Origin of the sequence: Plasticicumulans acidivorans, from assembly GCF_003182095.1 — a bacterium.
Classification (GTDB): domain Bacteria; phylum Pseudomonadota; class Gammaproteobacteria; order Competibacterales; family Competibacteraceae; genus Plasticicumulans; species Plasticicumulans acidivorans.
In genome coordinates this window covers 244,793-300,898 of record NZ_QGTJ01000005.1, presented here as the reverse complement: position 1 = coordinate 300,898, position 56,106 = coordinate 244,793, and the positions used below count along the sequence as shown (strand labels likewise).

At 64.5% G+C, this 56,106-nt stretch carries 59 protein-coding genes and 1 other RNA gene (2 of these 60 only partly in view); 18 read left to right on the top strand and 42 right to left on the bottom strand.

The window, feature by feature from the left end:
* From C7443_RS10865 to rsmI, 22 genes are all read right to left on the bottom strand, one after another.
* On the bottom strand, positions 1-144 hold the 5' end (the start) of the coding sequence (locus C7443_RS10865; protein WP_146213286.1) for a hypothetical protein. 309 nt of this gene lie to the left of the window's left edge; 144 of the gene's 453 nt are visible here — the first part of the coding sequence; its start codon is at positions 142-144; its stop codon lies off the left edge, out of view.
* A 35-nt stretch (positions 145-179) separates the two neighbouring features.
* Positions 180-1,133: a Nudix family hydrolase gene (locus tag C7443_RS10860; RefSeq protein WP_110018619.1), complete on the bottom strand. Its 954-nt coding sequence runs from the start codon at positions 1,131-1,133 to the stop codon at positions 180-182.
* Between the two features lie 9 nt (positions 1,134-1,142).
* A complete protein-coding gene (argJ, locus tag C7443_RS10855) occupies positions 1,143-2,372 on the bottom strand; it encodes a bifunctional glutamate N-acetyltransferase/amino-acid acetyltransferase ArgJ (RefSeq protein ID WP_110018671.1) in 1,230 nt (409 codons plus the stop codon).
* 10 nt (positions 2,373-2,382) lie between these two features.
* Positions 2,383-5,091, bottom strand: a complete 2,709-nt coding sequence (gene secA, locus C7443_RS10850) for a preprotein translocase subunit SecA (protein WP_110018618.1) — start codon at positions 5,089-5,091, stop codon at positions 2,383-2,385.
* A gap of 183 nt (positions 5,092-5,274) precedes the next feature.
* A complete protein-coding gene (lpxC, locus tag C7443_RS10845) occupies positions 5,275-6,195 on the bottom strand; it encodes a UDP-3-O-acyl-N-acetylglucosamine deacetylase (protein ID WP_110018617.1) in 921 nt (306 codons plus the stop codon).
* Between the two features lie 343 nt (positions 6,196-6,538).
* Entirely contained in the window at positions 6,539-7,747 is a 1,209-nt protein-coding gene (gene ftsZ, locus C7443_RS10840; protein ID WP_110018616.1) for a cell division protein FtsZ, read from the bottom strand.
* Between the two features lie 79 nt (positions 7,748-7,826).
* The gene (gene ftsA / locus C7443_RS10835) at positions 7,827-9,062 is read right to left on the bottom strand and encodes a cell division protein FtsA (RefSeq protein ID WP_110018615.1); all 1,236 of its coding nucleotides are present in this window, start codon (positions 9,060-9,062) and stop codon (positions 7,827-7,829) included.
* 21 nt (positions 9,063-9,083) lie between these two features.
* On the bottom strand, positions 9,084-9,980 hold the full coding sequence (locus C7443_RS10830) for a cell division protein FtsQ/DivIB (protein WP_110018614.1): 897 nt from the start codon (positions 9,978-9,980) through the stop codon (positions 9,084-9,086).
* On the bottom strand, positions 9,977-10,924 hold the full coding sequence (locus C7443_RS10825; RefSeq protein ID WP_110018670.1) for a D-alanine--D-alanine ligase: 948 nt from the start codon (positions 10,922-10,924) through the stop codon (positions 9,977-9,979). The genes C7443_RS10830 and C7443_RS10825 overlap by 4 nt, the downstream gene beginning before the upstream one ends.
* Before the next feature lie 62 nt (positions 10,925-10,986).
* Positions 10,987-12,384 carry a UDP-N-acetylmuramate--L-alanine ligase gene (gene murC, locus C7443_RS10820; protein ID WP_246004621.1) on the bottom strand — a complete coding sequence of 466 codons (1,398 nt, stop codon included), beginning with the start codon at positions 12,382-12,384 and terminating at the stop codon, positions 10,987-10,989.
* A 47-nt stretch (positions 12,385-12,431) separates the two neighbouring features.
* Positions 12,432-13,553 (bottom strand): undecaprenyldiphospho-muramoylpentapeptide beta-N-acetylglucosaminyltransferase, encoded by a 1,122-nt coding sequence (murG, locus tag C7443_RS10815; RefSeq protein WP_110018613.1) that lies wholly within the window; start codon positions 13,551-13,553, stop codon positions 12,432-12,434.
* Positions 13,550-14,758, bottom strand: coding sequence for a putative lipid II flippase FtsW (gene ftsW, locus C7443_RS10810; protein WP_110018612.1), 1,209 nt, complete (start codon positions 14,756-14,758; stop codon positions 13,550-13,552). The genes murG and ftsW overlap by 4 nt, the downstream gene beginning before the upstream one ends.
* On the bottom strand, positions 14,752-16,122 hold the full coding sequence (gene murD / locus C7443_RS10805; protein ID WP_110018668.1) for a UDP-N-acetylmuramoyl-L-alanine--D-glutamate ligase: 1,371 nt from the start codon (positions 16,120-16,122) through the stop codon (positions 14,752-14,754). The genes ftsW and murD overlap by 7 nt, the downstream gene beginning before the upstream one ends.
* Positions 16,123-16,127: 5 nt before the next feature.
* A complete protein-coding gene (mraY, locus tag C7443_RS10800) occupies positions 16,128-17,210 on the bottom strand; it encodes a phospho-N-acetylmuramoyl-pentapeptide-transferase (RefSeq protein ID WP_110018611.1) in 1,083 nt (360 codons plus the stop codon).
* 3 nt (positions 17,211-17,213) lie between these two features.
* A complete protein-coding gene (locus C7443_RS10795) occupies positions 17,214-18,587 on the bottom strand; it encodes a UDP-N-acetylmuramoyl-tripeptide--D-alanyl-D-alanine ligase (RefSeq protein WP_110018610.1) in 1,374 nt (457 codons plus the stop codon).
* On the bottom strand, positions 18,584-20,044 hold the full coding sequence (locus C7443_RS10790) for a UDP-N-acetylmuramoyl-L-alanyl-D-glutamate--2,6-diaminopimelate ligase (RefSeq protein WP_170123586.1): 1,461 nt from the start codon (positions 20,042-20,044) through the stop codon (positions 18,584-18,586). The genes C7443_RS10795 and C7443_RS10790 overlap by 4 nt, the downstream gene beginning before the upstream one ends.
* A gap of 20 nt (positions 20,045-20,064) precedes the next feature.
* Positions 20,065-21,795, bottom strand: coding sequence for a peptidoglycan D,D-transpeptidase FtsI family protein (locus C7443_RS10785; protein WP_110018608.1), 1,731 nt, complete (start codon positions 21,793-21,795; stop codon positions 20,065-20,067).
* Complete coding sequence (ftsL, locus tag C7443_RS10780) at positions 21,792-22,160, bottom strand: cell division protein FtsL (protein WP_110018607.1); 369 nt, start codon at positions 22,158-22,160, stop codon at positions 21,792-21,794. The genes C7443_RS10785 and ftsL overlap by 4 nt, the downstream gene beginning before the upstream one ends.
* Positions 22,157-23,092, bottom strand: coding sequence for a 16S rRNA (cytosine(1402)-N(4))-methyltransferase RsmH (rsmH, locus tag C7443_RS10775; RefSeq protein ID WP_110018606.1), 936 nt, complete (start codon positions 23,090-23,092; stop codon positions 22,157-22,159). Before rsmH ends, ftsL begins: the two co-directional genes overlap by 4 nt.
* Positions 23,093-23,098: 6 nt before the next feature.
* Positions 23,099-23,554 carry a division/cell wall cluster transcriptional repressor MraZ gene (gene mraZ, locus C7443_RS10770; protein ID WP_110018605.1) on the bottom strand — a complete coding sequence of 152 codons (456 nt, stop codon included), beginning with the start codon at positions 23,552-23,554 and terminating at the stop codon, positions 23,099-23,101.
* Between the two features lie 293 nt (positions 23,555-23,847).
* Positions 23,848-24,194: RNase P RNA component class A (rnpB, locus tag C7443_RS10765), an RNA gene on the bottom strand.
* Between the two features lie 34 nt (positions 24,195-24,228).
* Entirely contained in the window at positions 24,229-25,083 is an 855-nt protein-coding gene (gene rsmI / locus C7443_RS10760) for a 16S rRNA (cytidine(1402)-2'-O)-methyltransferase (RefSeq protein WP_246004615.1), read from the bottom strand.
* Positions 25,084-25,096: 13 nt separating this feature from the next.
* Here rsmI and C7443_RS10755 point away from each other — a divergent pair, with 13 nt between their 5' ends.
* Both C7443_RS10755 and C7443_RS10750 read left to right on the top strand, forming a co-directional pair.
* The gene (locus C7443_RS10755) at positions 25,097-25,507 is read left to right on the top strand and encodes a YraN family protein (protein WP_342774227.1); all 411 of its coding nucleotides are present in this window, start codon (positions 25,097-25,099) and stop codon (positions 25,505-25,507) included.
* A 29-nt stretch (positions 25,508-25,536) separates the two neighbouring features.
* Entirely contained in the window at positions 25,537-26,118 is a 582-nt protein-coding gene (locus tag C7443_RS10750) for a BON domain-containing protein (protein WP_110018603.1), read from the top strand.
* 22 nt (positions 26,119-26,140) lie between these two features.
* On the opposite strand, the gene C7443_RS10745 is transcribed toward C7443_RS10750, so the two are convergent.
* From C7443_RS10745 to C7443_RS10670, 16 genes are all read right to left on the bottom strand, one after another.
* On the bottom strand, positions 26,141-26,524 hold the full coding sequence (locus C7443_RS10745; RefSeq protein ID WP_110018602.1) for a ClpXP protease specificity-enhancing factor: 384 nt from the start codon (positions 26,522-26,524) through the stop codon (positions 26,141-26,143).
* A gap of 8 nt (positions 26,525-26,532) precedes the next feature.
* Positions 26,533-27,159 carry a glutathione S-transferase N-terminal domain-containing protein gene (locus C7443_RS10740; RefSeq protein WP_170123582.1) on the bottom strand — a complete coding sequence of 209 codons (627 nt, stop codon included), beginning with the start codon at positions 27,157-27,159 and terminating at the stop codon, positions 26,533-26,535.
* Positions 27,160-27,276: 117 nt separating this feature from the next.
* Positions 27,277-28,017: a cytochrome c1 gene (locus tag C7443_RS10735; RefSeq protein ID WP_110018600.1), complete on the bottom strand. Its 741-nt coding sequence runs from the start codon at positions 28,015-28,017 to the stop codon at positions 27,277-27,279.
* Positions 28,014-29,252, bottom strand: a complete 1,239-nt coding sequence (locus tag C7443_RS10730) for a cytochrome b (protein ID WP_110018599.1) — start codon at positions 29,250-29,252, stop codon at positions 28,014-28,016. Before C7443_RS10730 ends, C7443_RS10735 begins: the two co-directional genes overlap by 4 nt.
* Entirely contained in the window at positions 29,252-29,848 is a 597-nt protein-coding gene (gene petA, locus C7443_RS10725; protein WP_110018598.1) for a ubiquinol-cytochrome c reductase iron-sulfur subunit, read from the bottom strand. Before petA ends, C7443_RS10730 begins: the two co-directional genes overlap by 1 nt.
* A gap of 225 nt (positions 29,849-30,073) precedes the next feature.
* Positions 30,074-30,832, bottom strand: coding sequence for a Nif3-like dinuclear metal center hexameric protein (locus C7443_RS10720; protein ID WP_110018597.1), 759 nt, complete (start codon positions 30,830-30,832; stop codon positions 30,074-30,076).
* A 5-nt stretch (positions 30,833-30,837) separates the two neighbouring features.
* Positions 30,838-31,902: a histidinol-phosphate transaminase gene (gene hisC / locus C7443_RS10715; protein WP_110018596.1), complete on the bottom strand. Its 1,065-nt coding sequence runs from the start codon at positions 31,900-31,902 to the stop codon at positions 30,838-30,840.
* A 3-nt stretch (positions 31,903-31,905) separates the two neighbouring features.
* Positions 31,906-33,213: a histidinol dehydrogenase gene (gene hisD / locus C7443_RS10710; RefSeq protein WP_110018595.1), complete on the bottom strand. Its 1,308-nt coding sequence runs from the start codon at positions 33,211-33,213 to the stop codon at positions 31,906-31,908.
* Positions 33,214-33,238: 25 nt separating this feature from the next.
* The gene (gene hisG, locus C7443_RS10705) at positions 33,239-33,877 is read right to left on the bottom strand and encodes an ATP phosphoribosyltransferase (RefSeq protein ID WP_110018594.1); all 639 of its coding nucleotides are present in this window, start codon (positions 33,875-33,877) and stop codon (positions 33,239-33,241) included.
* Positions 33,878-33,886: 9 nt separating this feature from the next.
* Positions 33,887-35,143 (bottom strand): UDP-N-acetylglucosamine 1-carboxyvinyltransferase, encoded by a 1,257-nt coding sequence (gene murA / locus C7443_RS10700; RefSeq protein ID WP_110018593.1) that lies wholly within the window; start codon positions 35,141-35,143, stop codon positions 33,887-33,889.
* Positions 35,144-35,159: 16 nt separating this feature from the next.
* Complete coding sequence (locus C7443_RS10695) at positions 35,160-35,405, bottom strand: BolA family protein (RefSeq protein ID WP_110018592.1); 246 nt, start codon at positions 35,403-35,405, stop codon at positions 35,160-35,162.
* A gap of 103 nt (positions 35,406-35,508) precedes the next feature.
* A complete protein-coding gene (locus tag C7443_RS10690) occupies positions 35,509-35,805 on the bottom strand; it encodes an STAS domain-containing protein (RefSeq protein WP_110018591.1) in 297 nt (98 codons plus the stop codon).
* The gene (locus C7443_RS10685) at positions 35,805-36,410 is read right to left on the bottom strand and encodes an MlaC/ttg2D family ABC transporter substrate-binding protein (RefSeq protein ID WP_110018590.1); all 606 of its coding nucleotides are present in this window, start codon (positions 36,408-36,410) and stop codon (positions 35,805-35,807) included. The genes C7443_RS10690 and C7443_RS10685 overlap by 1 nt, the downstream gene beginning before the upstream one ends.
* Before the next feature lie 32 nt (positions 36,411-36,442).
* Positions 36,443-36,940, bottom strand: coding sequence for an outer membrane lipid asymmetry maintenance protein MlaD (gene mlaD / locus C7443_RS10680; RefSeq protein WP_110018589.1), 498 nt, complete (start codon positions 36,938-36,940; stop codon positions 36,443-36,445).
* Entirely contained in the window at positions 36,940-37,725 is a 786-nt protein-coding gene (gene mlaE, locus C7443_RS10675) for a lipid asymmetry maintenance ABC transporter permease subunit MlaE (protein WP_110018588.1), read from the bottom strand. Before mlaE ends, mlaD begins: the two co-directional genes overlap by 1 nt.
* Positions 37,722-38,552 carry an ATP-binding cassette domain-containing protein gene (locus tag C7443_RS10670; protein WP_110018587.1) on the bottom strand — a complete coding sequence of 277 codons (831 nt, stop codon included), beginning with the start codon at positions 38,550-38,552 and terminating at the stop codon, positions 37,722-37,724. The genes mlaE and C7443_RS10670 overlap by 4 nt, the downstream gene beginning before the upstream one ends.
* Before the next feature lie 259 nt (positions 38,553-38,811).
* Between C7443_RS10670 and lptC the strand changes: the two genes are divergently transcribed.
* The 13 genes from lptC (at position 38,812) to C7443_RS10605 (ending at position 48,627) form a co-directional block, all read left to right on the top strand.
* A complete protein-coding gene (gene lptC, locus C7443_RS10665) occupies positions 38,812-39,408 on the top strand; it encodes an LPS export ABC transporter periplasmic protein LptC (protein ID WP_110018586.1) in 597 nt (198 codons plus the stop codon).
* Positions 39,386-39,907, top strand: coding sequence for a lipopolysaccharide transport periplasmic protein LptA (gene lptA, locus C7443_RS10660; protein ID WP_110018585.1), 522 nt, complete (start codon positions 39,386-39,388; stop codon positions 39,905-39,907). Before lptC ends, lptA begins: the two co-directional genes overlap by 23 nt.
* Positions 39,908-39,909: 2 nt before the next feature.
* Complete coding sequence (gene lptB / locus C7443_RS10655) at positions 39,910-40,635, top strand: LPS export ABC transporter ATP-binding protein (protein ID WP_110018584.1); 726 nt, start codon at positions 39,910-39,912, stop codon at positions 40,633-40,635.
* Between the two features lie 89 nt (positions 40,636-40,724).
* Complete coding sequence (locus tag C7443_RS10650; RefSeq protein WP_110018583.1) at positions 40,725-42,191, top strand: RNA polymerase factor sigma-54; 1,467 nt, start codon at positions 40,725-40,727, stop codon at positions 42,189-42,191.
* Between the two features lie 101 nt (positions 42,192-42,292).
* Complete coding sequence (gene hpf / locus C7443_RS10645) at positions 42,293-42,610, top strand: ribosome hibernation-promoting factor, HPF/YfiA family (RefSeq protein WP_110018582.1); 318 nt, start codon at positions 42,293-42,295, stop codon at positions 42,608-42,610.
* Positions 42,611-42,634: 24 nt separating this feature from the next.
* On the top strand, positions 42,635-43,108 hold the full coding sequence (ptsN, locus tag C7443_RS10640; protein WP_110018581.1) for a PTS IIA-like nitrogen regulatory protein PtsN: 474 nt from the start codon (positions 42,635-42,637) through the stop codon (positions 43,106-43,108).
* Positions 43,105-44,052, top strand: coding sequence for an HPr(Ser) kinase/phosphatase (hprK, locus tag C7443_RS10635; RefSeq protein ID WP_110018580.1), 948 nt, complete (start codon positions 43,105-43,107; stop codon positions 44,050-44,052). The genes ptsN and hprK overlap by 4 nt, the downstream gene beginning before the upstream one ends.
* Positions 44,049-44,909, top strand: a complete 861-nt coding sequence (gene rapZ, locus C7443_RS10630; RefSeq protein ID WP_110018579.1) for an RNase adapter RapZ — start codon at positions 44,049-44,051, stop codon at positions 44,907-44,909. The genes hprK and rapZ overlap by 4 nt, the downstream gene beginning before the upstream one ends.
* Positions 44,906-45,310, top strand: coding sequence for a PTS sugar transporter subunit IIA (locus tag C7443_RS10625; RefSeq protein WP_110018578.1), 405 nt, complete (start codon positions 44,906-44,908; stop codon positions 45,308-45,310). The genes rapZ and C7443_RS10625 overlap by 4 nt, the downstream gene beginning before the upstream one ends.
* Positions 45,307-45,576 carry an HPr family phosphocarrier protein gene (locus C7443_RS10620; RefSeq protein ID WP_110018577.1) on the top strand — a complete coding sequence of 90 codons (270 nt, stop codon included), beginning with the start codon at positions 45,307-45,309 and terminating at the stop codon, positions 45,574-45,576. Before C7443_RS10625 ends, C7443_RS10620 begins: the two co-directional genes overlap by 4 nt.
* Before the next feature lie 4 nt (positions 45,577-45,580).
* Positions 45,581-47,311, top strand: a complete 1,731-nt coding sequence (gene ptsP, locus C7443_RS10615) for a phosphoenolpyruvate--protein phosphotransferase (RefSeq protein ID WP_110018576.1) — start codon at positions 45,581-45,583, stop codon at positions 47,309-47,311.
* Positions 47,308-48,078 (top strand): alpha/beta hydrolase, encoded by a 771-nt coding sequence (locus C7443_RS10610; protein WP_246004614.1) that lies wholly within the window; start codon positions 47,308-47,310, stop codon positions 48,076-48,078. Before ptsP ends, C7443_RS10610 begins: the two co-directional genes overlap by 4 nt.
* A gap of 69 nt (positions 48,079-48,147) precedes the next feature.
* Positions 48,148-48,627 (top strand): CreA family protein, encoded by a 480-nt coding sequence (locus C7443_RS10605; protein ID WP_110018575.1) that lies wholly within the window; start codon positions 48,148-48,150, stop codon positions 48,625-48,627.
* 9 nt (positions 48,628-48,636) lie between these two features.
* On the opposite strand, the gene C7443_RS10600 is transcribed toward C7443_RS10605, so the two are convergent.
* From C7443_RS10600 to bioH, 4 genes are all read right to left on the bottom strand, one after another.
* Entirely contained in the window at positions 48,637-51,096 is a 2,460-nt protein-coding gene (locus tag C7443_RS10600) for a GGDEF/EAL domain-containing response regulator (protein WP_170123581.1), read from the bottom strand.
* Positions 51,097-51,387: 291 nt separating this feature from the next.
* Positions 51,388-52,071 (bottom strand): dethiobiotin synthase, encoded by a 684-nt coding sequence (gene bioD / locus C7443_RS10595; RefSeq protein ID WP_110018573.1) that lies wholly within the window; start codon positions 52,069-52,071, stop codon positions 51,388-51,390.
* Positions 52,068-52,949, bottom strand: a complete 882-nt coding sequence (gene bioC, locus C7443_RS10590; RefSeq protein WP_110018572.1) for a malonyl-ACP O-methyltransferase BioC — start codon at positions 52,947-52,949, stop codon at positions 52,068-52,070. Before bioC ends, bioD begins: the two co-directional genes overlap by 4 nt.
* Positions 52,942-53,733 (bottom strand): pimeloyl-ACP methyl ester esterase BioH, encoded by a 792-nt coding sequence (gene bioH, locus C7443_RS10585; protein WP_110018571.1) that lies wholly within the window; start codon positions 53,731-53,733, stop codon positions 52,942-52,944. Before bioH ends, bioC begins: the two co-directional genes overlap by 8 nt.
* A gap of 228 nt (positions 53,734-53,961) precedes the next feature.
* Between bioH and C7443_RS10580 the strand changes: the two genes are divergently transcribed.
* The 3 genes from C7443_RS10580 to C7443_RS10570 all read left to right on the top strand — a co-directional run.
* Positions 53,962-54,465 carry a hypothetical protein gene (locus tag C7443_RS10580; RefSeq protein ID WP_146213285.1) on the top strand — a complete coding sequence of 168 codons (504 nt, stop codon included), beginning with the start codon at positions 53,962-53,964 and terminating at the stop codon, positions 54,463-54,465.
* A complete protein-coding gene (locus tag C7443_RS10575) occupies positions 54,462-55,589 on the top strand; it encodes a hypothetical protein (protein WP_110018569.1) in 1,128 nt (375 codons plus the stop codon). Before C7443_RS10580 ends, C7443_RS10575 begins: the two co-directional genes overlap by 4 nt.
* 150 nt (positions 55,590-55,739) lie before the next feature.
* On the top strand, positions 55,740-56,106 hold the 5' portion of the coding sequence (locus C7443_RS10570) for a GTP-binding protein (protein WP_110018568.1). It continues 173 nt past the right edge of the window; the window shows 367 of its 540 coding nt (coding positions 1-367); it begins with the start codon at positions 55,740-55,742; its stop codon lies off the right edge, out of view.

Genomic DNA, 56,106 nt, shown 5'->3' with positions numbered 1-56,106 from the left:
GCACGGAATTCCAACCGGTTGGCAGGCCGGATCATCAAGCGACATAGGAATGCCCTCTGCCATCGGGCCGTGAAGCCAACGCGTCAGACGCGGTGATAGCACACCAGCCAGCGTTCCCAGCACAAGCAGCGAGATGATCAGCAAGGCAATCTGCCGCCGCGCTGCTGCCCCTATTGTGTTCACCACAGAGCTCGAATCGCAGCGATACCGATCGCCCCGTGCGCCCAGGCCGTCTCAAGATCGCCCGGCCCGACACCTCCGAGTGCATAAATCGGCAGCGACGTCGCGGCGCAACGGCTGGCGAATTCGCTCCAGCCGATGCCCGCCTGCCCCGGATGACTCATGGTCGCAGCGACTGGCCCAAGCACGGCGAAATCGACGCCGAGGCGCCGAGCCAGCGCGAGTTCATCAGCATCATGGCAGGAGGCCGCCACCCAACATCCGCCGGGCAACGGTCGCTGCTGGCAGCGGCGCAGCTGTGCTCCGCTCAAATGCACGCCATCAGCCCCAAGCTTCTGTGCCAGTTCGGGGCTTGAATTGAGGAGGAGAGGCACCCCAGCGGCAGCCGTCAGCGTGTGGGCCTGCCGATACAGGGCAGCGAGCGCTGTCTCATCGAGTGAATGAGCACGCAGCTGCACCAGCCGCACCCCACGCGCCAGCGCGGCTTGCAGGCGATCGAGGAACGCAGTGAAACCATCGCTCGGTTCATCCGTGACCAGATAACATTCAGGCAAGCGCAGTGCAGTAAGGATCGGCACATCGGCTGCCGGGAAGTCGGCCTGATTCAGTTGATCCGGAAAACGCCATGCCACGGGCTGGCCTTCCCGCCCATGGGGCTCACCGCGCCAGCGATCGACTCGCCATACGTCGAGCAGCACGCTCTTGTCGGCATAATCGTGACGAACCTTGAGTAGAGGCCGTGCCCGCTCCAGATCGACGCCAAGTTCTTCATTCAGCTCGCGGGCAAGCGCATCAATCACCGCTTCCCCCGCTTCTAGCTTCCCGCCGGGAAACTCCCACAGGCCGCCCTGATGGGCTTTTGCTGCACGCCGGGCCACGAGGACTCGCCCATCGTCCGCGACCAAGGCTCCGGCAGCAACGTGGACCAGCGGACGAACGGCAGCAGCAGGCATCGACATGGCTCAGGAGCGGTATTCGGCGTTGATCTTTACATAATCGTAAGAAAAATCGCAGGTCCAGACCCGATCACAGACCGGACCGCGGCCAAGATCCACGCGGATCATGATTTCCGGTTCGGCCATCGCCGCGGCCGCATCCGCCTCGACATATCCAGCCGCACGACCGCCCTGCTCCGCCACCAGCACGTTACCGAGCCACAGACGCAGGCAGGAGACGTCAAGATCATCAACACCCGCGTAGCCAATGGCCGCCAGGATACGTCCGAGGTTCGGATCAGATGCGAACAGGGCCGTCTTGACCAACGGCGAGTGGGCGATCGCTTTACCGACGCGCAGGCACTCTGCACGATCCCGCCCGCCATCGACCGCAATGGTCACGAATTTCGTTGCGCCTTCACCGTCACGGGCAAGCGCCTGAGCCAGCCAGATGGCGACTTCACGCATCGCATTTTCGAGCGCCTGACAGGCCGGACTGGAAGCGTCCGTGATTTCCGGTAGCGTTGCCGTTCCTGCCGCGATCAGCACGAAGGAGTCGTTGGTCGAGGTATCACCGTCAACGGTGACGCGATTGAAGGACTCATCGGCAATGCGTTTGAGCATGGCCTGCAGCAATCCCGGCGCCACCGCGGCATCGGTGGCGATATAACCCAGCATCGTCGCCATATTCGGATGAATCATCCCCGAGCCCTTGGCGATCCCGGTCACCGTCACCTGCTGGCCGTCGATTTCGATGTGCTTCGAAATTCCCTTGGCGACGGTATCGGTGGTCATGATCGCTTCAGCTGCGGTCTCCCAGCCGGTTTCGCTTAAACCAGCGAGGCAGCTCGGCAGGCCGGCAACGATGCGCTCGACCGGCAGCGGCTCCATGATGACGCCCGTGGAGAACGGCAGCACTTGTTCCGCTGCACAGCCGAGTGCAGCCGCCAGCTCAGTACACACCGCCCTGGCCCGGGCGACACCATCGTCGCCAGTGCCAGCATTGGCATTGCCGGTGTTGACCACCAGCGCACGGATCGGCTCGCCGTGCTGCAGGTGAGCGCGGCACAGCTGCACCGGAGCGGCACAGAAGCGGTTCTGAGTGAACACGCCAGCCACGCGAGCACCTTCCGGCAGCACCATCACCAGCACATCCTTGCGGTTGGGCTTACGTACGTGCGCTTCGGCGACGCCTAAACGCAGCCCGGTGATCGGCAGCAAACTGCCCGGAGCGGGAGCGATCAGATTGACAGCCATCATCGTGTCCTCAGTTCAGCTTGCCGTGGCAATGCTTGTACTTCTTGCCCGAACCGCAGGGGCACGGATCGTTGCGCCCCACTTTGCGCTCGCCGCGCACGAACGGTGTATGCGCGGCCTCGTCCTCCTCTGGCAGGGAGGCGTCATCGTCGTCGTCACTCGCCAGCGCCGAAACCTCAGCATGTTCGTACTGCAGGTTCTGCGGCTCCTTGGGCTGCTCGGGCATCTCCGTCGGTTGCGCTTGGAACTGCACTCGCATCAGGAAGGAAGCAACATCATGCTGAATGCGGTCGAGCATGGCCTCGAACATTTCGAACGCTTCGCGCTTGTATTCCTGCTTCGGATTCTTCTGTGCAAAGCCGCGCAGATGGATGCCTTGGCGCAGGTAATCCATCGCTGCCAGATGCTCCTTCCAGTGATTGTCGAGCACCTGCAGCAGCACGGATTTTTCCAGGTGGCGCATCCATTGCTCACCGACCTGTGCTTCCTTCTCAGCGTAAGCCGCGTCGGCCACTTCGATGACACGCGTGCAGATAGTCTCGTCGTCCAGGCCGTCATCGGCGGCAACCCAGCTGCTGATGTCGAGGGACAGACCAAAATCGTCTGCCAGCGCCTTGTCGAGCCCGGCCGGATCCCACTGCTCCGCTACACTGCCCGGCGGCACAAAGCTGCCGACCAGCTGGGTCAGTGCCGTGTGCTGCATCGAGATAACGCCCTCGCGGACATCCTCGGCCGCCAGCAACTCGTTGCGCTGCGCGTAGACCACCTTGCGCTGATCGTTGGCGACATCGTCGTATTCGAGCAGCTGCTTGCGGATATCAAAGTTATGCGCTTCGACTTTGCGCTGGGCGTTCTCGATGGCGCGCGTCACCCAGGGATGCTCGATCGCCTCGTTCTCCTTCATGCCGAGCTTCTGCATCAGCACGGAGACACGCTCAGAGGCAAAGATGCGCATCAGGTTGTCCTGCAGTGACAGATAGAAACGGGACGAGCCCGGATCACCCTGACGCCCTGAACGACCGCGCAGCTGGTTGTCGATACGCCGTGATTCATGCCGCTCGGTACCAATGATGTGCAGGCCCCCAGCCGCGACCACGGCTTCGTGGCGCGCCTGCCAGGCGCTGCGCACCGCCTCCCTGCTCGCCTCGTCGGCTTCGGGAGCCAGCGCTTCGAGCTCACTGCCGAGACTGCCGCCGAGCACGATGTCGGTACCGCGACCGGCCATATTCGTGGCGATGGTCACAGTCCCCGGCCGACCGGCCTGGGCGACGATTTCAGCCTCGCGATCGTGCTGCTTGGCGTTGAGCACAGCGTGCGGAATCTTCGCCTTGTCGAGCAGCTGCGACAGTAGCTCGGAGACTTCGATCGAGGTCGTACCGACCAGCACCGGCTGGCCGCGTTGATGGCAGTCCTTGATGTCCTCGATGACGGCCCGGTACTTCTCGTCCTGCGTCAGGAACACCAGATCGCCCATGTCTTTGCGGATCATCGGCCGGTGCGTCGGCACAACGACCACTTCAAGGCCGTAGATCTGCTGGAATTCGTAGGCTTCGGTATCCGCAGTGCCGGTCATGCCGGACAACTTGGTGTAGAGGCGGAACAGATTCTGGAAGGTGATCGACGCCAGCGTCTGGTTTTCTGCCTGGATCTGCACACCTTCCTTGGCCTCGATGGCCTGATGCAGGCCATCGGACCAGCGCCGTCCCGGCATCGTACGGCCGGTGAACTCATCGACGATGACGATCTGGCCTTCACGGACGATGTATTCCACATCCCGGTGGAACAGATGATGCGCCCGCAGACAAGCGTTGAGGTGATGGAACAGCGTCAGATTGGCCGAGTCGTAGAGGCTCTCGCCTTCGCGTAACAGGCCGCTTTCCGCGAGCAGCGCCTCGACCTTGGCGTGCCCTTCTTCGGTAAGGAAGACCTGCTTCATCTTCTCGTCGATCGAGAAATCGCCCGGCCCTTCCTCTTCCTCCTGCTTCGTCAGCTGCGGAATCAGCGCATCGATGCGCTTGTACAGTTCGGAGCTTTCCTCGGCAGGCCCCGAAATGATCAGCGGCGTGCGGGCCTCGTCGATAAGGATCGAGTCGACTTCGTCGACGACTGCGAAATTCGGCGGACGCTGGACCTTCTGCTCCGGCGAAAACGCCATGTTGTCTCGCAGATAGTCGAAGCCGAACTCGTTGTTGGTGCCGTAGGTGATGTCGGCCGCGTAGGCGGCACGCTTCTGCTCGGCATCCATTCCAGCGATGACCACACCCGTCGTCATGCCGAGGAACGCGAACAACTGCCCCATCTGTGTCGCGTCACGTCGCGCCAGATAGTCGTTGACGGTGACGATGTGCACACCCTTGCCGCTCAACGCGTTGAGGTAGGTCGGCATCGTCGCTGTCAGCGTCTTACCCTCGCCGGTGCGCATCTCGGAGATTTTGCCCTGGTGCAGCACCATGCCGCCGACACACTGCACATCGAACGGCCGCAGCCCCAGCACGCGCTTGGCAGCTTCACGCACGACGGCGAACGCTTCCGGCAGCAGATCGTCGAGTGTTTTACCGTCGGCGATCTGCTGACGGAACTCGGTAGTCTTGGCCCGCAGCTCGTCGTCGGTCAGTGCCGAGATCGCCGGTTCGAACGCATTGATCTTGGCTACCTGCTTGCGCATCGCCTTGACCAGGCGCTCGTTGCGGCTGCCGAAGATCAGCTTCATCAGATTCATGAGATCGCCTTTGACTTACATGGCCCGAACGCGATAAGGCGGCGGATGATACCCGATGCAGGCGGCGTTTCGGAGTTCGTCCCCGGGGAGAGCAAACACCTTGCCGCTGAACGCACAAGGCGCGACGAGGATTTCGTCGCGCCTTGTGCGTTCATCCGGGTTGCGTTCTGCAGACAACGAATCTCAGCGGACAGTTGCAACCTGCGCCGGCTGCAGGAAGGAAATCGGCGCCGGCTGATTGCCGGTGAACGTCACTTCCTCCCAGGCTTCGCGCTCGGCCAGCAAGGCGCGCAGCAGCGCATTGTTCAGGCCGTGCCCGGACTTGTAGCCGATGAACGAGCCGATCAGGCTGTGGCCAAGCAGGTAGAGATCGCCAATCGCATCAAGAATCTTGTGCTTGACGAACTCATCCTCGTAGCGCAGCCCGTCCTCGTTGAGGATGCGGTATTCGTCCACGACCAGCGCATTGTCGAGGCTGCCGCCCAGCGCCAGATTGTGCTCACGCAGGTATTCGATTTCATGCATGAAACCGAAGGTGCGCGCCCGGCTGACTTCCTTGACGAACGAAGTCGCGGAAAAATCGATCTTGGCGGTCTGCGGCCGGTTGCGGAACACCGGATGGTCGAAGTCGATGGTAAACGCCACCTTGAAGCCGTTGAACGGCTCAAAGCGCGCCACCTTGTCGCCATCACGAACCTCGATCGCACGCTTGATGCGGATGAAGCGCTTGGGTGCGGCCTGCTCCTCGATACCGGCGGACTGGATCAGGAACACGAACGGGCTCGCGCTGCCGTCCATGATCGGCACTTCCGGCGCACTGACATCGACGATCGCATTGTCGATGCCCAGCCCGGCGAAAGCCGCCAGCAGGTGCTCGACGGTCGAGACGCGCACATCACCGGCGTGCAGCGTGGTCGACAGCTGGGTGTCACCGACATTCAGCGGCGTGGCGTAAATCTCGACGGGTGTCGGCAGATCGATACGCCGAAAGACGATGCCGGCATCCGGCGGCGCCGGGCGCAGCGTCAGATAGACCTTTTCGCCCGTGTGCAGGCCGACGCCTGTGGCGCGGATGACATTCTTTAACGTGCACTGCCTGATCATGGCGGTACCCCCAACGCTCGGTTCCGGCGACGTCCGTTCGGCAGCGGCTTACGACCGAGGCGACGCGCGGTGTGACAGGAAAGTTGCGGCGAAGTATGACGCACGCAACAGGCTGTGTCATTGTGCAAGGCAACAATACAACAAACAAGCGATGAGTCACCAACTCGTCACAAAAGTTTCGTCCGCCAAGCATCGGAACAATAAAAAAGCACGAAAAAGGGGCACGGCATCCCGCCGTGCCCCCTTGGGCGACGCCCGCACAAGCCCTCCTCGCCGGGGAGACATCCGACGAGGCAGAAGATCCTGTGCGGCCCCCGCCCGACCCCGGGCAGGGGCAAACCGGTCAGTCGGCCTGACGGCGCAGGAACGCCGGAATATCGAGATACTCCAGTTCGGACTCGTTGCGATCCGCAAACACATCGGTCGGCGTCTGCGGCTTGCTCTTCGCTGCCGGCGAGACCGCAGGACGCGGCTCGTTACGCGGCTCCGCACGCTCACCACCGGCACGCCCCGGGAACGGGCGCACGGCACCGACGCTGCCCATCGCCGGTGCGACGGCCTGCGGTGTCGTCGCCGGCAGTTCGCCGGCTGTACGGCTGCCGATGCCGGTAGCGACGATGGTCACGCGCAGCTCGCTGCTCATCTCCGGATCGATGACGGTACCAACCACCACGGTGGCATCATCGGCCGCCAGATCACGCACGATTTCACCGACTTCATGGAACTCGCCAATCGTCAGGTCCATACCGGCAGTGACGTTGACCAGCAGGCCGCGCGCACCAGCAAGGTCGATATTCTCCAGCAGCGGGCTGGCGATGGCGGCTTCAGCGGCTTCACGCGCACGACCGTTGCCACTCGCCCGGCCGGTACCCATCATCGCCACGCCCATTTCCTCCATCACCGTGCGCACGTCGGCGAAGTCGACGTTGATCAGGCCCGGACGGGTGATCAGTTCGGCGATGCCCTGCACGGCCCCGGCGAGCACATCATTCGCCGCCTTGAAGGCATCGAGCAGGGTCGCCCCCTTGCCGAGCACCGGCAGCAGCTTGTCGTTGGGAATGGTGATCAGCGAATCGACTTCCTGAGCCAGCTCCTTGATGCCCTGCACGGCGACGTCCATGCGCTTGCGGCCTTCGAAACCGAACGGCTTGGTGACCACGGCCACGGCGAGGATGCCCATTTCACGCGCGACCTGGGCCACCACCGGAGCTCCACCGGTGCCGGTGCCGCCGCCCATGCCCGCGGTGATGAACACCATGTCGGCACCGTCGAGCGCCTCGCGGATGCGCTCGCGGTCTTCCATGGCCGCCTTCTTGCCGATTTCGGGGTTCGCACCCGCACCAAGACCCTTGGTGACGCCGGAGCCTAGCTGCAGGGCATGCTGCACGGTATAGGAACGCAGGGCCTGCGCATCGGTATTGGCGCAGTAGAAATCCACGCCCTCGATGTGATGGCTCGACACCATGTGCTGCACGGCGTTACCGCCGCCGCCGCCGATGCCTATGACCTTGATGATCGCGTTCTGCTGGTTGTGCTCCATGATCTCGAACATGGTGTTTGTCTCCTCTGAGTTCCTGGCGTCCTGCCGTCTGCCCGCCGGACAGAACGCCGCGACTGCCGCGTGATGAAATCTAGAAATTGCCCTGGAACCACGCTTTCATGCGTGCGAACAGTCCCTGTCGCCCATCCTTGGCCGCCGAGCCGGGTTTGCCAGCCGAACGGTTCTCACTTCCCACCAGCAACAGTCCAACGGCCGTCGAATAGACCGGGTTGCCGATGACATCAGGTAAGCCGATGACATGCATGGGCATGCCCTGGCGTACCGGAACATGGAAGATCTCTTCCGCGAGCTCGGTCGCTCCGCGGATGCGTGAACTGCCGCCGGTCAGCACGATGCCGGCAGCGATCAGATCCTCGAAACCGCTGCGCCGCAGCTCGGCCTGAATCAGACCGAACAGCTCCTCGTAGCGGGCCTCGACCACCTCGGCGAGGGTCTGCGCCGACAGGCGTCGCGGCGCCCGCTCGCCGACGCTCGGCACCTCGATTTCCTGCTCACTGGAGGCGTAGGCGTTGAGGCAGCAGCCATGCTCAAGCTTCAGCGTCTCAGCAAACTGCGTAGGCGTGCGAAACGCCACCGCGATGTCATTGGTGACCTGATCACCGGCGATCGGAATCACCGCCGTGTGCTGGATCGCACCGTTGACGAACACAGCAATATCGGTCGTGCCGCCGCCGATGTCGACCAGGCACACGCCAAGCTCTTTTTCATCGTCAGTCAGCACGGCGCGCGCGGAAGCCAGTGGCTGCAGGATGATGTCGTCAACCTCAAGATTGCAGCGCTCGACGCATTTGACAATGTTCTGCGCTGCACTGACCGCCCCGGTCACCATGTGCACGCGCGCCTCCAGGCGCACGCCGGACATGCCGATCGGCTCGCGGATGCCCTCCTGATGATCGATCAGGAACTCCTGCGGCAGGATGTGCAGCACTTTCTGGTCAGTCGGGATGGCCACGGCACCCGCCGCCTCGATGACGCGATCGACATCCGCCTGCGTCACTTCCTTGTCGCGGATCGGCACGATGCCGTGTGAATTCAGGCTGCGGATGTGACTGCCGGCAATGCCGGTGAACACCGAATGGATCTGGCAACCTGCAGTCTGCTCAGCGCCCTCGATCGCGCGCTGGATCGACTGCACCGTCGACTCAATATTGACGACAACGCCCTTCTTCAGACCCCGCGAGGGCTGCGAACCGCAGCCGATCACTTCGAGCTCGCCATCGGCCCCGACTTCGCCGACCAGCGCGACGACCTTCGACGTACCGATGTCGAGTCCGACCACCATTTTCTTGTCGTGTTTCCTGGACATGCCCAGCGTTTCCCCGTGATCTCAACCCGCGCCCAGCGCGCCCGCATGACTCAGCCCGGCGGTACGACGCGACCAGGCGTCTGCATCCACCGTCCGGGCGGTACCCGCGTGAGTCGCATCGCTCCCCGATGCCGACTTCCAGCGCACGGCAAAACCATTCAGGTAACGCAGGTCCACTCCCGCGATGCGTCCGGCATCAGCAGCGAGCACCTGCGGATAAACGTCCACGAAGCGATCCAGCCTCTCGGCGAACGCTTCGCGTCCCAGATAAAGTTCAATGTCGTTGTCGAGGTGCATCGACCAGGCGCCGCGAGCGTCCTGGCGCAGATCGACAACCTTCAGGCTGAGCGCCGCCAGACGCCGGTTGACCGCACCGTAGGTATCCATCAGCAGAGCCTCGTGGCCGGGCGGGCCCGACAGCTGCGGCCAGTCGTGCTGCTCGCGCAATTTGCCTGGACGGAACACCCGGGCGCGGGTGTCGAGCATGTCACCGTCCGTGCCCCACTTGGCGAAGGGCACTCGCTCGACGAAACGCACGGCAACGGTATCCGGCCAGCGCCGGGTGACATCGACCGATTCCACCCAGGGATTGCCGGCAAACCCTTCGCGCATCGCCCGCATGTCCAGGCGAAAGAAGTTGCGCCCCAGATAGGGACGTACCACCGCCTCCGCGTCCTCCGGTCCGAGGTTGCGCAGATCACCGTCGACAGTGACCTTGCGCAGCGGGAACTCGCCTTCACGCAGCATCCAGTCGGCGGTGCGCACACCGCCCCAGGCGATGCCGGCAAACGCCGCCAGCGTGCCGAGCACACGCAAGACCGTGCTCGCGCCGCTGCCGAGCTTCCAGCCGCGCTGCTCGCCCGCCTCATGGCGGGTGCGTACTGCGCCGCGCTTGCGCCGGCGCCGCAACAGACTCATTGCGCCGCCACCCCGCTGCTTTCGAGAATGCGCCAGCACAGTTCGTCGAAATCGAGGCCGGCGACACGCGCCGCCAGCGGCACCAGACTGTGGTCGGTCATCCCCGGTACGGTGTTGACTTCAAGCAGCCACGGCGCACCCGCATCATCGAGCATCAGGTCGACGCGCCCCCAGCCGCTTGCGCCGACCGCCGCAAACGCCCGTGTTACCAGCGACCGCAACTTGACTTCGAGCTCATCGCCGAGACCCGCCGGGCAGTGATACTGCGTGTCGTCGCGGTTGTACTTGGCCTCGTAGTCATAAAACTCGACGGCGGCCTGCATGCGGATCAGCGGCAGTGCCTCGCCGGCGAGCACGCCACCAGTCAGCTCCCGGCCAGTCACCCAGGGCTCGATGATGACCGGCGAATCGCAGGCGGCCGCAAGCTCGAATGCCGCAGCCAGCTGCTCGGCGCGCTCGACCCGCGTCACCCCGATGCTCGACCCCTCGCGCGTCGGCTTGACCGCGAGCGGCAGGCCAAGCTCGTCGATGACACCGTCGAGATCCGCCGCGCTCAGCGCCAGGCGAAACGGCAGCGTCGGCAGATCGAGCGCCTGCCAGATCAGCTTGGTGCGCCACTTGTCCATACCGATCGCCGAGGCCTGCACGCCACTGCCGGTATACGGCAGGCCAAGCAGTTCGAGCGCGCCCTGGATCACGCCATCCTCGCCACCACGGCCGTGCAGCACGATGAACACGCGGTCGAATGCGCCTTCACGCAGCACTTCGAGCACATCACGCCCGGCGTCGATGCCATGCGCATCGATACCGCGTCGGCACAGTGCCGCCAGCACGGCCCGCCCGCTCTTCAGCGAGACCTCGCGCTCCGCCGACCAGCCGCCGAACAGCACCGCCACCTTGCCGAAGGCGGCTGCATCGGTGACGCGCTTACGCGTTTCGTTCATGTCGATCATCCCGTCAATGTTACTCGTTCGACGCAGTCTTTGCTGCATCGCAACATTACGATTCACTCGGCAGTCCAACCTTCCCGCCCCAGACGATTGGCACAGGCACCGATATCCCCCGCACCCATCATCAGCACCAGGTCGCCGTCACGCAGCACCGCCGGCAGTGCAGCCGCCAGATCGGCGGCACGATCGACGAACACCGGATCGACGAGCCCGCGGGCACGGATCGCCCGTGCCAGTGCACGACCGTCGACGCCTGCGATTGGTTTCTCGCCGGCCGGATAGACGTCGGTCAGCAACAGCACGTCGACCGTCGACAGCACCTGCGTGAAGTCCTCGAACAGATCGCGGGTGCGCGTGTAGCGATGTGGCTGAAACGCCAGCACCAGCCGCCGCTGCGGCCAGCCACCGCGGATCGCATCAAGCACCGCAGCCACCTCGCGCGGATGGTGACCGTAGTCATCCATCAGTTCGATCTGGCCACCCTGCGGCAAGGTCAGTGTGCCGTGCTGATGGAAGCGCCGGCCGATGCCCTGGAAGCCGAGCAGCGCCGAGCGGATGGTGTCGACCGGCACGCCGAGCTCAAAAGCCACGCCGATCGCCGCCAGCGCGTTGAGCACGCTGTGCCGGCCCGGCAGGTTCAACGTCACCTTCAGCGCCACGCCACCACCGGACAGGTGGGCGGTGAAATGCGTCTGCATGCCGTGCTGCACGATATCGGTCGCGCGCACGTCGCAGTCCTCACTGGTACCGTAGGTCAGCACCGGACGGTTGACCTGCGGCAGCGTGCGCCGTACCTCGGGATCATCGAGGCAGAGCACCGCGAGCCCGTAAAACGGCAGGTGGTGCAGAAATTCGACGAAAGTGCCGCGCAAGCGCTCGAAATCACCGCCGTAGGTCGACAGATGATCGGCGTCGATATTGGTGACCACCGCGATCATCGGCTGCAGATACAGAAACGAGGCATCCGACTCGTCGGCTTCGGCGACCAGGTATTTGCCAGCCCCGAGGCGCGCGTTGGCACCGGCGCTGTTCAGACGCCCGCCGATGACGAAGGTCGGATCGAGACCACCCTCGGCCAGCAGGCTGGCGATCAGGCTGGTCGTCGTGGTCTTGCCGTGCGTGCCGGCAACGGCAATGCCGTAACGAAAGCGCATCAGCTCGGCCAGCATCTCGGCGCGCGGCACCACCGGCAGACGCGCCTCACGTGCGGTGATCAGCTCCGGGTTGTCCTCGGTGACAGCGCTGGAAACGACGATGCAGTCGCGACCGGCGACATTCTCGGCACGGTGGCCGGTGAACACCTGAGCACCGAGTTCGACCAGACGCTGCGTCACTGCATTGCTCGCCAGATCCGAACCCGACACGGTGTAGCCAAGGTTGATCAGCACCTCGGCGATGCCGCTCATGCCCGCACCGCCAATACCGACGAAATGCACTTTGCGAATGCGCCGCATGCCATGGCTGAGCGGACTCAGCATGCCTTGTGCGTTGACCGGGCTGTTCATGAAGACGGTTCCTGCTTGGGGTTCGGGGGGAATGCCGTCGGGCGGGCGATCGCCAGCCCGGCTTCAGCAACACGAAGAGCGGCCTGCGGCTGCGCCAGCCCGCGCGCTGCCTCGGCCATCGCCAGCAGGCGGCTGCGATCGGCGAGCAACGGTGCAAGCTCGTCGGCCAGGCTCTGCGCCGTCAGCGTCGACTGCGGCAGCACCCGCGCCGCGCCGGCACGCTCCAGATAACGACCGTTGGCGGTCTGATGGTCATCGACGGCAAACGGGAACGGCACCAGCAAGCTGCCAACACCGGCCGCGGCCAGCTCCGCGACGGTCAATGCACCGCTGCGGCACAGCACCAGATCGGCCCAGGCGTAGGCCGCCGCCATGTCCTCGATGAAGGGTTCCGGCTGCACCTCAAGCCCGGCTTGGCGATAGGCCTCGGCGGCGGAATCGAGCATCCTGCCGCCGGCCTGGTGACGCACCTGCGGCCGCTGTTGCTCCGGCAGCAGAGCCAGCGCCTGCGGCACCAGCTGATTCAGTGCCAGCGCCCCCTGGCTGCCACCGACGACGAGCAGCCGCACAGCAGCAGCATCGCGCCCGGCGAAACGCTCAACCGGTGCCGGCAGTGCAGCGATCTCGGCGCGCACCGGATTGCCGGTGGCCAGCGCCGCACGGGCGGCCGGGAAAGCCCCGGGAAACGCCTCGCAGACCCGTGTCGCCAGCCGAGCCAGGATGCGGTTGGTGTAGCCGGCAATGGCATTCTGCTCGTGGATCAACAGCGGAATGCCGCGCAGACGCGCCATCGCTCCGCCGGGCCCGCTGGCAAAACCACCGAAGCCGATGACCAGCCGCGGCTGCAGCCGGCGCAACAGCGAGAATGCCTGCGCGCAGGCACGCGCGAGCATGAAAGGCGCCGACAACCGCCGCCCCCAGCCCTTGCCGCGCAGACCGGCGACATCGAGGCATTCGAGCGGGAAGCCGCGGGCTGGCACCAGCCGCGCCTCCATGCCCTGCGTCGACCCCAGCCAGACCACCGGGATGCCGCGCGTACGCAGCTCCTCGGCCACCGCCAGAGCCGGAAACACGTGACCGCCAGTGCCGCCGGCCATGATCAGTACGGGAGACGTCATGGCGCACGTACCTTGGCCAGCAGCCGTTCGCGCAGCGCCAGGGGATTTTCCTCGGCACGGGTCTCGACATCGACACGCAACAGGATCGCGAAGGCGATGCACATCACCACCAGCGAAGAACCGCCGAAGCTGATGAACGGCAGCGTCAGCCCCTTGGTCGGCAGCACGCCCATGTTGACGCCCATGTTGATCAGCGCCTGAAAACCGATCCACAGACCGATGCCGTAGGCCACATAAGCGCCGAAGGGCTGCTTGACCCGTTCGGCCCGCGCACCGACCTGGAAGGCGCGCACCACCAGCGTGATGTAGAGCGTCAGCACGCCGAGCACGCCGAGCAGGCCAAACTCCTCGGCGAGGATGGCGAAAATGAAGTCGGTATAGGCTTCAGGCAGATAGAAGAGCTTCTGCACGCTGGCGCCGAGGCCGACACCGAACATCTCGCCGCGGCCGATGGCGATCAGCGACTGCGTCAGCTGGAAACCCTTGTTGAACGGATCTTCCCAGGGATTGAGGAAGCTCGACAGACGCGCGCGCCGGTACGGTGAGGACCACAGCAGCACGGCCATGCCGCTGACCACCAGCAGCTGCATCGCCGAGAACTGCCAGATATTGACGCCGCCAAGGAACACCATGCCCAGCGCGACGAAGATGATGACCATCGTCGCGCCGAAGTCGGGCTCCATCAGCAGCAGCAGAGCGAGCACGCCCAGTACCAGCAGCGGCCGGATCATCGCCACGATCGAGGCACGCAATGCGGCGCCGTGGCGGCGCAGGTAACCGGCGACGTAGATGATCGCCGCGAGCTTGGCGAGCTCGGAGACCTGCACGTTCATGATGCCGAGATTGATCCAGCGCCACGAACCGTTGACGCGACGGCCGATGCCCGGGATCAGCACCAGCACCAGCAGTAACATTACGCCCATCAAAATCGCCGGCCCGCGCTCATACCAGGTCTCGATCTCGATCTGGAAAGCGAGCCAGCCCAGCATCAGCCCGAGCAGCAGATAGGCAACGTGGCGATAGAGGAAATAGAACGGCTGGCCGGTCGTACGATCGGCCATCGGCATCGACGCCGAGGTCACCATCAGCACGCCGACCGCGATCAGCAGCATCGCCGGAAACACCAGCCAGGGATCGAGCGGCGCCAGGCGCTCCTCACCTTCCTCCGGACGTGGATGGATGCGATCGAGGACGCCGTTCAGCATGAGCCGAGCCTCTGCGCGGCCTGCGCGAACAACTGCCCGCGCTCGACGTAATTGCGGTACATGTCGAGGCTGGCGCAGGCCGGCGACAGCAGGACCACATCCCCCGTCTGCGCCAATGCCGAAGCCTGCTGCACGGCGCTGTCCATATCCGGCGCGTGCGCAACCGTCACCCGCCCGCCCAGCGCAGCCTCGATCACCGGGGCATCACGCCCGATCAGCACCACGGCGCGGGCGCGTCTGGCCAGCACGTCGGCGAGTGCCGTGAAATCCTGCCCCTTGCCGTCGCCGCCGGCGATCAGCACCAGCGGCTCGCTGAAACCGGCCACGGCGGCCTCGGTCGCACCGACGTTGGTACCTTTGGAATCGTCGTAGTAACGCACACCGGCGTGTTCGGCAACGAGCTGGGTGCGGTGCGTCAGACCGCCGAATTCGCGCGCGGCCGCCAGCATCGCTGCCAGCTCCAGCCCGGCACACTCACCGAGGGCGAGCGCCGCCAGCACATTGGCCAGGTTGTGCAAGCCACCGAGGCGCAGCTCGCCGGCAGCGAGCAGGCGTTCGCCACCACGACACAGCCAGAGCGCCGTACCGTCGCGCTGCAGGCCGTAATCGTCAGCGCTCGGCAAGCCAGTGCTGAAACCGATCTGCCGCCGCTGCGGCAGGGCCATCGCCATCACCCGCGCGTCCTCGCGGTTGAGCACCTGCACGCCATGACCGGCGAATACCCGCGCCTTGGCGGCGGCGTAATCGTCCATACCGTCGTAGCGGTCGAGGTGATCGGGCGTGACGTTGAGCACCGTCGCCGCCAGGCAATCGAGCGAGCCGGTGGTTTCGAGCTGGAAACTCGACAGTTCGAGCACGTACAGATCCGGGATTTCGCCCCGGGCCTCGCTGGCCAGCCACAGATCGAGCGCCGGCGTGCCGAGATTGCCGCCGACCGCGACCCTGCGTCCCGCCCGCGCTGCCATTTCGCCGAGCAGCGTCGTCACCGTGCTCTTGCCGTTGGAGCCGGTGATACCGATCACCGGCACACGGCTCAGCCGCGCAAACAGCTCGACGTCACCCCACACCGGCACGCCGCGCGCAGCCGCCGCGGCAATTGCCGGCGTGCGCACCCAGACGCCGGGGCTGACGATCAGCCGTGCGGCCCGCGCGAACAGCGCCGGGTCGAAGGGGCCGCAATGGCATTCGGCACTCGGGGCGATCTGCGCCAGCGCCTCGCGCCCCGGCGGCTCGGCACGCGAATCGGCGACGGCGAACTCGACACCGAGCCAGGCCAGTGCGCGCGCCGCCGACAGGCCGGAGGCACCAAGCCCGACGACCAGCGTCAGACCGGACAGATCAGGACGGGGAGCAGCAGCGCTCATCGTCGTCACCGGATCTTCAGCGTCGACAGGCCAATCATCACGAGGACCACCGTGACGATCCAGAAACGCACGATCACGCGCGGCTCGGGCCAGCCCTTGAGCTCGAAGTGATGGTGCAGCGGTGCCATGCGGAAGATGCGCCGGCCGGTCAGCTTGAACGAGCCGACCTGCAGGATCACCGACACCGTTTCCATGACGAACACGCCGCCCATGATCACCAGCACGATCTCCTGGCGCACGACGACGGCGACGATGCCGAGCGCCGCACCGAGCGCCAGGGCGCCGACGTCGCCCATGAACACCTGCGCCGGGTAGGCGTTGAACCACAGAAAACCAAGGCCGGCACCGAAGATGGCACCGCAGAACACCATCACCTCGCCGACACCGGAGACATAGGGAATGCCGAGGTAATTGGCGAAGATCGCATTACCGGACAGGTAGGCGAACACGCCCAGACCGCCAGCGACCATCACCGTCGGCATGATCGCCAAGCCGTCGAGGCCGTCAGTCAGATTGACCGCATTCGAGGAACCGACCACGGTCAGGTAGGCGAGCAGGATGAACCAGGGACCGAGTTCGATAACCACGTTCTTGAAGAACGGCACGATCAGCGCCGTCGACACCGGGGTCTTGGCCGTGAGGTACAGGAGCACGGCCGCGATCAATCCCGCGACCGACTGCCAGAAGTATTTTTCTTTGGCTGACAATCCTTTGGATTGTTTTTTGACCAGCTTGCGGTAGTCATCGACCCAGCCGATGGCGCCGAAGGCCAGCATCACCAGCAACACGATCCAGACGTACTCGTTGCGCAGATCGGCCCACAGCAGGGTCGCGACAGCGATGGCAACCAGGATCAGCGCACCGCCCATCGTCGGCGTTCCCGCCTTCGACAGATGCGATTGCGGGCCGTCCTGACGCACGAACTGCCCGATCTGGTAATAGGAAAGACGACGAATCATCGCCGGGCCGACCAGCAGCGCAATGAACAGCGCCGTCAGCAGGCCGAGGATGGTCCGCAGCGTCAGGTAGGAAAATACGTTGAAGCCGCTGTAGTAGTGGGTCAGCAGCTCGGCCAGAAAGACCAGCATCGCTCAGTGAGTCCCTGTGTTCGGGTCGTTGTCTTGAATCGCCAGTGCCCGCACCACGCGCTCCATGCGCATGGAACGTGAGCCCTTGACCAGCACGATCGGCGCGGCCGCAACCGCGAGATCGCCGTCGAGTGCAGACACCAGCGTGTCGATATCGGTGAAATGCCTGCCGCCGGCGCCGAAGGCGTCGACCGCATGCCGGCTGTTCGGGCCGAAGCCGTAGAGCCGCGTGAAACCACAGGTCCGCGCCCGCTCGCCACTGAGGGCGTGCAGCGTGGTGGCCTGCGTACCGAGCTCGCCCATATCGCCGAGAACCAGCCAGTGTTCACCCGGCTCAGCCCCCAGCGCTTCCAAGCCGGCGGCGAGTGAAGCCGGATTGGCGTTGTAGGCATCATTGATCAGCACGCTGTCGTGCCGCCCGGCCAGGCGCTGCAGGCGCCCGGCGACAGGCTGCATCGCAGCGAAGCCGGCAGCGATGTCATCGAGCGTGGCACCGACGGCCAGCGTCGCGGCGGCGGCGGCGGCGGCGTTACGCAGATTGTGGCGACCGTGCAGGCCGAGCCGGCATTCGATCGCGCCCTGCGGCGTCGACAGGCGCAGCCGCTGACCGGCCTCGTCACTGGCCAGCAGGCTTGCCGTCACATCGGCAGCGGCATCGAGAGCGAAGGTGGCGACGTGATGCTCGCCGTTGAGGCCACGCCAGTAGTCGACGTAAACGTCATCGGCATTGATCACCGCCACTCCGTGCGCGCCGAGACCGGAGAAGATTTCCCCCTTGGCTCGCGCCACACCGTCGAGATCACCAAAGCCTTCGAGGTGGCAGGGGCCGGCATTGTTGAGGATCGCCACGTCCGGCATCGCCAGCCCGGTCAGGTAGGCGATCTCACCCGGATGATTGGCTCCCATCTCGATGACGGCGTAATCCTGCGTCTCAAGGCCAAGCAGGGTCAGCGGCACACCGATATCGTTGTTGAGATTGCCGCGGGTCGCCAGCACCGTGCCGCGCTGGCGCAGCACCGCAGCGCACAACTCCTTGAGTGTGGTCTTGCCGTTGCTGCCGGTCAGGCCGATCAGCGGTCGGCGAAACGCCGCACGGTTAAAGGCACCAAGACGACCGAGTGCAAGCCGGGTATCAGCGACCACCAGCTGCGGCAGATCGAGCGCCAGCGGGTGCGCGACCAGCGCCGCACTGGCGCCACGCTCGCGGGCCGTGGCGGCGAAGGCGTGACCGTCAAAATTCGGCCCCGACAGCGCCACGAACAGCTCTCCGGCCGCAACCGTGCGCGAATCGGTAGCGACGCCGCGCACCTCGACATCGTGCCCGATCAGCTCGGCACACAGTGCGGTGGCCAGATGAGACAGTGGCAGCGGCTTCATGCGCATTCTCCGAACCAGGCACGCAACTCGGCACGATCGCTGAAACTGCGCCGCTCGCTGCCGATGATCTGGTAGTCCTCGTGTCCCTTGCCGGCGACGAGCACGACATCCCCGGGTCCGGCGGCGGTGAGCGCCACATGAATCGCCTCGGCACGATCGCTGACGGCCTGAATGCGCTCGCGCTGCCGGCAGCCGGCGAGGATGTCGGCGATGATCGCCTCCGGCACCTCGGAGCGCGGGTTGTCGCTGGTGACGATGACGACATCGGCCAGGCGCTCGGCAATCGCTCCCATTTGCGGCCGCTTGCCGGTATCACGGTCCCCGCCACAGCCGAACACGCAGAACAGGCGTCCGCGCGTGTGGGCGCGCAAGGCGCCCAGCACCGACTCAAGGGCGAACGGCGTATGGGCATAATCGACAACGGCGAGCGGCTGCTGCGCCCCGCCGCCGAAGCACTCCATGCGTCCGGGGACGGTATCGACCCGCCCCAGCCGCTCGACGGCATCGTCGAGATCAAAACCCAGCGCCAGCAGCGCAGCGCAGGCCGCCATCAGGTTCGAGGCGTTGAAACGGCCGAGCACACGGGCACGCAGCGTCGCATCGCCACGATGGGTATGCAGATCGATGCCGAGTCCGGCGTCGTCGAGCTGCAGCGCACGCCCCTGCACCCAGCCTCCCGCCGCGTGCATGACCTCAGCGCCAAAGCCGTAAGCGATCGGCCCGCGTGCTGCCGTGCGTTGCAGCAGTTCACGGCCAAAAGCATCGTCGGCATTGAGCACGCGCGCCGCGACATCGAGCTCGGTGAACAGCCGCGCCTTGGCCGCAGCATAGGCAGCGACGGTACCGTGGTAATCGAGATGGTCGCGCGTGAGGTTGGTCAGCACCGCGCAGGCGAAGTGCACACCGTCGACGCGACCCTGATCAAGCGCATGCGAAGACACCTCCATTGCCGCGTACGCCGCGCCCTGCGCCCGCATCTGCGCCAGCAGCGCCTGCACGCGGATCGGGTCGGGCGTGGTATGGGTCGCCGTCTGCAAGTCACCAAACAGACCGTAGCCAATCGTGCCCAGGAATCCGGCTGGACGCTGTGCCGTCGACAACGCCTGAGCGGTGAAATGCGCGCAGGAGGTTTTGCCGTCAGTGCCGGTGATGCCGATGAGATGCAGCGCAGGTGTCGGCTCGGCGAACAGGCGCCCGGCGATGCTGCTCAAACGCCGGCCGAGCCCGTCGATGGCAAGCAGTGGTACAGCGAGCGCCGACAGAGCCGCAGCCGGCACGGGCGGCTCGTAGATGACGGCCGCCGCACCGCGGGCCACCGCCTCGGCGGCGAATTCGATGCCATGACGAGCATGACCACGCAAGGCGCAGAACACCCAGCCCGGCTGCACAGCACGGCTGTCAAGCGTCAGCCCGGCCACCGGGATGTCAGGCACCGTGCGATCCGCGAGCGCCAGCAGTTCGGGAAGCCGCAAGCGGTTCACCGTGCACCTCGCGGCGCGGCCGCTACGACGGGCTTGACGTTGGTCGTCTTCGGGTTGCTGACGTTGTCCGGCGGCACGTTGAGGATGCGCAAAGCACCGCTCATCACCTTGGCAAACACCGGCGCCGCCACCAGACCGCCGTAATAGGATTTACCGCGCGGATCATCGACGATGACCACCATGACCAGTCGCGGGTTGCTCGCCGGCGCAAAACCGGCGAACACGGCGAAGTAGTTGTTCTTGGCGTACCCGCGGCCGACGATCTTATGCACGGTGCCGGTCTTGCCAGCCACCCGATATCCCGTCACTGCCGCGCGCTGAGCCGTGCCCTGTGCGCTGATGACCGACTCCATCATCGGTAGCAGCTGACGTATCACCTCGGCAGGGAACACCCGCTCGCCCGCCGGAGCCTGATCAAGCTTGACCAGTGATACCGGTCGCAGGATGCCTCCCGAAGCCAGCGCGCCGTAAGCACGCGCCAGCTGCAGCGGCGTCACCGAGATACCGTAACCGAAGCTCTGATTGGCATGGCCGATCGTGCTCCAGCGCGAAAAATGCGCCAGCCAGCCACCTTGCTCACCTGGAAAACCAACGCCGGTCGGACGGCCGAAGCCGACCGCACGGAACGTCTTCCACAGCGACTCCGCCGGCAGCGACAGCGCTATCTTCGTGGTGCCGACGTTGCTCGACTTGGTGATGACGCGGAACACATCGAGCAAGCCGTAGTTATGCGTGTCGCGCACGGTGTAGCGGCCCACACTCAGCGTGCCGGGTGCGGTATTGATCGGCGTATCGGGACGGTACTTACCGCTTTCCAGCGCCATGGCGATGGTGAACGGCTTCATCGTCGAGCCTGGCTCGTAGACGTCGGTTACCGTGCGATTGCGCAGCAGATCACTGCGAATCTCCGCACGATTATTCGGATTGCTGCTCGGCTGGTTGACCATCGCCAGCACTTCCCCGGTGGTCGGATCGAGCACCACGGCCGCCGCAGACGCGGCGTGGTACTCCAGCACGGCGGCCTTCAATGCCCGATAAGCGAGGTACTGGATGCGGCGGTCGATCGACAGCGTCACTGTCTGTCCGGGTTGCGGCTCACGCACGCTCTCGACATCTTCGACGGTTCGTCCATAGCGGTCCTTGATGACCCGCTTCTCCCCCGGACGCCCCTGCAGCACTGCGTTGTAAGCCAGCTCGATGCCTTCCTGTCCGGCATCGTCGATGTCCGTGAACCCCAGCAGATGCGCGGTCACCTCCGCCGCCGGGTAGTAACGCCGATACTCGCGCTGCTTGAACACGCCCTGAATACCGAGCGCCATGACCCGCGCCGCTGCATCGGGCTCCATCGCCCGGCGCAAATACATGAATTCCTTATCCTTGCGCGCCAGCACCTTGGTTTCGAGATCAGCGACGTTCATGCCGAGCATGCGCGCCAGCTCCGGCAAACGCTCCTGATTCGCCAACAGGGTCGGCGGGTGTACCCACAGACTGTCGACCGGCGAACTGACCGCCAGCGGCTCGCCGTTGCGATCGGTGATCATGCCGCGATGGGCAGGCACCTCGACGGTACGCAGGAAACGCTCGTCGCCCTGCCCCTGCAGGAACTCGGTATCGACGACCTGCAGGTAAATGGCGCGCGAGAAAATACCGGCCGCAGCCACACCGAGTATGCCCAGTGCGAGCTTGCGACGATTGGCGGTCCAGATCTGGCGGCGTGGCTGTTTCATCGGATGACGTAAATAACCGCTTCGGGCGCGGGCACAGACATATCGAGGCGCGTACGCGCCACCTGATCGATAACCGACTCAGTCGCCAGCGTGCTCTGTTCGAGCTGCAGCTGATTCCACTCGATCTCAAGTTCGTCGCGGGTCTGCTGCAAGGACTGCAGTTCAATGAACAATTTGCGGCTTTGATGCTTGGTAAAAACGATGCCGAGCGCCGTCGCCAGCAGAGCGAGCAGCAGTACAAACACCGTCGCGAAATTACGACCGACGGGGTCCTGCTCCTCGGCAGCCGGCACCAGACGCGACGCTTCGCGCACGGACAGCGGCTCGGGCTCGGTAATCGGAATCAGGGTTTCGGGAGCGCTCATGCGAGTTTCTCCGCCACCCGGAGCACCGCACTGCGGGCCCGTGGATTGGCCTCGACCTCCGCGGCCTGTGGACGAATGGCCTTGCCGATCACCCGCAGCGTGGCGCCTCGCGGGCCGCCCTGAACCGGGAGGTCATACGGCAACACTTCGCCCTGCGCCTGAGCACGCATGAAGCGCTTGACGATCCGATCCTCAAGCGAATGAAAGCTGATGACAGCCAGCCGCCCGCCCGGCGCCAGCGCTGCAAGCGCTGCCTGCAGGGCTGTCTCCAGCTCCTCCAGCTCGCGGTTGACATGGATGCGAATCGCTTGAAATGCCCGCGTCGCTGGATGCTTGCCGCGCTCGCGCGTCGGAATCGACTCCGCCAGCAAAGCCGCCAGCTGCCCGGTGCTCACGATCGGTGTGCTGTCACGGCTTTCGACCAGATGACGGGCGATCCGGCGATGGAAACGCTCCTCACCGTAGTCGCGCAGCACATGCGAGATTTCGTCGGCGGCCGCTCGCGCCAGCCACTCGGCCGCACTCTCTCCATGCGTCGGGTCCATCCGCATATCCAGAGGACCATCTTTGCCGAAACTGAAGCCGCGCGCGGGATCATCGAGCTGCGGAGAGGAAACGCCGAGATCGAACAGTATCCCATCGACCTGCCCCGCCCAGCCATGGCGCTCCAACACGTCGCCCAGCGCACTGAACGCCGTCGCCTCAAAACGGAAACGCCCATCCTCAGCAGTCAGCCGCGCAGCGGTTTGCGCCGCCTCAGGATCACGGTCGAGCCCGAGGAGCGCGCCACCATGACCAAGGGAAGCGAGAGCCAGCCGCGAGTGTCCGCCGCGACCAAAAGTCGCATCGACATAGCGGCCCGACGACTTGATACACAAGGCATTGACCGCCTCGTGCAGCAGCACGCTGTGGTGGCTCAGAGTGGAATTCATGAAAACTCAGAATGCGAGCGATTCAAGATCATCGGGGAGATCGCCGCTGGTCCCCGCGCTATCGGCCAGCCACTCTTCACGCAGCTGTCCCCATGTCTGCTCGTCCCAGAGCTCGAACTTGTTCCCCTGCCCTACCAGAACCACCCGCTTGTCCAGTTTGGCGAACTCGCGCAAAGGAGCGGGCAACAGCACTCGCCCCGCGGCATCCAACTGGCACTCTTCTGCATGCCCCATCAACAAACGTTTCAAGCTGCGCGCTGCCCGGTTTGTGCTCGACAGTCTGACCAGTTTGGCTTCGACCTCTTCCCACTCAGGCAGCGGATAAAGCAGCAGGCAGCCGTCTCGATCGATCGTCACGATCAGCTGGCCGTCACACTGCTCGATCAGCCGCTCGCGATGCTTGGTCGGGATTGAGAGCCGCCCCTTGCCATCGAGCGATATCGCAGAAATGCCCCGGAACAAGGACGAACTCCCCGTTGACCTGCACGCCTTCCCCGCTCATCCCACTTTCTTCCACTTTCCGACACTATATGAATGGCAAATCCCCGCTGTCAAGGAAGCCGACTGTGTTCGGCGCCACAGAACTGCAACACAAACAACAGGTTATGTGCAAACAAACAACACCCGTGTTGCACCTGCAACAAAGCGGTACGAAGTAACACAGGAGCGGCTCCAGGAAGTCAGAACCACCGGCCGGGGCAAGCGAGCCCCACCATCAGGCACAGGCGCCGTCAGCGGTATTCATGGAGAGATAGAGAGGAAGTCGGCCTATAAGCCGGGTTCTGTCGAGAACGATCATTCATCTGCGACGCCCGTCACCGGGACGCCTGTAGCGACCTACCCGGGAGCCGTGCGGGCCACACGTCATGCTCCCCTATTTGGTCTTGCTCCGAGCGGGGTTTACCGTGCCAGCGACTGTTACCAGCGCCGCGGTGCGCTCTTACCGCACCTTTTCACCCTTACCAGCCCTGACGGGCTTTGGCGGTCTGTTTTCTGTGGCACTTTCCGTAGGCTCACGCCCCCCAGGTGTTACCTGGCGCCCTGCCCTATGGAGCCCGGACTTTCCTCCACCCGAATGGGCAGCGACCGTCCAGCCGACTTCCGGCGCGCGATTCTGCACGCAGCCCAACAGCGAATCAAGCAGACTTGTGCGCAGCCATTTCAAGCGCACGCGCATACAACAGATTTTTTTTCAGGCCGGTCAAACGCGCAGTGATCGCTGCCGCCTGACGCACCGGCAGCTCCTCCAGCAAAATCGACAGCGTCCGCATCGCGTCCGCACCCACTTCATCGAGTACCGGTGGCGCACCACGCACCAACACCACGAACTCGCCTCGGCGGCGCTCCACGTCAGTCACGATTTTTTCTGCCAATACAGGCAATGTCCCGTGTAAGGTTTCCTCAAAACGCTTGGTCAATTCACGGGCAATGACCGCTTCCCGCTCACTGCCAAATATCGCCACCAGATCCTCAAGCATTTCGCCAATACGATGACTGGATTCAAAAAATACCAGCGTGCGCTCCTCGCGCACCAACGCTTCCAGTCTCACCCGGCGAGCAGGACCGCGCGCCGGCAGAAAGCCCTCGAACACGAAGCGGTCAGTCGGCAGGCCTGCGATCGATAAAGCCGCAATAAGACTGCTCGGCCCGGGAACAGCCACCACAGGAACATCCGCCGCATGCGCTGCGCACACCAGGTGGTAACCAGGATCAGACACCAGCGGCGTACCCGCATCAGAAACCAGGGCAAGAGACGCTCCTGCCGCCAATGTCGCCACCAGCTCTCCGCAGCGATCCCGCTCATTGTGATCGTGCAGAGAAATCAGTGGTGTATCGATACCAAAATGCCGCAACAACTGGCGCGTGTGACGCGTATCCTCGGCAGCGATTGTGCCAACCGTCGCCAGAACATCTCGCGCTCGCGGACTGAGATCGTGCAGGTTGCCTATCGGCGTCGCGACCACGTATAAGGTGCCGGGCTGTACGAACACGCAGAAATTCCTCTTGGGCAATAAATTCAGGCATGGGCCGGACTCGACACGCTCGACAGACGGACAACCCGCTCATTTGCAACAGGGCCGCAGCGGTGAAGACACTGCACTTGCCTACCTGCGTGCACAAGGACTGAAGCTGGTCACACGCAATTTTCGCTGCCGGTTCGGGGAAATCGACCTGATCATGCGCGAGCGTGACATCCTCGTCTTTGTCGAAGTCAGGTGTCGCCTTGACAAGGGCTACGGATCCGCCCTCGAAAGCGTCGACTACCGCAAGTGCATACGCCTTCAACGCACTGCCCAAGTCTATCTGCAACAGCACAGAGAAGATCGCAGCTGCCGTTTCGATGTCATCGCCATATCGCCAACGGCCTGCCCACCTGGAATCGAGTGGGTACGCAACGCGTTCGACGCCGCGTGAGCGCGCCCTCAGCGAACCGGAGCTCACTGATGAAACATTGGACTCGCCTCTCTTCCATTACAGCCCTCACCATCGCGCTGCAAGGCTGCGCAGGAGCATTGATCGGCGGCGCCGCCACAGCGGTCGGCGTCGCCCATGACAGACGTACCGCCGGCACGTACGTTGAAGACGAAACCATTGAGCAGAAAAGCACCCACGCGCTCGAAATGGCTGGACTGAGCAGCCGTGGACACATCAACGCGACCAGCTACAACCGGGCCGTGTTGCTCACTGGAGAAATTGCCGACAGAGCCAGTCGCAATCGCGCAGAAACCGCGGTACGTGGCGTCGAACAGGTAAAAACTGTGTACAACGAACTTGCCATCATGCCTGCAAGTTCATTTGCGAGCCGCTCAAGCGATACCTGGATTACGACCAAGGTGAAAACGGCCCTGTTTCAGGTCGACGGTATTCGGGACTTCGATCCAACCCGAGTCAAAGTCGTCACCGAACGCGGCATCGTTTACTTGATGGGCCTGCTGCGCCCGCGCGAAGCTGAAGCGGTGACCGCTACCGTACGCCATGTTGCCGGCGTTCAAAAAGTCGTCCGGATCTTCGAGTATCTCGAATAACCCCTCGAAGTCGGGCACTGCCCTATTTCACCACCTTGAGGGTCGGACGCTTGCCTGCATCTGGACGCGGCGGCTGAGGCGGCGGCTCATCCTGATCCTCCTCATCGGGGAAAGCGGTGCCCTGCCCATTCTCCCGGGAGTAAATCGCCAGTACGGCGCTGATCGGCACATGGACCTGCTGGGCGACGCCACTGAAACGCGCACTGAAATCGATCGCGTCATTGCCCAGGACCAACCCCTGAACTGCACTGGGACTGATATTCAGCACGATCCGGCCTTCATGCACATGCTGAGAAGGCACGTCCACCCCTCGCATTCCAGCATTGACCAAAATGTGCGGCGTCATTCCGTTATCCAGTATCCATTCATATAAAGCGCGGATCAGATAGGGACGATTTGAAGTCATTAGATCACTCACTCGGCAGACGTCGGCATTGAACCGAGGTCATTCATTTCGCGCTCGACAGGACTCAGGCTACGCTGGAAAGCCGGCCGCACGAACATTCTGCCGGCGTAATCAAGCACCGCACGCGCTGCAGCAGGCAGCTCGATACCGTAATGCGACAGTCGCCACAATATCGGCGCCAGCGTCGCATCAAGCAGACTGAAACTATCTCCCAGGAAAAACGGCTTGGCGGAAATAACCTCCGCCGCCGCCAGCAGATGACGCTCAAGCATATTACGCGCCGCCTCGCGCTCGTCCTTGTCCTGCCTGGACAGTCGCGGCAGACAGCCGTAGAGATCGGTCTCAAGACGATGGAGAGCCATCCGCTGGCGCGCACGCCCCGCAGGATCGTTCGCTAGAAGCCCGGGATGCGGGTAGCGCTCATCCAAATACTCGATGATGACGCGATCGTTATAAACCAGCAGCTCTCGATCAATCAGGGCTGGCAACTGCCTGCCGGGAACCGCGTCGACAAACTCTGCAGGCGGATTGGCCGCACTGACATAAACCACCTCTGCCTCCAGCCCCTTTTCAGCGAGCACCAGACGCGAACGGTGGCAGTGACAACAGTTACCTAGAGAAAAGAGCGTGAGCATCGCTCTACGCACCGCTGAACTCGCGGCCATACGCTCCATCTCCCGATAGCAGAGGGGAAAAGGAAAAAGTTAGGCGGACATGCCCCTCGCATGTCCGCCTGCAATCATCGTCCGCAATTAATGGACGTCTTTCCAGTACTCCTTCTTGAGCAGGTAGAAAACGCCCGTCAATACGATCAGGAAGGCGATCACCCAGATGCCGATGCGCTGGCGCTCAAGCTTGATCGGTTCGGCAATGTAAGCAAGGAATGTCACCAGATCACGCACGGCAGCATCAAACTCCGGCCCGCTCATCGAGCCGGGCTTAACGACCTCGAAGCCCACGATCTGGTGAGTTTCATTACCGAACTCATCCTTGTGCGTTTCGAGCTTCGCCTTCTGCCAGCCCTGCAGATCGGCCAGCGCGTGCGGCATGCCAACCAGCGGGAAGGCGGCGTTGTTGACGCCCCACGGCCGACTGGGATCGATGTAGAAGGTACGCAGATAGGTGTAGAGATAATCGACACCGCGCGAGCGGGCAATCAAGGTCAGGTCCGGCGGCGCGGCGCCGAACCATTTCTTGGCATCCGCTTTCGGCATCGCGTTGCGCATCAGGTCGCCCACTTTGGCGCCGGTGAAAATCAGGTTGTCCTTCACCTGCTCCTCAGTCAGCCCGATATCGCGCGCCATGCGGTTGTAGCGCTGGTGCTCGGCCGAATGACAACCCATGCAGTAATTGACGAACAACTTGGCACCGCGCTGCAGCGAAGCTTTGTTGTGCAAGTCGATATTGGCTGCATCCAGCGGAAAACCTTCGGCGGCCGCGATAGCCAATCCGGGAAGAGCAGCAAGAGCGATAGCCAGAATCCACTTTCTCATTTGAACGTCACCCTTTCCGGAACCGGCTTGGTCTTATCGATCGCGGTGTAGATCGGCATCAGCAGGAAGAACGCGAAATAGATCACCGAGCAGATGCGCGCCATATCGGTCCGACCAGGTGTTGCCGGCAGAGCACCGAGGTAGCCAAGGATCAGGAACGCAACGACAAACAGCGCCAGAGCGGCCTTGTAGAGGGTGCCGCGGTAACGAATCGACTTTACCGGACTGCGGTCCAGCCACGGCAGGAAGAACATGACGACGATCGCGCCGCCCATGCCCAGCACACCAAACAGCTTATCGGGGATCGCACGCAAAATTGCGTAGAACGGCGTGAAGTACCACACCGGCGCGATATGCGGCGGCGTCTTCAGCGGATTGGCCGGATCGAAGTTCGGATGCTCAAGGAAATAGCCGCCCATCTCCGGCATGAAGAAAATTACTGCACAGAAGAAAATCAGGAACACCGCCACCCCGACGAGATCCTTGACCGTGTAATAGGGGTGGAACGGGATGCCATCGAGAGGCTTGCCGTTTTCATCCTTCGTCGCCTTGATCTCGACGCCATCCGGATTGTTCGAACCGACTTCGTGCAGGGCAATGATGTGGGCGACGACCAGTCCCAGCAGCACCAGCGGCACGGCAATGACGTGCAGCGCAAAGAAGCGGTTCAGCGTGGCGTCGGACACGACGAAGTCACCACGAATCCACAGCGACAGGTCAGGGCCGATACCGGGAATCGCGCCGAACAGCGAGATGATGACCTGCGCACCCCAGAACGACATCTGGCCCCACGGCAGCAGGTAGCCCATGAAGGCTTCGGCCATCAGCGCGAGGAAGATCAGTACACCGAAGATCCACACCAGCTCGCGCGGTTTCTTGTACGAGCCGTACATCAGACCGCGGAACATGTGCAGATAGACGACGATGAAGAAGGCCGAGGCACCGGTCGAGTGCATGTAGCGGATCAACCAGCCCCAGTCGACGTCGCGCATGATGTATTCGACGGACGCGAAGGCTTCGGCGGCCGAAGGCTTGTAGTTCATCGTCAGCCAGATGCCGGTGAGGATCTGGTTGACCAGCACCAGCAGCGCCAGCGAGCCGAAGAAGTACCAGAAATTGAAGTTCTTCGGTGCGTAGTACTGCGTCAGATGATCACGGATGCCATTGGTCAGCGGGAATCGGGCATCGATCCAGCCGAGAATGCCCGTGGTGCCCGGGTGAGAGTGGTTCGCCATTACGCCGCCTCCGCACTGACGCCCACCAGGACGCGCGTGTCACTCAGGAACTTATAGGGGGGAACTTCGAGGTTCAGCGGTGCAGGTACCCCCTGGAAAACGCGACCGGCCAGATCGAAACGTGAACCATGGCACGGACAGAAGAAGCCACCCTTCCATTCCGGACCGAGGTCGGCTGGTGCCAGGTCCGGGCGGAAAGTCGGGGAGCAGCCGAGGTGCGTGCAAATACCGACCAGAACCAGAACCTCCGGCTTGATCGAGCGATATTCGTTGGTGGCGAAAGCCGGCTGCTGCGGCTCAAGGGATTTCGGATCACGCAGCATGCCGTCCAAGGTCGGCAACGCATCGAGCATCGCCTGGGTACGGCGCACTACCCAAACCGGCTTGCCGCGCCACTCGACGGTCATGATCTGTCCTGCGTCGAGCTTGCTGATGTCTGCCTCGACCGGGGCACCAGCCGCCTGGGCGCGCTCGCTGGGCGACCAGGACTTGAGGAAGGGTACCGCGACAAACGCCGCCCCGACCCCGCCGACGACAGTCGCGGTGGCGGTCAGAAACCGGCGCCTGCCGAGATTGACTCCATCTGCCGTACTCATTCGCCCTCTCCTAACACTCTGAAAGTACAGATTTTTCGTATACCGGCCCACTCACCCGGGGGCATGCGTCCGATCCGAACGGCTGCCGCAGTACAGCGCGCAACTAAACGTAGAATGTTCTTATAACGCTCCCTTCAGGGTCAAGCCGAAAGCCCCAGACCAGATGAGGAAAATCACCAATCCAGACTCCCGGTCATCGCGCCTTGCATCAGCGTCACCCGATCTTCACGCCGGGTTTGGCACATCAATGAACTCGAACTGCAACCCGCAGCTCTGCGCCAGATGGGCCCCGAGCGCCTGCACACCGTAACGCTCGGTCGCATGATGGCCGGCGGCAAAGAAGTGCAGCTCATTCTCGCGCGCACTGTGCACCGTCGGCTCGGACACCTCTCCGGTCAGATAGGCATCGACCCCCGCAGCAATCGCCAGATCGATATAAGACTGTGCACCGCCACTGCACCAAGCCACGCGGCGGATAGCCCGCGAGCTGCCGGCCACATGCAGGGGCTCGCGACCGAGACAGCCACCGATATGCGCCGCAAGCTCCGCCCCGGACATCTCCCGCCCTAACGTCCCCGTCATCACCAATCCCGGCGTACGCCCGCCGCCACCGAGCACGCCATCGACTGCAAACCCCAGCACCCGCGCCAACTGTGCGTTATTGCCCAGCTGCGGGTGTGCATCGAGCGGCAGGTGGTAGGCCAGCAGCGACATGTCCTGCGTCAGCAGCGTCGCGAGGCGGCGTTTGCGCATGCCCGTGATCCGAGCCTCTTCCCCCTTCCAGAAGTAGCCGTGATGCACCAGCACGAGATCGGCACGGGCAGCCACCGCCGCATCGAGCAGCGCCTGACAGGCCGTGACGCCCCCGACGATCCGGCGCACTTCACCGCGACCCTCGACCTGCAGTCCGTTGGGACAATAGTCACTGAAGCTGCCGACCGCGAGGAGCTCATCGGTATAGGCAACGAGATCCGCCAGGCGCATGGTGTTCAGCGTTCCGTCAGGATCAGCTCAAGCGCGTTCAGCAAGGCGGCGTTTTGCTGCGTGCTGCCGACGCTGATGCGCAGGTACTGCTCGATCCGCGGCTGTCGAAAGTGACGGACGATGACCCCGTGCTCACGCAGACCGGCCGCGAGCCGGGCGGCTTCATGTTGCGGGTGACGGGCAAACACGAAATTGGCCGCCGACGGCAATACCTCGAAGCCGTGCTCCTCAAGCCCTGCGACCAGCGCCCTGCGCTCGTCGATGACCATCTGCCGGCTGCGCTCGAAATACGCCTCGTCCTCGAATGCCGCCACCGCCCCCGCGATCGCCAGGCGGTCCAGAGGATAGGAATTGAAGCTGTTCTTGACACGCTCAAGCGCCTCAATCAGGCCGCCGTCACCGACCGCAAAACCGACGCGCAGGCCGGCAAGCGAGCGCGACTTCGACAGCGTCTGCACTACCAGCAGGTTCGGATAACGATCGACCAGGCCGATCGCCGTCTCGCCACCGAAATCGATGTAGGCCTCGTCGACCAGCACGACGGAATCGCGGTTGCGCTGCAGCAGCCACTCGATCTCGGCAAGCGGCAGCAGGCGCCCGGTCGGCGCATTCGGGTTCGGAAACACGATGCCGCCATTCGGCTGCAGGTAGTCAGCAACACGCAGACTGAAGTCCTCGGCGAGTGGCACCGTGCGCCCTTCAATGCCATACAGACCACAGTAGACCGGGTAGAAGCTGTAAGTGACGTCCGGGAACAGCAGCGGCCGCGAGTGCTGAAACAGCGCAAAGAACGCATGCGCCAGCACCTCGTCAGAACCGTTGCCGACGAACACCTGCTGCGTTCGCACACCGTAGTAATCGGCGATCGCCTGCTTGAGACGCTCGGCCCCCGGATCCGGGTACAAACGCAGCGCATCACCAAGCTCGTGCTGGATCGCCTCGATCACCCGTGGCGACGGTCCGCACGGGTGCTCGTTGGTGTTGAGCTTGACGAGATTGCTCAGCTTGGGCTGCTCACCGGGCACGTAAGGCACCAGCGTGCCAACGACGGGACTCCAGTACGGATTCATCGCTCAGTCCTGCAGCCGGAATTCAGCGGAACGCGCGTGCGCGGTCAGCCCCTCGCCGCGCGCCAGCACCGACGCCGTGCGACCGAGCGTCTGTGCGCCCTCCGGCGAACAAAAAATCAGGCTGGAGCGTTTCTGGAAATCATAGACGCCGAGCGGCGAGGAAAAACGCGCCGTGCGCGAAGTCGGCAGCACATGGTTGGGGCCAGCGCAGTAATCGCCGAGCGCCTCGGCGGTGTAGCGCCCCATGAAGATCGCGCCGGCGTGACGGATCAGCGGCAACAGGGCCTTCGGATCGGCCACCGACAGTTCGAGGTGCTCGGGCGCGATGAAATTGGCGACTGCCGCCGCTTCTTCGAGATGCTGCACCTCGATCAGCGCGGCGCGCTGACGCAGCGAGGCGGCGATGATCTGCTCGCGCTCCATCGTCGGCAGCAGCCGTGCGAGCGCCGCCGCCACACGATCGAGGAAGGCCGCATCAGGCGAGATCAGGATCGGCTGCGCATCCTCGTCATGCTCGGCTTGCGAGAACAGGTCCATGGCGATCCAGTCGGCATCGGTCGCACCATCGCAGATCACCAGAATCTCCGAGGGTCCGGCGATCATGTCGATGCCGACCAGACCGAACACCGCACGCTTGGCGGTGGCGACGTAGATGTTGCCGGGACCGACGATCTTGTCGACCCGCGGCACCATCGCCGTGCCGTAGGCCAGCGCGGCCACGGCTTGCGCGCCGCCGATGGCGAACACGCGGTCGACACCGGCGATGCAGGCGGCCGCCAGCACCAGGTCGTTGACTTCGCCACCGGGCGTCGGCACCACCATCACCAGCTGCGCCACACCGGCGACCTTGGCCGGAATCGCATTCATCAGCACCGACGAGGGATACGCCGCCTTGCCGCCCGGCACATACAGACCGACGGCATCGAGCGCCGTCACCTGCTGGCCGAGGAGCGTGCCGTCCGCCTCGGTGAAGCTCCAGGATTCGAGCTTCTGCCGCTCGGCATAGGCACGCACCCGCGCGGCAGCGACTTCCAGCGCCTGGCGCTGCGCGGCCGGGATGGCGGCCAGGGCGGCTTCCAGCCGCGCCTGCGGAATCTCCAGGTCAGCGGCCGTCTCGACAGACATGCGGTCGAAGCGGCCGGTGAACTCGACCAGCGCCTCGTCGCCCCGCGTCTTCACCGCCTCGAGGATCTCATGCACCGCTGTGGCGACCGCATGATCGGACACGCCTTCCCAAGACGTCAGCCGCGACAGGCGGCTCCAGAAGTCGGGGTCACGGGTGGCAAGACGGGCGATGTCCACAGGCGAGATCCTCAGGAGAGGGAATGAAAAAGGTTCAGGCAGTCGCGGCGACGGCCGCCGCCATGCAGTCGATCAGCGACTGCAGGCGTGCGTGCTTCATCTTCATCGCCGCGCGGTTGACGACCAGCCGCGCGCTGATGTCGGCGATATGTTCGAGCGGCGCCAGGCCGTTGGCGCGCAGGGTATTGCCGGTATCGACGATGTCGACGATGCGGTCGGCCAGCCCGACCAGCGGCGCCAGCTCCATCGAGCCGTACAGCTTGATGACTTCGACCTGGCGGCCGCGCTCAGCGTAGTAGCGGCGCGTGACGTTGACGAACTTGGTGGCGACATGCAGCCGCCCGCGCGGCTCGACGGCGTCCGGCCGGCCGGCGACCATCAGCCGGCAGCGGGCGATGCCAAGATCGAGCGGCTCGTAGAGCCCGTCACCGCCGTGCTCCATCAGCACGTCCTTGCCGGCAACACCGATATCGGCAGCGCCGTACTGAACGTAGGTGGGCACGTCGGTGGCGCGGATGATCACGAACTTCACGTCGTCGTGGTTGGTATCGAGGATCAGCTTGCGGCTGGTCTCCGGATCATCCAGCGGTTCGATGCCGGCGGCCGCCAGCAGTGGCAGGGTTTCCTTGAAGATGCGCCCTTTTGACAGGGCGATCGTGAGTGTCTCGGCCATGCACAGCTCTCAGGGTACGCGGCGGATGATGGCGCCGAGGCTCGACAATTTTTCCTCGATGCAATCGTAGCCGCGGTCGATGTGATAGACGCGGTCGACGGCCGTATCGCCGCGGGCGACCAGGGCGGCCAGCACCAGACTCGCCGAAGCACGCAGGTCAGTGGCCATGATCGGCGCAGCCGTCAGCTGCTCGACGCCGGTGGAAATCACCGTGTTGCCTTCGATCAGGAACTGCGCCCCCATGCGCAGCAGTTCGTTGACGTGCATGAAGCGGTTCTCGAACACCGTTTCGGTGATCGTGCCCACCCCTTCAGCGACTGCATTGAGCGCACAGAACTGCGCCTGCATGTCCGTCGGGAAGGCAGGATACGGGGCCGTGCGAATATTCACCGCCTTCGGCCGCCGCCCCCGCATGTCGAGCTCGATCCAGTCCGGGCCGGTCGAAATGTGCGCCCCGCCTTCTTCGAACTTCACCAGCACGGCTTCCAGCAGATCGGCACGCGTGTCTTTCATGCGCACGCGCCCGCCGGTAATCGCGGCGGCGGCAAGATAGGTTCCGGTCTCGATGCGATCCGGCAGCACGTGATGCTGGCAGCCATGCAGGCTGCGCACGCCCTCGATGGTGATGGTGTCGGTGCCGGCACCGCTGATCTGTGCGCCCATCGCGTTGAGACAGTCCGCAAGATCGATAACTTCAGGTTCGCGTGCGGCGTTTTCGAGCACCGTCGTGCCTTCGGCCAGTGCTGCGGCCATCATCAGATTTTCGGTGCCGGTGACGGTCACCAGATCCATGACGATGCGGGCGCCGCGCAAACGGGCACATTTGGCACGGATGTAGCCATCTTCGACACGGATGTCGGCCCCCATCGCCGCGAGGCCCTTGATGTGCAGATTGACCGGCCGCGAACCGATCGCACAGCCGCCGGGCAGACTCACCTCGGCCTCACCGAAACGGGCCAGCAGGGGGCCGAGCACCAGGATCGAGGCACGCATCTGCCGCACGAGTTCATACGGCGCGGTGTAATTGCGGATCGTGCTGGTATCGACCTCGATGGTCATGCGCTCGCCGACGACCAGACGCACGCCGAAGTGACCCAGCAGTTCCATCGTCGTCGTCACATCCTGCAGATGCGGCACATTGCTGATGGTGATCGGGCCGTCTGCAAGCAGCGTCGAGGCGAGGATCGGCAGTACGGCGTTTTTAGCTCCCGAGGCACGCAGCTCGCCCTCAAGGACCTGGCCACCGGTGATGATCAATTTGCTCATGGTGAGTCCAGTGTTATCAAGCCGACAGGGCAGCCCAGGCTTCCGGGGTATAGGTCTTCAGACCGAGCGCGTGAATTTCCTCACGCTGCATGCGCTCGCCGATGATCGCGTTGACCATGCGATGCTGAGCGATGGGCGTTTTGCCGACGAAGGCGGCACTGATGACGACGGCGTCGAAATGGACACCATCATCGCCACGCACGAACACCTGGGCGTCGGGCATGGCGTCACGAATGAGTTGTTCGATGTCGGCAGACTGCATGGCGGGTGTCTCCGTAGATCGGTGTGCGTGATGACTGGCGGGCACTCCGCGGTACGGAGCGCAGGATCGCGGATCATATACGCAAGCTCACCCGCGCGGGAGCTCACGCACCGCAGTGCAGCAGCTCATCGAGGTCGGAAACAACGGCGATGGCACGCATCTGTTCCGGCATGGCCACGAAACGCACCTCGCATCCAGCGGCCCGCGCTTCGCGCAGCCATTCGACGAGCAGCGCCACACCCGCACTGTCAGCATGAGTGACACCGCTGAGATCGACCTCGACGCAGCTGCCGCTACGCCAGGACTCACGCGCCTGCGGCCACAACCCGGCAACCGTCGACAGCAGCAGTTCGCCGCTGGCATACAGGCGGCCATCGCGCTGCAGCAGGCCCGCAGCCATCACTTGCCGCCGCGGGCGTTGAGATCGGAGAGGGAGGCAATCAGGCCGTCCATGCCCTGCTCACGCACCTGATTGGCGAACGTGGTGCGGTAGCTGCCGACCAGGCTGATGCCATCGACGGTCACGTCGTAGATCTTCCAGTCGCTGTCCTTGCGATGAACGCTGTAGTTGATCGGCACCACCGGCCCACTGTTGCGGACGAATTCGGAGCGGACCAGGACATCACCATCGGCATTCGGCGCCGAGCTCGGCAGGAAACGCACGGTTTCGTCGGAATATTCGAGCAGGGCGTTCGAATAGGTACGCACCAGCAGGTTGCGGAACTCCGCAGTGAAGCGCACGCGCTGGTCCGGCGTCGCGCTGCGCCAGTTGCGCCCCAGCACCCACTGGGCGATCGCATCGAAGTCGAAACGCGGCACGGCGATCTTTTCGACCAGGTCGTAGATCAGGGCCGGATTCTGCTGCAGATGCGCGCGATCCTGCTTGAGCGCGACGAGCATGCGCTGAGCCGTGTCCTCGACCGCCTGCTGAGCGGTCATTTCGGCATGGGCACTGCTGCCCAGCAGCAGGCAGCAGGCGAAGATCAATGAGAGCAGCTTACGCATGAGTCAGGGATTCTCTCTGGTAACGGGCTGGGTTACGGCTTTGCGGCCGGCGCGGCATTGCTGCCAGACCCTTCCGCCGCCTTGCTGAACAGGAACTGGCCGATGATGTTCTCAAGCACCAGCGCCGACTGCGTCAGCTTGAGGGTCGAGCCATCTTTGAGCACGGCATCAGCACCACCGGCTTCGAGCCCGACGTACTGCTCGCCGAGCAGCCCGCTGGTCAGGATCTTGGCACTGGTATCCACCGGCAGGTCCGCAAACTGCGAATCAATGCGCAACTCGACGAGCGCCTGGAAGGTCTGCGGGTCGATACTGATGGCACCGACCCGGCCGATGCGCACACCGGCCATCGACACCGGGGAACGCACCTTCAAGCCGCCTACGTTCTCGAAGCGCGCATAGATGCGGTAACTGCGCTCGCCACCGAGCTGACTGATGCCGCTGACCTGCAACGACAGGAAAAACAGCGCGACAATGCCCAGCGCGACGAACAGCCCGACCAGGGTTTCCACGATTCTCGACGTGGACATCAACGAATTCCTCCAAACAGGAGCGCGGTGAGAATGAAGTCGAGCCCCAGCACCGCAAGCGAGGTATTCACGACCGAGCGCGTCGTCGCCCGCCCGATGCCGGCCGAGGTCGGCACTGCGTCATAGCCCTCGAACACGGCGATCCAGTTGGCGACCACGCCGAATATGACGCTCTTGAGCACGACACCGTTCAATATGTCCTTGCCCCATTGCACCTTGGCCTGCATCTGTGACCAGTAGGCGCCGTCGTCGACGCCGAGCAAGCCCACACCGACCAGATAGCCGCCAAGGATGCCGACGGCGGTAAAGATCGCCGCAAGCAGCGGGACCGCGAACACGCCCGCGACGAAACGCGGCCCGAGCACGCGGCGCACCGGATCGACGGCCATCATCTCCATGCCAGCGAGCTGCTCGGTCGCTTTCATCAGGCCGATTTCCGCGGTCAGCGCCGAGCCGGCACGGCCGGCGTAGAGCAGTGCCGCCACCACCGGCCCGAGCTCGCGCACCAGCGACAGCGCCACTACCGTGCCGAGCGACTCGGCGGCGCCGAAATCGACCAGCGTGGTGTAGCCCTGCAGACCGAGCACCATGCCGACGAACAGCCCCGACACCAGAATGATCGGCAGGGACAGCACGCCGACCGAATACATCTGGGCGACGATCAGGCGCGGGCGGATCAGCACGCTGTGCAGGCCGGAAAGGATCTGCAGCAGGCAAAACGTCGCACGCCCCATCCGCGCCAGGATATCGAGCGTCCTGCGCCCGAGGCTCGCCAAGGCGTTCATGTGTTCGGACCGTCTTCGAGCAGATCCGCGGCGTAGTCGCGCGCCGGGTAGTGAAAAGGCACCGGACCATCGGCGAGGCCGTGCATGAACTGGTCGACCCACGGTGAATCCGCACGCCCGAGTTCGGCCGGTGTGCCGTGGGCGACGACCTTGCCGCCGGAGATGAGGTACACGTAATCGGCGATCGAACAGGCCTCGGCGACATCGTGGGAGACGACGACACTGGTCATGCCGAGCGCATCGTTGAGCGTGCGGATCAGCTTGACCAGCACGCCCATGGAAATCGGATCCTGTCCGGTGAACGGCTCGTCGTACATCATCAGCAGCGGATCGAGCGCTATCGCCCGAGCCAGCGCGACACGCCGCGCCATGCCGCCGGACAGCTCGGCCGGCATCAGCTCACGCGCCCCGCGCAGCCCGACGGCTTCAAGCTTCATCAGCACCAGCGTGCGCACCAGACGCTCCGGCAGCCGGTAGTGCTCGCGCAGCGGAAAAGCCACGTTCTCGAACACCGACAGATCCGTGAACAAGGCCCCGCTCTGGAACAGCATGCCGATACGCCGGCGCAGCACGTACAGATCGCGCCGGGACAAGCGGTGGACATCGGTACCGTCGATCTCGACGCGCCCCAACTGCGGCCGCAGCTGCGCGCCGATCAGGCGCAGCAGCGTGGTTTTGCCGGTGCCGCTCGGCCCCATGATGGCGGTAACCTTGCCGCGCGGAATGTCCAGATCGACATTGTCGAATATCGCTCGCGTATCGCGACGAAAGCTCAGTCCGCGAATGCGCACAAGCGCCGGGGCCGTCTGCTGGGAAAACTCGGACATAGGATGAAATCGCGTGCGACGGACGCTACCGACAACGACGGCGTGGAGAATGGGGGAAGGAAACAGGCCACCTAGTCTCCGCACTCGTCCCGGCCGAGTCAAACCCGGGCAGCCCCGTGTATCATCGTCAGCTTTCCACCGTGCCATCTCCGACGTGAACGCCATTCAGCCCTCTCGCATCGCCCGCGCTGACGCGCCATCGGCCTGCCCCGCCGCCTTCGCCCATGCGGCAGCCACCGCCCGCAGGCATTGAAACGCGATGCAACGCGGCCTGCTGGCGCTCCTCCTGCTTGCCATCCTGGCTGGCCTGAGCGGCTGGTTCCTGAACGAGCTGGAACGCGAACTGCGTGATCCGGGCAAACGCGACGACACCACCCCGGTGGTCGTCGCGGCGAACTTTTTCAGCACGCAGATGAATGTCGAAGGTTTGCGCAGCTACACGTTGAGCGGCCCCCATCTGGAGCAGTTGCCTGGCGATCGCGGCACGTTCGTCACACAGCCGATCGCCCACACCTTCGAGGTGGGGCAGCCGATATGGGAGATCCACGCCGAAACCGGCTGGGTGGCGCCGCGCAATGAGGTCATCGACCTGCGTGGTGCGGTGCGCGCCGAACGCCCTGCGAGCACCGGGCAGTTGCCTCTGGTGCTGGAAACCCGCAACGTCCGCCTCATCCCGTCCAAGAATTATGCAGAGACCGCAGAGCCGGCCCACATCACTTCGCCCGACGGCGTCGTCGACGCGGTCGGCTTCCGCGTCTGGCTCGACGAGGATCGCGTCGAGCTGATTTCCCAAGTCCGAGGAACCTATGCACCGCCGCCGTCACCACGCAACGATGCCAAAGCCGCCACGCCTTAAGCCCCTCGTCTGGCTGGCGCTGCTGACGCCCCTGCTCGCCCACGCCCTGCCGGAAGACCGCCAGCAGCCGATCAATCTGGTGGCGGACCGGGCAGAGATGAATCAGCAGACCGGCGTGGCAACCTATGAAGGCAATGTCGTCGTCACCCAGGGCACGATGCGACTGACCGGCGACAAGGTCGTCCTCTACACCAAGGACGGCGAAGTCACGCGCGTCGAGAGTTTCGGCAAGCCGACGACCTTCAAGCAGAAGCCCGCGGCCGACAAGGAAGACATGCTCGGCGAATCGATGAAGCTCGACTATGACGTCAAGTCCGGCATCGTCGTCGCCACCACCAAGGCGAAGATCACCCAGGGCAAAGATGTGCTGACAGGCGATCGGCTCGAATATGACGTCAACAAGGATGTCGTGCGTGCCCGCAGCGGTGCCAGCGCCGAGCGCGTGCAGATCATCCTGCAGCCGAAACCACAGACCCCGACCAAACCAGCGAAGCCCTGAGCATGGCCCGTCTCGAAGCCCGCGAACTCGCGAAACGTTACAAGGGACGGCGTGTCGTCGACGCTGCAAGCGTTCATGTCGACAGCGGTGAGGTGGTAGGCCTGCTCGGGCCGAACGGCGCCGGCAAGACCACCAGCTTTTACATGATCGTCGGCCTGATCCCCTGCGATGAAGGCCATGTGCTGCTCGACGAGCACGAGATCACCGCCCTGCCGATGCATGCGCGCGCGCGACTGGGCGTTGGCTACCTGCCGCAGGAAGCTTCGGTCTTTCGCAAGATGACGGTGCTGGAAAACGTCCTGGCGATCCTCGAAACACGCAGCGACCTGAACCGCCAAGCACGGGTCGAACGCGCCGAGGAACTGCTGCACGAGCTCAACGTCGGCCACCTGCGCGACAGCCTCGGCATTTCGCTGTCAGGCGGCGAGCGCCGGCGCGTGGAAATTGCCCGAGCGCTGGCCGCCGAGCCACGATTCATGTTGCTCGACGAACCTTTTGCCGGCGTCGATCCACTTTCTGTCAATGACATCCAGCGCATCGTCCGCCACCTCTGCGAGCGCGATATCGGCGTGCTGATCACCGACCACAACGTCCGCGAAACCCTCGGCATCTGCGACCGCGCCTACATCCTGGCCGACGGCCGCGTCATTGCCACCGGCCAGCCGCAGGACATCCTCGCCGACCGCCAGGTACGCGAGGTTTATCTCGGCGAGCATTTCCGTCTCTGACGATTGCGTTAACTTGGCTCGACTTGGCACATCGTGTGCTATAAGGCACATAGTGTTCCTTTGATTGTTCCAGTACCGAGCCGCGTCTGATGAGACAGTCTCTACAACTCCGCCTGGGTCAGCACCTGACCATGACGCCGCAGTTGCAGCAGGCCATCCGCCTGCTGCAGTTGTCGAGTCTCGACCTGCAGGCGGAAATTCAGGCCGCCCTCGATTCGAATCTGATGCTGGAACGTTCCGACGAGGGCGGTGAAGAAGCACCACCGGCGGAAACCGCGCTGACCGAAACGGTTCCCGCCGCGCATGACCGCCCGGAAAACGCCCCGACCGAAACCCTGCCCGACGAGCTCGCGGTCGATTCAAACTGGGAAGACATCTACGACAGTTACGACGGCTCGACCTCGTTTTCCCGCAATGATGACGAGGACGGCCGCGACCTGTTCGAGAATCACGGCAGCGGCGCCTCGACCCTGCACGACCATCTGACCTGGCAGATGGAGCTGACACCGTTCACGCCATCCGACCTGGCCATCGCCGGCGCACTCATCGACGCCACCGACGAATCGGGCTATCTGACAGTGCCGATGAGCGACATCCTTGAGGGTGTCCGCGAAGACTTCCCCGATACCGAAGCCGATGAGGTCGAAGCCGTACTGCACCGGCTGCAGCACTTCGACCCACCCGGCGTCTGCGCGCGCAATGCGGCGGAATGCCTGCAGCTGCAGCTCGGAGCGCTGCCGGAGGACACACCCTGGCGCAGTGAAGCGCGCCAGCTGGTTGCGCAATACCTCGAACTGCTCGCCGGCCGCGATTTCAACCTGCTGATGCGCCGCATGCGGCTGACCCGGGAGCAGCTGCAGGAAGTCATCGCGCTGATCCAGAGCCTTAATCCGCATCCCGGCACGCAGATATCGTCCGAGCAGGCGCCCTATGTCGTGCCGGATGTTTTCGTCTACCGCGGCAACGATGGCGGCTGGCATGTCGACCTCAATCCGGACAGTGCGCCGAAGCTGCGCATCAATGCCGAATACGCACGCCTGGTACGCCGTGCCGACAGCAGTGCCGACAACCAGTACCTGAAGAACCACCTGCAGGAAGCCCGCTGGTTCCTGAAGAGCCTGCGCAACCGTCACGAAACCCTGCTCAAGGTCGCCCGCTGCATCGTCGAGCGCCAGCAGGCCTTCTTCGAGCACGGCCCCGAGTACATGCGCCCGCTGGTGCTGCGCGACATCGCTGAATCCGTCGAGATGCACGAGTCGACCATTTCGCGGGTAACCACGCAGAAATACATGCACACGCCGCGCGGCATCTTCGAGCTCAAATACTTTTTCTCAAGTCACGTATCCACCACGGACGGCGGAGAAGCCTCTTCGATCGCCATCCAGGCCATGATCAAGAAGCTGATCGCGCAAGAAAACGTGCAGAAACCCTACAGCGACAGCAAACTTGCGGAGCTGCTGGCAGCCGAAGGAATTCAGGTTGCACGGCGCACAGTAGCCAAATATCGTGAAGCCATGTCCATCCCCTCATCGACAGATCGCAAGCGGATCGGTTGAACAACCGAACCGCGCTGCGCGCCCCACGGAGCGAGCCACAGGTATCGGTTCAAGGCAGACCAGCCAGGGCACGCTCCTTTTCTGCAAGCCAGGAGTTCACCATGCAAATCAACCTGACCGGGCACCACGTCGAGATCACTCAGGCGCTGCGCGACTACGTGCAGGAAAAGATCGGCAAGATCGAGCGCCACTATGAGGGTGTAACCAGCGCCCACGTGATTCTCAGCGTCGAGAAGCTGCGGCAGAAGGCTGAGGCAACGCTGCATGTCGCCAATAATGACCTCCATGCGGACGCCATTGAGGAGGACATGTACGCCGCTATTGACGTACTCGCCGATAAGATTGATCGTCAAATCAAAAAGCATAAGGAAAAGCAGACCGACCACCATCGGGACGAAAAAGTCGTCACACCATCTTAATCCCCACTACCTCCCCGGCCGCCCATGAACATCACCGAGCTGCTGAGCACCGAGCGCGTCGTCTGCAGCCACGACGTGGCCAGTAAGAAACGCGTGCTTGATCTGGTCAGCGAGTTGATCGCGGCCGGGGGCGACAAGCTCGATTCCCGAGCCATCTTCGACAGCCTCGTCGGACGCGAACGCCTGGGCAGTACCGGGCTGGGCAACGGTGTCGCCCTGCCGCATGGCCGGCTGGGCGGCACTGAACACGCGCTGGGCGCGTTTATCCGACTGGCCAAGGGTGTCGATTTCGACGCCATCGACCAGCAACCGGTCGACCTCGTATTCGCGCTGCTCGTCCCTGAACATTTCACCGACGAGCACCTGAAGATCCTGGCCTACCTCGCCGAAATGTTCAGCGACCGGGTATTTTGCGAGCGCCTGCGCGCGACGACGGCCGATGCCGAGCTCTATACCCTGCTGACACGCTGGACGCCGTCGGATTCGATCATGACATGATCGCGGCACTGCCGGCAGAGCATGCTTTCGTCGCCCTGCAAGGGCCGCTCGAACTGCGCTGGCTGGGAGGCCGCGGGGGAGCGTCACGTCTGCTGTGCCAGGCCGGTGAATGCCTGCCGCCGCGCTCGCTCGGCGGCCTGATGAACCTCGTCAACCCGCCGCGGGTACAGGTGCTCGGACGCGAAGAACTGGGCTTTCTCGCCGCCCTCGACGGCACCGCCCGCACCGCCCTGTTCGATCGCCTGCTCGCCGCCCCGCTCGGGGCAATGATCCTCTGCGGCGATACACCGCTCGCCACCGAACTGCAAACGGCAGCCGACCGCCTCGGCACGCCGTTGTGGCATTCGCCGGCCAGCCCCGGCGAAGTCCTGGACCGGCTGAGCGACTATCAGCACGAACTCGACGCGACCTCCACCGTGCTGCACGGCGTGTTCCTGGAAGTCTACGGGCTGGGCGTGATGCTCACCGGTGAGAGCAGCACCGGCAAGAGCGAACTGGCCCTGGAGCTGCTGAGCCGCGGCCACCGCCTGATCGCCGATGACGCTCCCAAGCTCACCCGCGTCGCACCGCAGGTCATCGAAGGCACCTGCCCCGAGTCACTGCGCAATTTTCTGGAAGTCCGCGGCCTCGGCATCCTCAACGTGCGGCGCATGTTTGGCGACAGCGCCGTCAAGCGCAACAAACGCCTGCGGTTGATCGTCAACCTCGCTCGTCTTGAGGAAACCATGCTGGCGCCGGAGGTGCGTTTGCAGGGAGCCCGCACCACGCGTTACATCCTTGACGTCGCGATCCCCGCGATCACGCTGCCGATCGCACCCGGGCGCAACCTCGCCGTGCTCGTCGAATGTGCGGTTCGCGACCACATCCTGCGTCTGAGCGGCTACAACGCCGACCAGGACCTGATGGAACGACTGCAACTCGAAATGACGGCACACACATCATGAGGATGATCATCGTCAGCGGGCTTTCGGGCTCGGGCAAAAGCGTCGCGCTCGCGACCCTGGAAGACCTGAACGATTATTGCGTCGACAATCTGCCGCTTGCCCTGCTCAAACCATTCTCCGAGGAGCTCCTCGCCCGTCGCCGCGCCGACTTCCCGACCGCCGCCGTCGGCATCGATTCGCGCAATTTTCGTGACGAGCTCATCCGCTTTCCGGAAGTCATCAGTGAGCTGCGCGGCACCGGCATTGACATCGAAATCGTCTTCCTGCAGGCCGACGACGAAACCCTGATCAAACGCTTCAGCGACACGCGGCGCATGCATCCGCTGACAGCCGACACCGGCATGCCGCTGCTCGAAGCCATTCACGAAGAACGCCGCCTGCTCGCCCCGATCGCTGCGCACGCGACGCTGATGTTCGACACCAGCCACACCAACGTCCATGAGCTGCGCGAGCTCGTGCGAGTACGTTTGCATGGGGAAGCAAACGTGCATCCGGCGATCGTCTTCCAGTCCTTCGGCTTCAAGAACGGGCTGCCGGACAACGCCGATTTCGTCTTCGACGTCCGCAACCTGCCCAACCCGCACTGGCAGCTCGAGCTGCGCCCGCTCAATGGCCGTGATGCACCGGTCGTCGAGTTTCTGCGCACCCATGCCGAGGTCGAAGCCATGATCGACGATATCGCCACCTTCCTCGAACGCTGGATCCCGTCCTTCGAAACCGGCAGTCGCAGCTATCTGACGATCGCGATCGGCTGCACCGGCGGCCAGCATCGTTCCGTCTACGTCACCGAGCGACTCGCCGCCCGCTTTCTGGCCGCGCAGCGCAGCGTGTCGATCCGCCACCGGGAGCTGTCATGAGCGTCGGCCTGCTGCTGATCACCCATAACCGCGTGGGTGAGGAATTGCTGAACACCGCGACGACCACGTTCGCCCATTGCCCGATGAACGCCGCAACGCTGGGTATCGGCGAACGCTGCGACCCTGATGCACTGGCGCGTGAAGCGCGCGAACGCCTGCTCAGTGTCGATTCCGGCGAGGGCGTGCTGGTGCTCACCGACATCTACGGCTCGACCCCATCGAACATCGCTAACCGCCTGCTTGACGAGGGCAATGTCATCGTCATCGCCGGACTCAGCCTGCCGATGCTGATCCGCGTCATGAACTACTGCCGCCTGAGCCTGCCGGAGCTTGCCCAGAAAGCAGCGAGCGCCGGTGCCGAGGGCATCGTCCTGTCCACAGCCGAAACGAGAATGCCGTGATCCATCGCGACGTCCCCATCGTCAACAAACTCGGCCTGCACGCACGCGCCGCCGCCAAATTCGTCACCCTCGCCTCCAATTTCGCCGCGCAGATCCAGGTGCGCAAAGGGGAACGGACCATCAACGGCAAGAGCATCATGGGCGTCATGATGCTCGCCGCCGCCAAGGGCTCGACGATTACGCTGATTGCCGACGGCAATGATGCCGAGGAGGCCATCGAGCGGCTGGCGCAGCTGGTCGCTGAGCGCTTCGGCGAGAGCGAGTGACGTCATGCCGCTCGCGCTGCATGGGATCGGTGTCTCCCGCGGCTGTGCGATCGGCGTCAGCTATCACCTGCAGCGCAATCAGCCGGAAGTCATCGAGTACGCGATCCCGCAAGATCTGGTCGAAGATGAAGTCCTGCGTTTCGAGGCGGCCGTCGCCGAGGCCCGCAAACAGCTCGAAGACATCCGCGCCCGCGTGGCACCGAACGTCCCGGCGGAATTCACCTCTTTCATCGACGCCCATCTGCTGATGCTGGCCGATCCGGCACTGACCGAAGCGCCGGTGCGGCTGATCCGCAACCATGCCTGCAATGCCGAATGGGCACTCAAGCTGCAGCGCGACCTGCTGGTGCAGGTGTTCGACGACATGGACGACGCCTACCTGCGCGCACGACGCGACGACGTCGACCATGTCGTGCGCCGTGTGCAGGACGTCCTGCTCAGCGACGAACCGGCCCCCGACCTGCTCGCCAGCCGCCTGGAAGGGCGTATCGTCATCGCCGACGATCTGACGCCGGCCGATACCATCCTGATGCCGCATCAGGGAGTGGCCGCCTTCATCACCGAGTACGGCGGGCCGCTGTCGCACACGGCGATCCTCGCCCGCAATCTCGGTATCCCGGCGATCGTCGGCGTGCGCCATGCCCGCCGCCTGCTCGCCGACGACGAAATCATCATCGTCGACGGACAGCTCGGTGTCGTCCTCACCGAGCTCGACGAGGACATCCTCAATCACTATCGCACCCGGCAGAAAGAGGAACAGCGCCAGCGCCGTGGCCTGACCAAGCTCAAACGCCAGCCGGCACTGAGCCGCGACGGTCAGGCCGTCACCCTGCTCGCCAACATCGAACTGCCGGAGGATGCACCGGCGGTCGTCGACATCGGTGCCGACGGCATCGGCCTGTACCGCACCGAATTTCTCTACATGAACCGGCCGGATACACCGGATGAGGAGGAGCATCTCGCCGCCTACTTGCACGTCATCAAAACGCTGGACGGCCGTCCGGTGACCATCCGCACCGCCGATCTCGGCGCCGACAAACAGGTCGACGGCGGACGCCGCGGCCCGGTCGCCACCAACCCGGCACTCGGCCTGCGCGGCGTGCGCCTGTGGCTGAAAGACCAGGAAATGTGCCGGCCGCAGTTGCGCGCGATCCTGCGTGCCTCACACCACGGGCCGGTCAAAGTGATGATCCCGATGCTCTCGACGCTGCACGAGGTCATGCAGGTACGCCGCCTGATCGAGGAGACGCGCGCAGAACTGCGCGAGCAGCACATCCCCTTCGATGAGCAGCTCGCCCTTGGCGGCATGATCGAAGTCCCCGCCGCCGCAGTGTGCGCCGCGCATTTCGCCCGCCACCTCGATTTTCTGTCCATCGGCACCAACGACCTGATCCAGTACACGCTGGCGATCGACCGCATCGATGACGAGGTCAACTACCTCTACGACCCGCTGCACCCGGCCGTCCTCGCGCTGATCGCCAACACGCTGCGCGCCGGCCGCGCCGCCGGCATCCCGGTGACGATGTGCGGCGAAATGGCCGGTGATTCACGCTACACCCGCCTGCTGCTCGGACTCGGACTGGAACAGTTCTCGATGCATCCGAACAGCGTGCTGGAGGTCAAGCGGGCGATCCGCGATACCGACATCGGCGAAGTGGCGGCCGCCGTGAACGCAATGCTTGAAATCGACATGGCCGATGAGCTCGCCGAGCGCCTGCAGGCGCTGACGGCATGAGCGTGACCGAAGGCGTTCTCGAACGCGACGGCGGCGAACGTCTCGCCTATGTGCGCTGCGCCGGGCAAGGCCCCGGCGTGATGTTCCTCGGCGGCTTCCACTCGGACATGACCGGCCTCAAGGCCGGCTGGCTGCAGGCCTGGGCTCAGGCCCGCGGCCGTGCCTTCCTGCGCTTTGACTACAGTGGCCATGGCGCCTCCGGCGGGCGCTTCGAAGACGGTTGCATCGGTCAATGGGCGGGCGACGCGATTGCCGTACTCGACGCCCTGACGGACGGCCCGCAGATCCTGGTCGGTTCGTCGATGGGGGCCTGGCTGGCGATTCTCACCGCGCTGGCCCGCCCGCAGCGGGCCGCCGCACTGCTGACCGTCGCCGCCGCGCCGGATTTCACCGAGGATCTGATGCTGCCGGCGCTGACGACCGAGCAACGGCAGGTGCTGCAGCGTGACGGCCGGGTGTTGCTGCCATCGAGCTATGCGGACGGCCCCTACCCGATCACCGCGCAGCTGCTCGACGACGGACGCCGGCATCTGGTGCTGCGTGCCCCCTTGCCGCTGACACAGCCGGCACGCCTACTGCACGGAACCGCCGACGTCGACGTACCATGGTCGCGCAGCCTGCAACTGCTTGAAGCGCTCAGCGGCGATGACGTTCGCCTCACCCTGATCAAAGGCGGTGATCATCGTCTGAGTTCACCCGCGCAGCTGGCGGTGCTGGGGCAGACGCTCGATGAACTGTCAGCGTGCTGTGACGGATACTGCGACTGACCGTCAACGCCTCGTCATCATCAGGACGCGACGATGTGCTGCCGTTCACCTCTGCCGGAATGCGTTCCCATGAAACATCACAGCCTGATGCTGGCCCTGCTGCTCGCCACCACCGCCCATGCCGAAACCATCGGCTCGGTCGACACCGCCTTCCAGTTGCTCGGTGCCAACCACAAGATCGTCATCGAGGTCTTCGACGATCCGAAGATCGACGGTGTGGCCTGCCACGTCGCCAAAGCGCAGACCGGGGGCATCAAAGGCAGCCTCGGTCTGGCCGAGGATACCGCCGATGCCAGCATCGCCTGCCGTCAGGTCGGCCCGGTGAGCTTTCGCGAACCGTTCAAGGACGGCGAGGAAGTGTTCACCGAGCGCCGTTCGCTGCTGTTCAAGAAACTGCGCGTCGTGCGCTTCCTCGATCGTAAGCGCAACACGCTGATTTATCTGGTCTACAGCGACAAGTTGGTCGACGGCTCGCCGAAGAACTCGATCAGCACCGTGCCGCTGATGCCTTGGCCGGGCGGCCAGACACCGCTGCCGCCCAACCGCTGAGCGGCGCACTTACATCGGCGGCTGCTGCGAGATCACTTCGTCGGGCTGCTGCACGAAATTGCCCTGCACCAGCTCGACCTGCGCCTGCCAGAGCACGCCCAGCGATTGCGCGTCTTCGATGTAAGCGGCGATCACACTGGCGCCGATGTCTTTCAGCGCGCGCACCACCTCACGCACGCGCCGCTGGCGCGCCATGTCGTTCGCCAGCTGCTGCGTCAGACCACGCTCCAGTTTGACGAAATCCGGGCGGAACTCGCTGACCCGCGCCATCGACTCGTCAGTGCCGTCGAAATGCTCGACGGCCACGGCATGCCCCAGCGCCCGGATCGCCTGGGCCAGCACCATGCAGCGCTCGAAGTGATTCATCAGAATCGACTGACTGAACTGGAACACGCAGCTGCGCGGACGCACGGCAACCTTGCTCAGCATCAGCGCCAGCCAGTCCGCAAAGCTGACATCAACCACCGAGGTGGTCCCCAGCTTGACGAAAAACACCGTTCCCGGATGGTCCTGCTGGCGGGCATCGAGTCCGCGCAGTGCCCGGCTGACCACCCAGCGATCGAGCAGGCGGTCGAGTCCGAACTTGGCCGCGATCGGCAGGAACTGCCCCGGCAGCAGGGTCTGCCCGGCGGCATCGCGCATGCGCAGCAACACCTCGCTCCACTCGCTGCGATCGGCCACCAGCAGATTGGTGATCGGCTGATAGACCAGGAACAGGCGGTGCTCGCGGGCGGCCTCCGAAATGATCGCCTGCCAGCGCCGCTGCTCTTCGATGTCCGGCGCCGCGCTGGCAACCAGATCGCTCTGCAGGCGCACGCCGCCGCCTTCGCGCATCTGCTGCATCGCCAGCTGTGCCGCGCTGCCGATCAGATCGTGCACTGGACCGCGATCGGCGCGACAGACACCGACACTCGGCATCAACGCAGCCGGACCGGGGCCGAGATCGCTGAAATCGAGCGCCGCGATCGCCCCCGCCAGGGTCCGTGCAATCGACTGCAGCTGCGGCGAATCCGGCTGCGTCGTGCACACCAGGACACGTCCGGCGTTGTCCCAGCCAATCAGATCGTTACCCTGCTGGCGCTCGGTCACCGCACGCACCACGCGTTCGCGCAATTGCTCAAGACGCGTGGTGTCGAGCCGTTTCGTCCATTCGCCATAGCCGCCGAGATTGATGTAGACCAACCCCGCCAGCGCACCCTCGTTCGCTCGCGGGCGCGCCAGCCGCGCCTCCAGCGCCTCGGTGAACTGCGACATGCTGAGCACGCCGGCAACCGAATCCTTGTGCACCGGGCGATGTGAACGCGTGAAATGCTGGCGGTACTGCATCGCCCGCGCACGCACCCGCTCGATCAGGCGCACCGGGTCCGCCGGCTTGACGATGACGTCGACCGCACCCGCGACGATGACGCGGGCGTGCGCCGTCGGATCGCTCTCGCCGGACAGCAGCATGATCGGCGTGTTCTGGAACTGCGGCTCCTCGTGGATCAGCCGGGTCAGCTCGCAGCCATCCGCCTCCGGCATGTACAGATCGAGCACGAAGACATCCGGGTCGAAAGCCACCGCCGTTTCGAGCGCGCCCAGCGGATTCGACACCAGTTTGACTTCGAAACCCGCCGATTCGAGACGCCTGCCCTGCAGTTCAAGAAAAGCCCGGTCGTCGTCGACCATCATCACGCGGTAAGGCAGGGGCTCCTGTTCCGCCAGCAGCTCACTCAAACGCTCGGCAATGACGGAAGCCACCGCCGGCTTGAGAAACAGACAGACACCGCCGGCCCGCAGTGCGATCAGCTTGGCCCGGCTGTCGTTGCGGCTCGACAGAAACAGCACCGGACACAGCAGCTTGCCGCTGCGCCGCAGCTCACCAACGCGGTCGGCCCCGCCGAACTGACTGCCGGTGGTATCGATGTCGGCCAGCAGCGCTGCCGGCGGCTGCCGATGCATCGCCTGCGTCAGCTGCTCCCAGTCGACGAAGGATTCAGCGGTAAAACCATGCGAGCCGAGCTGCATCGCCAGAAACTTGGCCTGCGCCGGATCAGAGTCGATCAGGTAGACACGCGGCTGACTGACCGCGGTCGTCGCCGGCACCGGCGCGCCCACACTCACCTCTGCCGGAGGGGTGCCGGTGGTCGCGACCCGACTCAGCTCGTTTGCCAGCTGCTCGACCTGGCTGCTCAGTTGCTGGACGGTCGCGGGCTCGGGCAGCTTGCCGCTCCAAACCGCCTCCCGCAGAGCCGTATCCAGCTGATGTGCCCGCTCAGCCAGCGCCGCACCGGAAATACGCAGGCTCAGATCGGCCAGCTCGCGAAGGAACATGCGCAGGTCAACGATCTGTGCGGCCTCGAAATGCCCGGTGCGCGCGCGCTGCCAATTACGACGCAACTCTCCAGCCAGTCTGGACAGTTCGGCGAGATCCTCGTCGCGCAAGGCCAGGGCGGGCTCCTGGTTTGCAAGCGGCGGTTCTGGAGGCATGAGTCTCTCCTTCACGGGTGTCGTGTCCATGATAAACGCGTGCTCGCTGACACCAAGCACGCCGACATGCCGAAGACATCACGAAGAGGTAAACAACTTTCATAAGCCGCATACCCGATGGATAGTCCGTCCCCGCGCAGCGGGCACGCAGACACGGCCTCATCCGTCGGGAAAAATCCCTGACGACTCCATGCCTTGCACCTCTATGGGAGTCCGCTTGCCGGCCACGGTACAACAGACCGCACCGCACAGGCGATCGGACACACTGTCATCGTGGACGGTAATCGGGCTTCAGGCCAGCAGACACGTCACATCGAGCGCGGCGAAGCTATCTGGCCGCACTGCGCCAAGGCTGTACGGCAGCACGCCCAGACAGGGCTCGGGCAAGCTGGCGTGCAGCGTCGCCAGGTTGTCGGCGAGCCGCGGCATCTGCGGCTCGATGGTGTTGCCGACCCAGCCGGCGAGGCGCAGACCAGCGGCGCGGATCGATTCAGCGCTGAGCAGTGCATGGTTGATGCAGCCCAAACGCAGGCCGACCACCAGCACCACCGGCAGGTCCAGACGGCAGGCTAGAGCCGCCATGTCACCGTCGCGGCCGAGCGGCACACGCCAGCCGCCGGCGCCCTCGACCAGCAGGAACTCGCCGCCGGCGGTGAGCTGCCCTGCACGCTCGACGATCCGTTCAAAGCCGATGTCGACGCCGACATCGCGGGCGGCGAGATGCGGTGCGATCGCCGGAGCAAAAGCGTAGGGATTGACCAGCGCATAGTCGGGCGCACCGGCCGACGCCGCCTGCAGTGCCAGCGCATCCTCGTTGCGCAACCCGTCGGCCGTCGGTTCGCAGCCGCTGGCGACCGGCTTCATGCCAACCGCACGCACGCCGCGTGCCGCCAGTGCCAGCAGCAGCGCCGTCGACACCCAGGTCTTGCCGACGCCGGTGTCGGTGCCGGTGACGAAACAGCCGTGCCGGTTCACGAGCGCGGCCGCCGCAGCTGCGACAGCGGCACGTGCACGACACCGCCGGCATCGGCCTGCACCAGCTTCTGCGCCGGTGCCCAGGCGTGGCCGTAGACGATTTCGTAGGTCGCCGGCAGCTGGCCGTCGCGACGCCAGCGCTCGTACGCAGCGATCATCGCCGCCAGCCGCCGCGGCCCGGTGAGGCCGCGCGTGCGACCGGCGCTGACGTTGTGTGCGCCGAGCACTTTGAGGTCCTGCATCAGCGTGCGCACCTGCGGATAGGTCAGCGTAAAGCGCTCGACATCCATCACCGGATCGGCGAGCCGGGCGCGCAGCAGCGCATCACCGATGTCGTGCATGTCGGTGAAGGCGTTGACGTGGACGCGATCATCGACCGTCGCCCAGGCCGCACGCAGTTCGTGCAGCGTGTCCGGACCGAGCGTGGTGAACAACAGCAGACCGTTCGGCCGCAGTACGCGGCGCACCTCGGCAAACACCCGATCGAGATCGCTGCACCACTGCAGCGTGAAATTCGAGAACACCAGATCGACCGAGTCATCGGCCAGCGGCAGGCGTGCGGCGTCGGCACAGACCGCGCGCACTTTGCGCAGCCAGCGCGAGCGGGCGCGGGTAAGCGCGCACATCGCCGGCGCCAGGTCGAGGCCGGTGACCAGCGCCCTGGGATAGCGATCGAGCAGCGCACGTGTGCCCACACCGGTGCCGCAGCCGAGATCGAGCACCGCACGCGGCGCCAGCTTGACCAGATCGAGACGCTCCAGCAGGCGCGTGCCCACCTCGCGCTGCAGCACGGCAACCTCGTCGTAGCGGGCGGCGGAGGCATCGAAATTGGCGCGCACCAGCCGCCAATCGAGATGGAAGTCGGAATCGTCAGTCATGCAGGGCCACCCGCAGTGCCGCGAGGAACTCCTCAGGATGGGACATGAACGGCGCGTGCGTGGCGTGCGCAAACACATGCACGCGCACGTCGCCGGCGCGCGCCGCCAGCGCCGCTCCCGCGGTATATGGCACCAGCGCATCGCGACGGCCGAGCAGCAGTCGCACCGGGCAGCGCAGGCGCGGCCATTCGCTGCGCAGATCCTCGCTGTCGAGCATCTGCAGGCCGTCGGCCAGCGCCTGTGCATCCGGCAGGCCGTGCCGGAATACGATCGCACGCAGCTCGTGCAGGTACTCACGGGCCTTGGGCAGGCCGTGGGTTTCCAGCAGCAGGAAGCGATCGAGTGTCGCCTTGAGATTGCTGCCCAGCCCGGAGGCAAAGGCCTCGTAGGCCGCTCGGGTCATGCCGTGCGGCCAGTCCGGGCGTTGCACGAAACAGGCGTTGGAGCCGACCAGCAGCAGCCGGCGCACCGCTTCGGGCCGATCCAGTGCGATACGCTGTGCGACCATGCCGCCGAGCGACCAGCCGCACCAGACGGCGTGGCGCGGCGCATGGGCCGCGATCCTGGCAGCCAGCTCGGGCAGCGTACCGAGACGACCGCGGCTCGCGCCGTGGCCCGGCAGATCGATGACGGTGATCCGCCAGTCATCCATCAGCGCTTCGACGGTGGTTTCCCACACGCCGCTATGCATGCCCCAACCGTGCAGCAGCACCAAGTCGGGACCCGTGCCATAGTGGGCGACGTGCAATGAGTCGGGGGGATTTACAGTAACCGGGTCGGGCATGGAAATTCTGAACCGCACAGTGATTTTTCAGCGGGATGGGACGAAAATATGGGTGCCCTCGCCGCAGCGATGCTGGCGCACAGGAACGGGCAGAAACACGACATCAGGACAAGCAGGATGCAGGCACACGACATGGACCCGGCGCTCCCCCCGCCGCACGTGGCATTCCACAAGCCCCCTCGCGACACGTTTCAGCACACGGCTGCGGCATGCAGCGGTGATTACGCGATGTTTCTGGCCCATCGCGTCTCGTCGCAGCCGCACGATCTCGAAGCTCACGTCCGCCGCATACAATACCACCTCGACACGGCCGACTCCGCTGCGCTGTTCGGCGCGCTGGCCGATCTGTTCATCGCTCTGGGCAGCCGTGGCTATCCGCTGCGCCTGCGCCTGCTCGAACGCGCCGCACCGCTGTTGCCGGCGGCCGAACTGGCACTGCTGTTCGAGCATGTCGACAGCGGCCTCGGTGCCGACACGGCTCTGCCCGACTGCCATCACAGCCGGCTCACCCGCCCGCCCTGCGGCCTGCCGCTACCGCTCGCAACCGCCGACGAAAAGGCGGTGATCGTCGCCGACCCGCTGTTCGAGGCACGCGAACAAATCGAACGCGGCGCACTTGAAGAAGCCCGCCAGACCCTGCGTGCAGCGCTGGCAGCGAATCCGGAGCGCGCCGAGCTCGCCGACGAACTGTCCCTGCTCGAACGCTATCTGACAGTGGGACCGACATCATGAATCCCGGCCTTTGCATCAAACTCGCTGCTGTCGAGGTCGATGCCAGGACACTGGCCGCGCTGACGCTGCTCAGCCAGCGCAGTGGCCGCTTCAGCCTTACCGACATCAATCAGGCCGACGCCGTGCTGCTCGACGGCGACCGGCCGGAGTCGATCGGCCTGTACGAACGACAGCGCTGCTCGCATCCAGGGCAGCCGATCCTGCTGCTCTCCAGCCACGAGTCCTGCCTGCGCGGCGTCGTCTCACTGCTCAAGCCACTGCAGATCGAAGCCCTGTTCGCAGCCCTGAATGCCGTCCGTGACCATCTGCCGCGACACGCCGCGCCCGGCAAGGACACCGCCGCCGGCAAAGAGGCGGTGCACGGTGAAACCGCCGAACGCCACGAGCGCGCCGGTGCCGCGCGTGCGCTCGCCGATCAGTTCGCACCGGAAGACCTGTGCGGCAGCAGCGCCGACATCGACCCGCATGATGCCGGCGCCCTGGCAGCACTGCGTTTCGACCCCGAACATTTCCTGCTCGGCCGTCTCATTCACGCCCGCCACCACACGGCACAGCAGCACTGCGGTGCGCGCATCGAGCTGCCGTCAAACCTGCTGCTGCTGGACATCGGCGGCACGCGCTGCCTGACGACGCTCAGCGCGCGCCAGCTGCGTGGCCTGGCCCTGATGCCGCTGGACGACGGCCTCGGCTGGCAGGCGATCGACGCCCTGCAGCTCAAGGCCGCCGCGGATACGCTGGGCACGACGCTGCACGCCTGGTCGATCGAACTGCTGATCTGGCAGATCGCGCTGTGGACCGCCCGTGGCCGCCTGCCGCTCGGCATCGCGCCCGATGCGCTGGTCGGCCTGCGCCGCTGGCCCAATCTGACGCACGGTTCACTGCCGCCGGAAGCCCTGCGCATCGCCGCGCTGCTCAGCCACCAGCCGCACACGCCGTTCGCCGCCGCCCGCCGTCTCGGCATCCCGCAGCGCTATGTGTTCGCCTTCGTCGGCGCCTGTGCGGCCCTCGACCTGCTGACCCTCACCCACACCGACGCAGCACCCGCCGCAGCCCCCGAGCAGCATCCGGCGCGCGGCCTGCTGTCAAAACTGCTGGGTATGCTGCGCCGCAACAGCAAACACTGACCCATGGAGTCCACCGCATGCACTGTGCATCGTCGCCAGTTGACTGGCAAAGTAGATAACACCGCCCCCGAACCGGGTCGTCGCCCGTCACTGCGGCGGCGCCACTGACTCACTCTTTAAGATCTTCAAACGCACAGGGACGCTCAGTGCATGCACCACCATAAGATCGTTTTCACCGGCCCGGTCGGCGCCGGTAAGACCACCGCGATTCGCACATTGTGTGGCGCCAACGCGCTCGGCACCGACGCTGCGGCCAGCGACATGACCCGCACCCGCAAAGAAACCACCACGGTCGCCCTCGACTACGGCACGCTGCATCTGAACTCCGGTGAAACCATCCACGTCTACGGCACGCCCGGGCAGGAACGTTTCGACTTCATGTGGGAAATCCTCACCCAGGGCGGAATCGGCCTGGTGCTGCTGCTCGATGCCACGCGCCCGGCACCGCTGAACGACCTGCGCTTTTTCGTCAACGTCTTCACCGCCTACGTCGAACGCACCGCACTGGCTGTCGGCA

What these genes read in the sequence shown, in the direction of transcription:
- rapZ (WP_110018579.1), top strand. Translation starts at nt 44,049, where the DNA reads ATGAGGATGATCATCGTCAGCGGGCTTTCGGGCTCGGGCAAAAGCGTC.
- hisC (WP_110018596.1), bottom strand. Translation starts at nt 31,902, where the DNA reads ATGAATCCGTACTGGAGTCCCGTCGTTGGCACGCTGGTGCCTTACGTG.
- C7443_RS10740 (WP_170123582.1), bottom strand. Translation starts at nt 27,159, where the DNA reads ATGCTCACGCTCTTTTCTCTAGGTAACTGTTGTCACTGCCACCGTTCG.
- ftsZ (WP_110018616.1), bottom strand. Translation starts at nt 7,747, where the DNA reads ATGTTCGAGATCATGGAGCACAACCAGCAGAACGCGATCATCAAGGTC.
- C7443_RS10685 (WP_110018590.1), bottom strand. Translation starts at nt 36,410, where the DNA reads ATGCGTAAGCTGCTCTCATTGATCTTCGCCTGCTGCCTGCTGCTGGGC.
- C7443_RS10860 (WP_110018619.1), bottom strand. Translation starts at nt 1,133, where the DNA reads ATGCCTGCTGCTGCCGTTCGTCCGCTGGTCCACGTTGCTGCCGGAGCC.
- mraY (WP_110018611.1), bottom strand. Translation starts at nt 17,210, where the DNA reads ATGCTGGTCTTTCTGGCCGAGCTGCTGACCCACTACTACAGCGGCTTC.
- hpf (WP_110018582.1), top strand. Translation starts at nt 42,293, where the DNA reads ATGCAAATCAACCTGACCGGGCACCACGTCGAGATCACTCAGGCGCTG.
- C7443_RS10745 (WP_110018602.1), bottom strand. Translation starts at nt 26,524, where the DNA reads ATGACTTCAAATCGTCCCTATCTGATCCGCGCTTTATATGAATGGATA.
- C7443_RS10690 (WP_110018591.1), bottom strand. Translation starts at nt 35,805, where the DNA reads ATGGCTGCGGGCCTGCTGCAGCGCGATGGCCGCCTGTATGCCAGCGGC.
- ftsW (WP_110018612.1), bottom strand. Translation starts at nt 14,758, where the DNA reads ATGCTGAACGGCGTCCTCGATCGCATCCATCCACGTCCGGAGGAAGGT.
- C7443_RS10695 (WP_110018592.1), bottom strand. Translation starts at nt 35,405, where the DNA reads ATGCAGTCTGCCGACATCGAACAACTCATTCGTGACGCCATGCCCGAC.
- ptsP (WP_110018576.1), top strand. Translation starts at nt 45,581, where the DNA reads ATGCCGCTCGCGCTGCATGGGATCGGTGTCTCCCGCGGCTGTGCGATC.
- murD (WP_110018668.1), bottom strand. Translation starts at nt 16,122, where the DNA reads ATGAGCGCTGCTGCTCCCCGTCCTGATCTGTCCGGTCTGACGCTGGTC.
- bioC (WP_110018572.1), bottom strand. Translation starts at nt 52,949, where the DNA reads ATGACTGACGATTCCGACTTCCATCTCGATTGGCGGCTGGTGCGCGCC.
- C7443_RS10785 (WP_110018608.1), bottom strand. Translation starts at nt 21,795, where the DNA reads ATGAAACAGCCACGCCGCCAGATCTGGACCGCCAATCGTCGCAAGCTC.
- C7443_RS10825 (WP_110018670.1), bottom strand. Translation starts at nt 10,924, where the DNA reads ATGAACGAAACGCGTAAGCGCGTCACCGATGCAGCCGCCTTCGGCAAG.
- murA (WP_110018593.1), bottom strand. Translation starts at nt 35,143, where the DNA reads ATGAGCAAATTGATCATCACCGGTGGCCAGGTCCTTGAGGGCGAGCTG.
- C7443_RS10610 (WP_246004614.1), top strand. Translation starts at nt 47,308, where the DNA reads ATGAGCGTGACCGAAGGCGTTCTCGAACGCGACGGCGGCGAACGTCTC.
- lptB (WP_110018584.1), top strand. Translation starts at nt 39,910, where the DNA reads ATGGCCCGTCTCGAAGCCCGCGAACTCGCGAAACGTTACAAGGGACGG.
- hisG (WP_110018594.1), bottom strand. Translation starts at nt 33,877, where the DNA reads ATGGCCGAGACACTCACGATCGCCCTGTCAAAAGGGCGCATCTTCAAG.
- hprK (WP_110018580.1), top strand. Translation starts at nt 43,105, where the DNA reads ATGATCGCGGCACTGCCGGCAGAGCATGCTTTCGTCGCCCTGCAAGGG.
- ptsN (WP_110018581.1), top strand. Translation starts at nt 42,635, where the DNA reads ATGAACATCACCGAGCTGCTGAGCACCGAGCGCGTCGTCTGCAGCCAC.
- ftsL (WP_110018607.1), bottom strand. Translation starts at nt 22,160, where the DNA reads ATGAGCGCTCCCGAAACCCTGATTCCGATTACCGAGCCCGAGCCGCTG.
- lptC (WP_110018586.1), top strand. Translation starts at nt 38,812, where the DNA reads ATGCAACGCGGCCTGCTGGCGCTCCTCCTGCTTGCCATCCTGGCTGGC.
- lptA (WP_110018585.1), top strand. Translation starts at nt 39,386, where the DNA reads ATGCCAAAGCCGCCACGCCTTAAGCCCCTCGTCTGGCTGGCGCTGCTG.
- petA (WP_110018598.1), bottom strand. Translation starts at nt 29,848, where the DNA reads ATGAGTACGGCAGATGGAGTCAATCTCGGCAGGCGCCGGTTTCTGACC.
- C7443_RS10730 (WP_110018599.1), bottom strand. Translation starts at nt 29,252, where the DNA reads ATGGCGAACCACTCTCACCCGGGCACCACGGGCATTCTCGGCTGGATC.
- rsmH (WP_110018606.1), bottom strand. Translation starts at nt 23,092, where the DNA reads ATGAATTCCACTCTGAGCCACCACAGCGTGCTGCTGCACGAGGCGGTC.
- argJ (WP_110018671.1), bottom strand. Translation starts at nt 2,372, where the DNA reads ATGGCTGTCAATCTGATCGCTCCCGCTCCGGGCAGTTTGCTGCCGATC.
- C7443_RS10830 (WP_110018614.1), bottom strand. Translation starts at nt 9,980, where the DNA reads ATGAGTCTGTTGCGGCGCCGGCGCAAGCGCGGCGCAGTACGCACCCGC.
- C7443_RS10735 (WP_110018600.1), bottom strand. Translation starts at nt 28,017, where the DNA reads ATGAGAAAGTGGATTCTGGCTATCGCTCTTGCTGCTCTTCCCGGATTG.
- murC (WP_246004621.1), bottom strand. Translation starts at nt 12,384, where the DNA reads ATGCGGCGCATTCGCAAAGTGCATTTCGTCGGTATTGGCGGTGCGGGC.
- C7443_RS10605 (WP_110018575.1), top strand. Translation starts at nt 48,148, where the DNA reads ATGAAACATCACAGCCTGATGCTGGCCCTGCTGCTCGCCACCACCGCC.
- C7443_RS10650 (WP_110018583.1), top strand. Translation starts at nt 40,725, where the DNA reads ATGAGACAGTCTCTACAACTCCGCCTGGGTCAGCACCTGACCATGACG.
- murG (WP_110018613.1), bottom strand. Translation starts at nt 13,553, where the DNA reads ATGACGTCTCCCGTACTGATCATGGCCGGCGGCACTGGCGGTCACGTG.
- C7443_RS10720 (WP_110018597.1), bottom strand. Translation starts at nt 30,832, where the DNA reads ATGCGCCTGGCGGATCTCGTTGCCTATACCGATGAGCTCCTCGCGGTC.
- mlaD (WP_110018589.1), bottom strand. Translation starts at nt 36,940, where the DNA reads ATGTCCACGTCGAGAATCGTGGAAACCCTGGTCGGGCTGTTCGTCGCG.
- C7443_RS10795 (WP_110018610.1), bottom strand. Translation starts at nt 18,587, where the DNA reads ATGAAGCCGCTGCCACTGTCTCATCTGGCCACCGCACTGTGTGCCGAG.
- ftsA (WP_110018615.1), bottom strand. Translation starts at nt 9,062, where the DNA reads ATGTCCAGGAAACACGACAAGAAAATGGTGGTCGGACTCGACATCGGT.
- mlaE (WP_110018588.1), bottom strand. Translation starts at nt 37,725, where the DNA reads ATGAACGCCTTGGCGAGCCTCGGGCGCAGGACGCTCGATATCCTGGCG.
- C7443_RS10600 (WP_170123581.1), bottom strand. Translation starts at nt 51,096, where the DNA reads ATGCCTCCAGAACCGCCGCTTGCAAACCAGGAGCCCGCCCTGGCCTTG.
- C7443_RS10580 (WP_146213285.1), top strand. Translation starts at nt 53,962, where the DNA reads ATGTTTCTGGCCCATCGCGTCTCGTCGCAGCCGCACGATCTCGAAGCT.
- secA (WP_110018618.1), bottom strand. Translation starts at nt 5,091, where the DNA reads ATGAATCTGATGAAGCTGATCTTCGGCAGCCGCAACGAGCGCCTGGTC.
- C7443_RS10750 (WP_110018603.1), top strand. Translation starts at nt 25,537, where the DNA reads ATGAAACATTGGACTCGCCTCTCTTCCATTACAGCCCTCACCATCGCG.
- bioH (WP_110018571.1), bottom strand. Translation starts at nt 53,733, where the DNA reads ATGCCCGACCCGGTTACTGTAAATCCCCCCGACTCATTGCACGTCGCC.
- lpxC (WP_110018617.1), bottom strand. Translation starts at nt 6,195, where the DNA reads ATGATCAGGCAGTGCACGTTAAAGAATGTCATCCGCGCCACAGGCGTC.
- C7443_RS10670 (WP_110018587.1), bottom strand. Translation starts at nt 38,552, where the DNA reads ATGTCCGAGTTTTCCCAGCAGACGGCCCCGGCGCTTGTGCGCATTCGC.
- C7443_RS10625 (WP_110018578.1), top strand. Translation starts at nt 44,906, where the DNA reads ATGAGCGTCGGCCTGCTGCTGATCACCCATAACCGCGTGGGTGAGGAA.
- C7443_RS10575 (WP_110018569.1), top strand. Translation starts at nt 54,462, where the DNA reads ATGAATCCCGGCCTTTGCATCAAACTCGCTGCTGTCGAGGTCGATGCC.